Consider the following 57,671-nt stretch of genomic DNA (forward strand, 5'->3'; position numbering starts at 1 on the left):
ATCAGGTGCAAGCGCGCCAATAAATGCCAACCATTTTTAAGCACACCTTCATGCTGCGCCGCCATCATCATTTGAATGTAAACACGAGCGCCCCAACTCCAACTGGTTTGATTTTGCGCAGCCATGTATGCGTTTGGATCCGCTTGAGTTCGGCTAGCTTGCAATAATTCAAACTGGCCTTTGAAATCCAAGCTTTGGCAAGTTGAAACTTTTCCCGTATTCTGGAAGAAACGAGACTTACTGTAATACGAGTAGTAATTGGTCGTTGAATGCCCTTCCCAGCCTGAAAATCGGAATCGACCTTTTTCTAAACCATGACCAAGCTCATGTAAATCACCGTGACCGAGTGGGCTGAATGACCAGTAAGCATCGTAAGGGTTACCCGAACAACCATAACCACACGTCGCTTGGTCAGCGTTCATGTGCTTCACTATATCAATATTGGCGATTTCCCAACCTTGGTTTTGGGCGTATTGAATAATTTCAGGCACTTCATCTATGCCCGGCCCTTGGAAACCTGCCAGCACATGCGGGTAGTTGTGAACATATTCTTCTGTTGCAAGCGCCATTTCCGAAGGGGTAGACCACATTTCATCGTTGACCGACTCCAACATTTTGTCGCGCTTTGAGTGTACTTCAAACCCAGGAGTGATCAGCTCAGCCCAATCGAATAAATTGGCTTCTAACTGTTGAATAAAAGCGTCGTTGTCCTTCTCACTTCTCCAAACTGGATGCTGTGCCACATGATTAAATTTCAGTTCAACCGGAACATCATTTTTGTCAAAGTGAACCTGTACTGGACCACCATAAGGAGAAGTCAGCGTGATGGTTTCACCCGGCTTCACTTCATAGCCGAATGAAGTCAGCAGTTTTGGTCGCGTGTATCCATCTTTGCTGAACTCATGAGTTGCACCACTTCTTAAAGTGTTGATGACAATCTTAGTCGCCACATCATTGCTGTCATTACGTTTAACCGTAAAGGTTTCCCCAGGAAGTGCATACACACCAGCCGAACGGAAGTTACGCTTTGATTCCATATTAATCGTTGCACTGATTCTCTTTATGTCAGGGCTAAACTCACTACGGCTGAAGTTCCCCATATTTGGTTGTTTTGGGTTTACGCTTCGGCTGTTGTATTGCACGTAATCGGCAAAGTACGACTTTAGGAATTCGGTCATTTGGGTTGATTGTTTGTCCATCGGGAAGACAACCGTTTGACGATAATGATCAGCCAGCAATACCATGAGTTTTTCGTATTGGTAGCCGTTTTGATTAAACAAATCTACTTTTTGTTCATCAAGCTTTTGCAACCAATGGCGAATGCTGTTTGCCCCTGCATAAAATTGACTGTCCATATTCGCAGTGTCAGGGCAGGATTTGTCATCACACTTTGACAAGTCAACGTTGAAATTTTGAGATTCAAAACGAGACAACAACGCTTGTTGTGTAGTAACAGAATCCGGCACAACGTTCATCAACGATGAAGGTTCCCAGTCGACCAAGCCTAACTTACGCCAATAGTTATCTCCCACATAATCAACATGGAATTTTTCCAAAATGTCTTGGCCAAGATCAGTTAGTCCTCCATCCCAATGCAGGTATAGAACAGGAATTTGGGCTTGCTCAGCGTATTCCAAAGCTTCGAGTACTGGTTTGTTGGTATCTCCAGATTGCAGATGCTGTGACAAGATCAATAAGTTTGGAGTATTGGTTTGCAAGCAGCTAAGTAGCTTCGAACCATCGCATAGGTTGGCCTCGTTAAACGCCAGCTCTTGTGAAACATTGTCTTTCAGCCAATTCCGAGTCGCTTGCTCATCCGGAAAGTAATAAGACTGATCCATTTGCGCGATGACGACGTTTGAAGTAACTCCGCCCGACAACCAAGTGACCAGGTTACTTAACCATTGCGTCATCGCCGCGTTGGAAGAGTCGGGAAAACGTTGTGCCGTTCTAAATGGGTTACTACCTAATAGTGCGTAACGTTGACCATTAGACTTTTCCCCGGCAACGCCAATTGACAGCGCTTGATCTTTGTAACCGCTTGCCATGGCCTTATTGGTCATCAAGATGGTGTCGTTGAAGCCATACTGAGGTGCCAAGATCGCGGCATCATGGGTTGGATCCCAATAAAGACCTGAAAGGTTTTTCGCAATTGCAGATTTGATCGTATTCGACTGCATCTTGTGGTCTTCTACAACCTGACGACTTTCTCGAATGAAATCGCTCGGGTCAGAAACGAGCAGTGCATTACCAGTTTCAAGAGCTTGTTGAACTGGAGCTGGCGTTGGTTTTACTTGAGCATTAGGTTGTGATTCTCCCTCTCCCCCACCACATCCTGTGGCTAAGGCGGCAATGCCCAACGATAGAATTGTTTTTTTCATTTTTACTTACTAAACAATGAGTTTATCGAATGTTAATGTAAGTTAATGAATAATAAGAAAGAGTCTTTTACATCGGCTGGAAAAATAGGAATGAAGATAACAAAATTATCAAAAGCAATAGCACCCACTCCGGTGCTATTGCCTCTATTGATAATTAGCTTAAAGGACGTAGATAAGCTAAGAAACGCTTCTCTGCCACTTTGAAACACCACAAAATCATAAACGTCAGTGCCATGTAGAACAGCCCCGCCGTCAGGAAAGACTCAAATGGTGCATAGTAGCGCGAGTTAACTAGACGCGCAGCACCAGTTAAATCCATGATGGTAACGATGCCCGCGACTGCACTTCCGTGCAGCATAAATATGACCTCGTTGGAATAAGCTGGTAATGCTCGACGCAATGCACTCGGCAAGATAATACGTCTGTATGTCATAAACTTACTCATGCCATAGGCTTTCGCAGCTTCCACCTCACCTTTCGGCAAACCATTAATCGCACCACGAATAATTTCTGCGGTGTAAGCCGATGTATTCAGAATAAAAGCGACCAAAGCACAGAACCAAGCGTTCTCCCACAAGGTATCTTTCACAGGGAAAAACTGATCCATGCCGTAGTAAATCAAATACAGCTGAACCAATAGCGGCGTTCCACGGAAAAAGTAAATGAATCCCCAAGAAGGTAAGCTTAGAGCGTAATTGGTACTATTGCGTGCCACGGCTAATGGGATAGAGACACACAAGCCAATAACCAACGCTAATCCCACTAACCAAACTGTTGTCCAAAGTCCCTGAAGATAAGTTGGAAAGCTTTCAATAATCAAAGAAAAGTCCATAACTTACCTCGCATGAATACTGAACTTACGCTCAACAAGCTTGAGTAGCCCGGTCGAAACGCTGGTAAAAAATAGAAAGATGAGCGCGACAGCCATGTAAAAGGTGAACGGCATTTTCGTTGTACCTGCTGCCAATGAGCTCATTCTCACCATGTCATCCAGACCAATAATGGAAACTAACGCTGTGGTCTTAAGTAACACTAACCAGTTATTACCAAATCCAGGTAATGCATGACGAATCATCTGAGGAAGTAAGATTCTTCTAAACGATAAAGCAGAACTCATCCCATAAGCTTTCGCCGCTTCTAATTCACCCTTGTCCACCGCCATGATCGCTCCACGAAAAGTCTCCGCCATGTAGGCGCCAAAGATAAAACCAATCGTGAGTACACCAGCTATAAATGGGCTGACATCAATATAATCAGGTAAGTAAGACGTCCATTCATGGTTTGGATCACTCGAGGCAAACCACTCGTTGAGCGTTTCGTTGATGGAGTAAAGGCTGTTATTTAAAAGTATTTGTCCACCAAAGAAAATTAGCATCATCAGAACCAAATCTGGAATGCCGCGAATAACGGTGGTGTAAAGAGTGGCAATCGCCCTTGCCCATTTGTAAGGTGCTAACTTAGCTAATGCGCCAAGCATGCCTAAGACCATGGCGAGAATGAGTGAAAGCACTGCAACTTCTATTGTTACTAAAGCTCCCTTCAAAATCGAAGCTTCGTATCCTTGTAAATCTAGCATAGGTGAGTTCCTAATCCCTAAACTCAAAAAATCGACCGTTGACTACTTCTAGGAACAAGCCAACGGTCGCTTAATTACGGTTTATTCACCGTACACATCGTAGTTAAAGTATTTACCAGCAATTTCTTGGTAAACACCTTTCTCACGTAGTGAAATAATTGCTGCGTCGAGTTTCTTCGTCAGATCTTTGTCTTGTTTACGAACAGCGATACCCATACCTTCGCCAAACCATTTTGGATCGGTTAACGATGGTCCAACAAACTCATAAGCTTCGCCACCTGCTTTGTTGATCACACCCTCTTCTAGAGCAGACGCATCACCTAAAACGGCAGCAATTCGACCATTTTCTAGATCAAGATACGCTTCATCAAAAGAGCCATAACGCACAATTTCAACATCATCGCCGTAGTTGTCAGTTAAGTACTTGTCATGTGTCGTCGCACGTTGCACGCCAATTTTGACATCTTTAAGATTATCAAAATCTAGACCAGCACCTTTCTTAGCGATAAATTTATTTGGGATTTGTGCGTACTTGCCAGTGAAATCGACTTTTTTCTTGCGCTCTTCAGTGATAGACATTGCTGCGATGATGGCATCGTACTTACGTGCAAGAAGAGAAGGGATAATACCATCCCAATCTTGAGCGACGATTTTGCACTTCACTTGCATCTCTTCACAGAGTGCATTTGCCATATCTACGTCAAAGCCTTTTATTGAGCCATCAGTTTCTGTCCAGCTAAACGGAGGGTAAGCACCTTCGATACCAAAGCGAACTGTTTTCCATTCTTTCGCTTGGGCAACACCTGATACTGCCGTTGCAGCAATCGTTGCTGCTAATAACCACTTTTTCATTTCCATACTCCTGTGATTGCTATTTTATTTCGTTTTGTTTGTTGTGTTGGCTTAGGAGGCAATAGTCTGCCGCCTAACAAATATTAGTAAATGGATGAGATAAACTGCTGTAATCGTTCTGAATCCGGGTTTGTAAATAGCTTAGCTGGATTTCCCTGTTCTTCCACTAAGCCTTGATGTAAAAACATCACATGGTTTGATACGTCACGCGCAAACGCCATTTCGTGCGTGACCACCAGCATAGTTCGCCCTTCATCTGCCAAATCTCTCATTACCCCCAGAACTTCTCCTACAAGTTCTGGGTCAAGCGCAGAAGTTGGCTCGTCAAACAACATCACCTCTGGGTCAACTGCTAGCGCACGGGCAATAGCTGCACGTTGCTGCTGGCCACCAGATAAGTGCCCAGGGTAATAATCTTTACGCTCATACAAGCCTACTTTCTTAAGCAAGACTTCTGCATTTTCAATCGCTTGAGCTTTTGGCACGCCTAAGACATGAACAGGCGCCTCAATCACGTTTTCTAGTACGGTTAGGTGAGACCAGAGGTTGAAACCTTGGAAAACCATTGCCAGGCGTGAACGAATACGTTGGACTTGCTTTTCATTAGCAGGAACAGATTCATCTGCTCTGTTGTTTTTCATTTGGATTAATTCACCATTTACCCAAATTTCGCCCGCGGTAGGCGTTTCTAGCAAGTTGATACATCTGAGAAAGGTACTCTTACCTGAGCCGGAAGAGCCAATGATGGAGATAACATCTCCTTTGTGCGCGGCAAGTGAAATGCCTTTTAAAACTTCATTTTGTCCAAATGTTTTGTGCAGGTCTTTTATATCTAGCGCTGGTACATCATTCATGCGCCCTACTCCCTGTGTTTTTGTCACTGCAATTAAGGGACTCCGCCCTCTCTAATTCGGAACAAATTAGCACCGCCCTTTGAAACTTGCAACAAATTATTAACCTAAATAATTCGAATAGAAAGATACGATAGACAAATTAATATGCAATATATAGCAACATATTCTTCAAAAGTTGAATATTAAATATAAAAAAGCCCCTTTCAAAGGGGCTTAATAAATTTACAAAAGTGTTAATTGAAACCTATTCGAGGTCGCAATGAATTAATTAAAACGACTGACTACCAACGAGTTTGAAGTACGTAATGTCACCTCATTTTCTAAGCCTTCTTTTTCAGAAGTAATGATGCCATCTAGGTCTTCATCTAGTTCAGGCTCTGACGCTTCACCATTGGAGAAGAAGCTCATGAAAACTTTAGAATCAATATTACTATCTTCATTCACTACCAAAGCAGTGCGATTAAAATCGTCCGAAGCTGAAACTTTCAAACCGTTAACGGCCGATGTTGGGAAGTTGTAGTAATGCAATTCTGGAACAACAACAGAATCACTATCACTTGTTGTGAAAATGCGATGTGTGACCCTGTAGTCGCCTGAAGTTGCAAAGTAAGCGACACGAGTAAAGCCTTCAGTAGACGATGTTAAGCCCATGTCCAGATCAATCACGGACTCTGCACTTCCTTGCGTTGATACACTTGGTTTTGTGTTCGGCAGGTTATCAATATTTAAGTAAGCACTCGGATCAACGTCAATATCCCATCCGTCAGAGATCGTTTCGTTAAGTAGAGACTCCCAACCATTAACTTGATTCTCTGAGAACGCCATGTATACCCAAGTTTCTTTATTCGTTGCACTAGGGCGATTATATTCAACGGCCGTTTTATCCAGCTTCAACGCGTCATATGCAAAGCCGTTAGTAACAAAGCCAATGTTGAGCGAGTCGTAAGTATAGTCAGAAGACGAATAAATGTTTGACGTATTATCCGCTCTAACTAAGGCTATCTCACCAGTTCCCCACGAACCAATACCATACTGGTAAAGCGCTTTGTCGCTTGAACCTGATTCATACTGAAACAATGCCGTTGGTTCACCTTTAAGCCCCATCAGTTCATCAGTAGGCAACATATCAGGGTTCGGAGACGTGAAAATATCGGTTTGCGAGACAAAGTTGTAATCTCCGCCACCTGATTCAGCGTTTCGGTAATCTAAGTTAGTAAACTTATTGCTTGCTAAGTTACCGCCAGTAAAGCATTTGTTCAAAGAGTCTCGGTTTAGTGCAAAAGTAGCATTACGTAGTTTCTTATCTTGCAAGAACTCTTTTGAAAACGTGTTTACGCGAGCTTCTTTGCCGTTAAATTCTATTGCTTGAAACGTTACAAAGCCGCCGTCAGGGATATCTTCAAGATAAAACTTAAAGTTATCAGTGGTAGGTTTGATAATGTCTCCGGATCTTTTGCCATCGGCATCAGAGTAGTAACCGATAACATAGTTGGTCACTTGCTCTTTTGACGCTGCACTGTAGGTTAAAACCGTTTTATCGCCGTTCAGCTCAGTTTTGTGGTCATATACAGTACAACCTTTCGTAGTTGCTTCACTTTCAGTCATTGTTGCTGGTATAGCAAAATCAAAAGTAAACGCAGTTTTCGGCGCTGCACCACCGCCACCGCCGCCACCGCCGCCGCAACCGACCATTAACCCTGAGATGATTGCCACTAGTGGCAGTACTTTAAGCTGTTTCATGTCTTTTTCCTAAACTGAGCGGCAATGATTAGCCAAAAAATTGTCTTTGCTCTGTCCAAAGCAAGAATAAAGCCAGCTTTATATAATCACCGTGAATATTGACATTTAATCTGCATCTCGTGAAAAAGGACAAAAAGTTCTAATTTTATGCAACTTGTGTAATGAAATTACACAAGATCTCCGCATCTCATTCGCATGCCAGAAACTTTCTGTAGTTTTATTTCACAACCATTCTTAAAGTGATCTAAATCAATCACCCTAAATGGCTATCTTGCTAGACTCCTGCCAAAAGATGAGGCTTTTTTTGTGCCTCAACACAATAAGTTATTAGCTATGCTTAGGCACAGTGTCGACGTGTAACAAATCTAACAATAGCTAGCATAAGCGTGCCGCAGGATGCGGATTAACACAATTGAATGAAGAATTCATAACTTTTAAATATATGAGGAATCTATGTCAGACGCAGTTAACAAAACGCACTCTGATTCAGATATCGAGACCAAGAGCTACCGTGAGCTTCATCGTCCAGCATCTGAGTTCGCAAGCCGTTCAGACTACCTAGACCACGAACTACAAATTATGAAGCCACGTCGTTTTGGCTTGAACTTGCCAGGTCGTGACTTCCGCTTTGAGCTTGAAGACCTTGTTCCAGCGCTTGCTGGTACTATCGGTATTATCGCAATGTACTCTGCGGTAATGATGTCTTGGGCTGAAGGTCTTACTGCAGCATGGGACCACGTAAACTTAGGCAAGGACTTTGCTATCGAAGTTGCGCGTGTAGAAATGCTCATCCCTGCACTTCTTTTCTGTGTACTTGCCTCTGGTTTTATTAACCCTAAAGCCAACCTAGCAGGCAACCACGGCCCAATGATCCCTCTTATTGGTACCATCGCTCTTGCTGGTGCTCATCCTCTTGCATTAGCAATTCTCATTGGTGTGTTTGGTTTGATTTTGAGCCTCTTAAAAGGTGGGTCAAAACTGGTTAACCTCACCTCTGAAGGTACGGCTGGTGGCCTTCTTATTTTCCTAGGTTTAACCGGAACCATGAGCCAAATTAACTCTATTCAAGCTTGGGCTGTTGGTTTGCAATCCGATACGGTTGCCGCTGGTAGCATGGGTTACATCGGTCTAATTGTTCTTGCGGTTACCATTGGCTTATACGCGTTCCTTGCTAAAGTGAACAAACGCTGGCTAGCGATCCCTGTTTGTGCCTTCACTGGGCTTGCAATCGCACTTGCTCTTGGCGCAGGCTTCGATATTAAATTCGTAACCGAGACAGGCCTTCCAAACCTAAATCCAATCTACTGGTGGGGTTCAACAGAAGAAGGTTGGATGCTTGGTCTTCCTAATATGGAACACTTCATCGCTTCACTACCATTCGCCATTCTTGCGGTAGCAATGTGGTCACCTGACTTCTTGGGTCACCGTATCTTCCAAGAGATGAACTACCCACGTAAGAGTGAGAAAGTGCTGATGGACGTTGATGACACAATGACAATGTGTTCCGTTCGCCAAATGGTCGGTACTGCAGTGGGTGGTGGTAACATCACATCATCTTGGGGGACTTACATGATCCCTGCTGCAATCGCGAAACGCCCTATTCCTGCTGGCGCCATCTTACTAGGCTCTCTATGTATTATTGTTGCAATCCTTGGTTTTCCTATGGACGTTGCAGTATGGCCTCCAGTTATGCGCGTTGCTCTTCTCGTTGGTGTATCTCTACCACTGCTTGAAGCTGGCATGCAGATGGTGAAGGACTCGAAAGACTCACAAGCAGCAGGCATTTGTATCTTTGGTTCTGCCGTTGTTAATCCAGTTCTAGCTTGGGCACTAACTATGCTTTTAGATAACAACGGTTTAATTGGAGATAAAGAGCGCGCGTCTCGCCTATCATTTGTAGACAAGATTGTGATCCCAGTAAGCGTACTTGTTATCTGTTTAGTTGCTATGCTTGCAGTTGGTATGCTTGAAGGCCAGTATGGCATCCAAGCTTGGCTATAAGCTAGCAGTCCAGAAATTTGTGGGTAGCGCTCGTCGCTACCCCATTTTTATCGAGATTTTTGAGGATTTATTGATTTAGTTTAAGGTTTGCAAAAAAATTTTAGTTTAACCTCTAACTGTTGCTTAAAAAGAGAAACGTTAAAACTAGTGACAATATTTATAGTTTTGTAAATCGAATACGTAAATTTAAGACTATAAATATTGTTATTCATAAGAGTGTACTGTTCCCCTCTTTTATCTGGGGATAGCTGGCTCAACGGCGAAGCAGTACGTATTTTTTTCTACTAAAAAGGTAGGTATGTCATGGCAGAGCAATTTGCTAAAGCTTGGGAAGGTTTTGCTGCAGGCGACTGGCAAAACGAAGTAAACGTTCGTGATTTCATTCAGAAGAACTACACTCCGTACGAAGGCGACGAATCTTTCCTAGTTTCTGAAGGTACTGAAGCGACTAACAAGCTTTGGGCTAAGGTAATGGAAGGCATCAAACAAGAGAACGCGACTCACGCTCCTGTTGATTTTGATACTTCAGTTATCTCTACCATCACTGCTCACGATGCAGGCTACATCGAAAAAGACCTAGAAACTATCGTAGGTCTTCAAACTGACGCTCCTCTAAAACGTGCGATCATCCCTAACGGTGGTATCCGCATGGTTGAAGGTTCATGCAAAGCCTACGACCGCGAGCTAGACCCACAAGTTAAAAAAATCTACACAGAATACCGTAAAACTCACAACCAAGGCGTTTTCGATATCTACACTCCTCAAATCATGGCGTGTCGTAAATCTGGCGTACTGACTGGTCTTCCAGATGCATACGGTCGTGGTCGTATCATCGGTGACTACCGTCGTGTTGCTCTATACGGTATTGACTTCCTAATGAAGGATAAATTCGCGCAGTTCTCTTCTCTACAAGAGCGTTTTGAGAACGGCGAAGACCTACAAATGACAATGCAGCTTCGTGAAGAGATCGCAGAGCAACACCGTGCTCTAGGTCAAATCAAAGAAATGGCTGCAAAATACGGTTGTGATATTTCTCGTCCTGCTGAAACTGCGCAAGAAGCTATTCAGTGGACTTACTTCGGTTACCTAGCTGCTGTTAAATCTCAAAACGGTGCGGCTATGTCTCTAGGTCGTACTTCTACGTTCCTAGACATCTTCATCGAACGTGATATCGCGGCTGGTAAGCTAACTGAAGAACAAGCTCAGGAAATGATCGACCACTTCGTAATGAAACTACGTATGGTTCGTTTCCTACGTACTCCTGAGTACGATGATCTATTCTCTGGCGACCCTATCTGGGCAACTGAGTCTATGGGTGGTATGGGTCTTGACGGTCGTACGCTAGTTACTCGTACAAACTTCCGTTTCCTAAACTCACTATACACTATGGGTCCTTCTCCAGAGCCAAACATCACTGTTCTTTGGTCTGAGCAACTACCTGAAGGCTTCAAGAAGTTCTGTGCGAAAGTATCTATCGATACTTCTTCTATTCAGTACGAAAATGACGACCTAATGCGTCCAGACATGAACTCTGACGACTACGCGATCGCATGTTGTGTATCTCCAATGGTTGTTGGTAAGCAAATGCAGTTCTTCGGTGCTCGTGCGAACCTTGCGAAAACAATGCTTTACACCATCAACGGTGGTGTGGATGAGAAGCTAAAAATCCAAGTTGGCCCGCAAATGCCTAAGATCGAAGGCGATGTTCTTAACTACGATGAACTGTGGGAGAAAATGGACCACTTCATGGATTGGCTAGCGAAACAATATGTGACTGCACTAAACGCTATCCACTTCATGCACGATAAGTACAGCTACGAAGCGGCGCTAATGGCTCTACACGACCGTGACGTTAAGCGTACTATGGCTTGTGGTATTGCTGGTCTATCTGTTGCAGCTGACTCACTATCTGCAATTAAATACGCAAAAGTTAAGCCAATTCGTGACGAAGACGGTCTAGCAATCGACTTCGAAATCGAAGGCGATTACCCTAAATTCGGTAACAACGACCCACGCGTTGATGACATTGCATGTGAACTTGTTTCTGTATTTATGGGCAAAATCCGTAAGCTTAAGACTTACCGTGATGCAATCCCTACTCAGTCAATTCTTACTATCACTTCAAACGTGGTTTACGGTAAGAAAACTGGTAACACGCCTGACGGTCGTCGTGCTGGTGCTCCATTTGCTCCAGGTGCAAACCCAATGCACGGTCGTGACGAGAAAGGTGCTGTAGCATCACTAACTTCAGTTGCTAAACTGCCGTTTGCTGACGCACAAGATGGTATCTCTTACACATTCTCTATCGTACCTAACGCACTAGGTAAAGATGAGGGTTCACAACGCGCTAACCTTGCTGGTCTGATGGATGGTTACTTCCACCACGAAGCGGGTATCGAAGGTGGCCAACACCTAAACGTGAACGTTCTTAACCGTGAAACTCTAGAAGACGCAGTTAAGCACCCAGAGAAATACCCTCAGCTAACAATCCGTGTATCTGGTTACGCTGTTCGCTTCAACTCTCTAACTGCAGAGCAACAAGCTGACGTAATCGCACGTACATTCACTGAGTCTCTATAAGACTATAGCGAAATAACGTTCTAGTAATACAACAAAGGCTGATGCTAAGTAGCATCAGCCTTTTTTTATTTCTTGAATGAAAGTTGTGATATCGCGAAAGACTTTTGCCCGCATTCTTACGTATGATGCGAAAAAAGTTAGCAAATAAAGTCTATGAGATTTAGTAAATTAATTATTCTTACCCTTCTTTCTCCAGTTGCAATAGCATCCACTAAGTCTACGGTTTCTTTTACCATCGACAACGATGGTATTTTTGGCGTCGATCAAGACTATACGAATGGTGTATTCCTTTCGTACGCGACAGACCAACTGATACAAGAAAGCCAATGGAAATGGCTGAGTCTAGCTAACTCAGAGCACGCCAATATCGATAAAATAGAGTTGGTTCTTGGCCACAAAATGTGGACTCCAAGCGACATTGAAGCCGATTATCCACTAATCAATGATCGCCCATATGCCGGTTACCTACACACCGAAATCAACTACCTTTCCCTAACGAGTGACAAAGCTGTACGGTACAATTTCACCATAGGAGCTACGGGTGAAAGTTCGCTATCAGAAAAGGCGCAAGAAATCGTTCACGGCATAACAGGATCGACGGACCCTCAAGGTTGGGATTACCAGATTGAAGATAAAGTTGCGTTCAGCCTTGGTTACCGCGTATTTAACAAATTGATGCGCAGCGAAGAACAAAAAACACAATGGGAGATCACCAACATTAACGACATCAATGCGGGTAACTTCCGTAGTGATGTCTCTCAAGGCGTCATGTTTCGTTGGGGTACAAACCTAGCGAATAGCATCGGAGCCGCCAATATCAGTGTCGAAAGCCCTTTTTCAGCAAGTATGATCGCTCAGAATACGTCGAGTTGGTTCTTGTTCACCGGGTTTGAAGGTCGTTACCGCTTTAATGACATGACTATCGAAGGAGATCGTCCTGGCATTCCTGAACCGTCAGCGCCATACGACGTCACACTGCAAAATTGGCAAGCAAGTGCCGTCGCGGGGGTATCTTGGTACAACCAAAATTACGGTGCAAGCATCACCTTTACAATTAAAACACCGGATTATGAAGAAGCCCAAACCGATGTTTATGGGACAGGCTCGTTCTCCGTGTTCGCCTTTTTCTAAAAACTGGATTATCCCAGCATCGAAGTCAATCTAGATACACGGCAAGTTCTCGGGGTAGGTATTAACCACCTCGTGTTCAAGCGTTTATGTAGATTGGCTCCATCTATTTTCTTTCTTCAAATAACCTTGCCTTTAGTACCGACAAAGCTGTTTTAACCCTGCTTTTTGTAATAAAATAACAGCTAGAATTTACTAGTAATGAGAGCAAAAGATGTCAACAGCTGGTCGTATTCACTCATTTGAGTCATGTGGTACCGTAGACGGACCTGGTATTCGATTTATCGTCTTCTTGCAAGGTTGTTTAATGCGCTGTAAGTATTGCCATAACCGCGATACTTGGGACACGCATGATGGCAAAGAAGTCACGGTTGAAGAAATCATTTCCGAAGCGAAAAGTTACCGCCACTTCATGAATGCATCAGGTGGTGGCGTTACTTGTTCTGGCGGCGAAGCGATGCTTCAACCGGAATTCGTACGTGATTTTTTCCGCGCTGCTAAAGCCGAAGGCATTCATACATGTCTAGATACTAACGGTTATGTTCGTAAGCACACTGATGTTATCGATGAAGTACTGGATGCAACAGACTTAGTCATGCTTGACATCAAACACATGAAAGACGAAGTGCACCAAGATCTCATCGGTGTATCCAACCGACGCACATTGGACTTTGCTCGTTACTTACAAAAAATCGGAAAGAAAACATGGATTCGCTATGTCGTCGTGCCTGGTTACACAGATGACCCAGAAGCAGCACACATGCTTGGTGAATTTATTAAAGACATGGATAACATCGAAAAGGTCGAGTTACTTCCTTACCACAAATTAGGGGCTCATAAGTGGGAAGCGTTAGGCTTAGAATACCCACTCGAAGGCGTAAACCCGCCACCGAAAGAAACCATGGATGAAATTCAATCCATTCTTGCTCAATACAACGATAACGTAAAATACTAAGTGAACCGCAAGACTAACCTCTTTAAAATACCAGCTTATTGCTGGTATTTTTTTGATTATATCTAAGCCTTATCAGTGAGTTTCTCTGCGGTCATTTAGGTAGAAAAAGAACGATAGAAATGATTGCGTCATGTTCGCATAGGAAGGAAGTAACATGGATTTGTTTAACTTAGGCTCTCTTGTTGTCTCAATTTGGATAGTAGTAGTCTACTGCCTACCAGATTGGAAAAAAGTCGTTTGGCCCAAACTGGAAAAAGAGAAAGGATTTCAGCACCTCGTTTTTGCAACGCTCTTCTTTTTCAGTATTTTATGGACAGCTCAAGCAGGTGTAAAAGAAGGATTACAGATTCATTTTCTTGCACTAACAACGCTGACGATGATGTATGGTTGGCGTATGGCATTTCTACTCAGTATCCCTGCAATGCTGGTCAACCACCTACTACATGATGTGTCCTTGCTACTCTTACCCACGTCGTTAGTTCTATCTGCCCTAATTCCGATTTTCATTAGTTACTTAGTGTTTCTTCTGAGTTACCACTACTTGCCACGAAACATTTTTGTTTTCATCTTCGTTGCTGGATTTTTCAATGGCGCGATAACAGGAAGTCTGCACCTCATCATTAACTCTTTTTATCACCTATCAGTTGGTCACTACGATTGGGAAACCATTCAACATAACTACTTTGTTTTTGTGCCGTTGCTCGCCTTTCCAGAAGGTCTATTAAATGGTATGGCACTGGCGGTTTTAACCGTATTCAAGCCAGAGTGGCTGAGAGTATTTTCAGACCGAGACTACATATACAATCATTACCATAAATAAGTGTTTTCAAACTGGTCAAAAGTGACAGTTCTTGCCATTTTTTAGTATTAAATATGTGTTGAGATCATGTTTCACTCATGTCTTAAGCGTTAACCTAAGCACATTAAAAATGTATTAGATATCTAGTGAGGTCACCATGGAAATGTCAAACGCTCAACGTTTGATTCTATCAAACCAATACAACCTTATGTCTCAACTTGATCCAAGTAATGCGGCCAAATACAAACGCTTACAAACGATCGTTGAACGTGGTTATGAACTACAAATGCGAGAGTTGAACAAAGATTTCGGCTGCCTCTCAGAAGCAGAATGTCGTGAGATCATCGACGTTATGGAGATGTATCATGCGATGCAAGAATCTTACAACATGCTAGACGATGAAGACCGCAGCAACGTAGATCAGCGCCGCTTGAAGTTCTTGGGATTTGATATCGCTTCAGAAGCGCAACAAGTACATTACGTACGTTTTCTCATCGATTCTGAAGGTTTGTACCCTCAGTTTGACAAGGCAGATCATCACTTTAACAGCCAAATGCCGATGCTAGATAAATACCGCCGTATGCTGCAAACTTGGCGTAACTGCCCTCGTCAGTATCATTTATGTGAAAACGAACTAGCGCAAATCTTCAGCGCATAAAATGGTCGTCTAAGATGAGGAGAGCGCCCGCTCTCCTTGTTATTTACCCTGTCACAAACTTATCTAAGACTTTGCTCTCTTCCTACCTCTTTCACTTACCTTGCTCAATGTAGAACAACGAATCACTGAGACTCTTCTGTCTTTGCCAAATATTTGATTTCTATTGCACCTATTCACGACATAAATTCGTCCTTAATAAAAGAGTGATTCAAATGTCACTTTTACAATAAATTCATAATTGTTAAGCAAAATTGCAAATCCCCGACTAGGCTTAAGTAGAGAAAGGCTGTGATTGAAAAATTCATATCCACCGCTCACCGTTGTAACGAAAAAACCGTCCATAAAGCAAAGTCTTTGGTGTCGCCAATCTTACATTCTGTACGAACCAAATGTGATAACAGGACGTATATTCAAACAACAACGAGCATAACTGTTGGTGGAAAGCCTGAATCAACGTTCGTCGGTAGACTGACTATTAAAGGGGAAAGCGACATGAGTATTTTCGACCACTATCAATCAAGATATGAAGCTGCAAAAGATGAAGAGATGTCGTTACAGGAGTTTTTAGCCCTGTGTAAAGATGACAAAAGCGCTTATGCTAATGCAGCAGAACGCCTACTGATGGCGATTGGTGAACCAGAGATAATCGATACGGCAAAAGATCCGAGACTAAGCCGAATCTTCTCGAATCGTGTTATCTCTCGTTATGAAACCTTTAAAGACTTTTATGGCATGGAAGATGCCATAGAACAAATTGTGTCTTACCTAAAACATGCGGCGCAAGGCCTAGAAGAGCGTAAGCAGATTCTTTACCTACTCGGCCCTGTAGGTGGCGGTAAGTCTTCGCTTGCAGAAAAGCTTAAGGCTCTGATGGAACAGATGCCTATTTATGTTCTTACTGCTAACGGCGAACGCAGCCCAGTGAATGACCATCCATTCTGCCTATTCAAAGCCACAGAAGATGGCGATATTTTGAAAAAAGAGTATGGCATCGAGCACCGTTATCTTCGCTCGATCATGTCTCCTTGGGCCGCTAAACGTCTTCACGAGTTTGGTGGTGATATCACCAAATTTAAAGTAGTGAAAGTACGCCCTTCTATCCTTGACCAAATCGGTATTGCCAAAACTGAACCAGGCGATGAAAACAACCAAGATATCTCATCATTGGTTGGTAAAGTCGATATTCGTAAGCTTGAACACTATTCGCAAGACGATCCAGACGCTTACAGCTACTCCGGTGCGCTGTGTAAAGCAAACCAAGGTTTAATGGAATTCGTTGAGATGTTCAAAGCACCAATCAAAGTGCTTCACCCGCTGTTAACAGCAACGCAAGAAGGCAACTTCAACGGTACAGAAGGCCTTTCTGCGATTCCATTCGACGGTATGATTCTGGCTCACTCAAACGAATCTGAGTGGCAGACCTTCCGTAACAACAAGAACAATGAAGCGTTCTTGGACCGTGTTTATATTGTGAAAGTACCTTACTGTCTACGTGTTTCAGAAGAAGTCAAAATCTACCAAAAACTTCTTGAAAACAGTGAGTTGTCTCAAGCCCCTTGTTCACCAAGCACGCTCGAGACTCTGGCACAATTCAGTATTCTTTCTCGACTTAAAGAGCCTGAAAACTCGTCCATCTTCTCTAAGATGCGCGTATACGACGGTGAAACGCTGAAAGATACGGATCCAAAGGCAAAAAGCTATCAAGAGTATCGTGATTATGCTGGTGTCGATGAAGGCATGAACGGTCTCTCAACACGTTTTGCCTTTAAGATTTTGTCACGCGTATTTAACTTCGACCAAACCGAAGTGGCAGCCAACCCTGTACATCTATTCTATGTGATTGAACAACAGGTTGAGCGCGAACAGTTCCCTGCTGAAACAGCAGAGAAATATCTCGAGTTCTTGAAAGGCTACCTAGTACCTCGATACGTTGAATTTATCGGTAAAGAGATTCAGACCGCTTATCTTGAGTCTTACTCTGAATACGGCCAAAACATCTTCGACCGATATGTCACCTATGCAGACTTCTGGATTCAAGACCAAGAGTACCGAGATCCAGAAACTGGTCAGCTATTTGATCGCTCTTCACTGAATGCTGAGCTAGAGAAGATCGAAAAAACAGCTGGTATTTCTAACCCGAAAGATTTCCGAAACGAAATCGTTAACTTTGTGCTTCGTGCGAAAGCGAATAACAATGGTCAAAACCCGGTTTGGACCAGCTACGAAAAACTGCGCACAGTAATCGAGAAGAAAATGTTCTCCAATACCGAAGAGCTACTTCCGGTTATCTCATTTAATGCGAAAACCTCTTCTGAAGATCAGAAGAAGCACGACGACTTTGTCGCTCGCATGATGGAAAAAGGCTATACCGAGAAACAGGTTCGCCTACTTTCTGAGTGGTACCTACGAGTACGTAAGTCATCCTAACCCAGTATTGAGTTAGGTCGCTTGTGAAACATGAAGAGGGCTATTTCATGGCGCAATTTATAGACCGAAGGCTCAATGGCAAGAACAAGAGCGCTGTTAATCGACAGCGCTTCTTGAAGCGCCACAAAGAGCAAATAAAAGAGTCGGTAGCAGACGCAGTGAATCGACGCTCGATTACGAATACGGAAACGGGCGAAGACGTCTCTATCCCTCACAAAGACATCAATGAGCCTATATTTCATCAAGGCAAAGGTGGTGTTCGCGAACGAGTTCATCCCGGTAACGATCAATTCATTACTGGTGATAAAATTGAGCGTCCCAAAGGTGGCGGTCAAGGTAGCGGCTCTGGAGAAGGAAACGCCAGTCCAGATGGAGAAGGCCAAGACGAATTTGTATTCCAAATATCAAAAGATGAGTACCTCGATATTTTGTTTGAAGATCTCGAGCTGCCTAATCTAGAAAAAAACCAAATTGCCAAAATCACTGAATGGAAAACACACCGTGCAGGCTTTCAAACTGCCGGTATCCCTTCCAATATCGCCGTAGTTCGTTCTCTGCAACAATCTCTTGCGCGCCGTACTGCAATGACTGCTGGTAAGAAACGACTTCTTAAAGAGTTAGAAGACGAACTTGCTCGCATCAAAAATATTGAACCTGCTCAGCAGTTTGAAGAGAACCGCTTGAAGGCTGAAATTGAAGAACTGCGCAAGAAAATCGAAAGCGTGCCGTTCATCGATACCTTCGACTTACGCTTCAAGAACTATGAGAAACGCCCGGTACCATCGAGCCAAGCGGTAATGTTCTGTCTAATGGACGTATCCGGTTCGATGGACCAGGCAACGAAAGACATCGCAAAACGCTTCTATGTTCTTTTGTACTTGTTCTTAACTCGTACCTACGAGAATGTCGAAGTCGTCTTTATCCGCCACCATACCCAAGCGAAGGAAGTGGACGAGCACGAATTTTTCTACTCACAAGAAACCGGGGGTACCATTGTATCTAGCGCGCTCAAGTTAATGGATGAAATAGTAAAAGAGCGATACCCGATTGGTCAGTGGAACATATATGCAGCTCAAGCATCCGACGGTGACAACTGGGCAGATGATTCGCCAAGATGCCGGGATCTGTTAGTGAACAAATTACTTCCAAACTGTCAGTATTACTCTTACATAGAGATCACGCGGCGATCGCACCAAACTCTATGGCATGAGTACGAAAAACTCACTGAAGAGTTTCCTAATTTCGCAATGAAAAACATTCGCTCTGTGGAGGATATTTTCCCAGTCTTTCGTGAACTATTCCAAAAAGAAACGGCGTAAGGAGGCTAGCGATGAATACCGCAACGAGAAACCTCTCAGGAGAGGCGCCTAAGAAGCGTAACAGTAAAGTGTTGCCAGATGGACCAGATTGGACATTTGAGCTGTTAGAGCGATACCACAAAGAAATTAAGCGTGTCGCGGAGCATTATCGCCTAGACACTTACCCTAACCAAATAGAAGTGATTACTTCAGAACAGATGATGGATGCCTACTCAAGTATCGGCATGCCAATCAATTACAACCACTGGTCATTTGGTAAAAAATTCATTCAAACAGAGCAGAACTATAAACATGGTCAAATGGGGTTAGCCTACGAGATTGTGATTAACTCCGACCCTTGTATTGCTTATTTGATGGAAGAAAATACGGTAACAATGCAAGCACTCGTGATAGCGCACGCGTGTTACGGCCATAACTCTTTTTTCAAAGGTAACTACCTATTCCAAACGTGGACTGACGCCAGTTCTATTATCGACTATCTGCTGTTCGCCAAAAAGTACTTAGCCGAATGTGAAGAACGATATGGCGTAAAAGAAGTGGAAAAGCTGCTCGACTCTTGTCACGCGTTAATGAACTTTGGTGTAGACCGCTACAAGCGTCCAGAGAAAATCTCAATTACAGAGGAAAAAGCAAGACAAGAAGAACGCGAAGCATACCTACAATCTCAAGTTAATGAGCTTTGGCGCACCGTACCGACAGCCAAGACGAAAGAGGAAGACATCAAAGAGCGATTCCCAAGCGAGCCTCAGGAAAACTTGCTCTACTTCTTCGAAAAACATGCGCCGTTGCTAGAGCCGTGGCAACGTGAAGTTGTTCGGATCGTCCGTAAGATCAGTCAGTATTTTTATCCGCAAAAACAAACGCAAGTTATGAATGAGGGCTGGGCAACGTTCTGGCACTACACCATACTCAACCATCTTTATGATGAGGGCTTGGTGTCTGAAAAATTCATTCTAGAGTTCTTACATAGCCACACCAGTGTCGTGGCTCAGCCACCTTATAACAGCCCTTACTTTAATGGCATTAACCCCTACGCGTTAGGCTTTGCCATGTTCCGAGATATTAAGCGTATCTGTGAAGAACCAACTGATGAGGACAAAGAGTGGTTTCCAGACCTAGCAGGAACCGACTGGTTAGATGCAGTGCATTTCGCGATGCATAATTTCAAAGATGAAAGCTTTATTAGCCAATACCTTTCTCCGAAATTAATGCGTGATTTCAAGTTGTTTGCGATCAACGATGATGATCATAAGAACTTTATTGAAGTCGCTGCGATACACGATGAGATGGGTTATAAACGCATTAGAGAAACCCTAGCCGCTCAGTATAACTTATCTAATCTTGAGCCAAACATTCAGGTGTTTAATGTCGATGTCCGTGGTGATCGCTCGCTTACGTTGCAGTACGTTCCTCACAACCGCATCCCACTTGATGATAGTTACGAAGAAGTTCTAAAGCACGTGTATCGATTATGGGGCTTTGATGTCATTCTCCAAGAAGTGAAAGACACCGGTCACCGAGAAGTCTTAGCGACCTGCCCTAAACGGAACCAATACGACACTAACATTTAACTAATACCTCGATACAAGTAAAACAAAAAGGCTCCTAATTCAGGAGCCTTGTTTATTCTTAAATCTATCTGAGCATTTGTTACGCTTGCTTTGCAACAATCGCGCGCACGGCTTCTAGATCTTCGGGCGTATCAACGCCTGCTGCTGGTGCTTCTTTCGCTACCGCCACATGAATTTTTTCACCGTACCAAAGCACTCGCAGTTGCTCAAGACACTCAATCTGCTCTAATGCACTTGGTGCCCAGTTGACATACGTATTAATGAAACCAGCTCGATAAGCATAAATACCAATATGACGCATTAATGGGTTGGCAATGGTTTTGTCTTGTTTAGCAAAGTTATCGCGATCCCAAGGGATGGTTGCTCGACTAAAGTACATCGCATAACCTTGCTCATCTGCGACAACTTTAACAGCGTTCGGGTTGAACACTTCCTCTTCCGAGTCTATTTCTACAGCTAACGTCGCCATCGGGGCTTCACACCCTGATAAGTTATCAGCAACCTGACGAATGATGGACGGCGGAATCAAAGGCTCATCCCCTTGCACATTAACAATAATGTGGTCTGACGGAATAGCCATTTTTTCAACAACTTCGGCAAGACGCTCCGTACCTGATTCGTGGTGGGGAGAGGTCATACAAACTTTACCACCAAATGACGAAACCGCTTTCGCAACACGCTCGTCATCAGTTGCAACGATGACATCTTCCGCACCCGCTTGTAGCGCTTGTTCATAAACCCACTGAACCATAGGCTTACCACCAATATCCGCTAGCGGTTTACCAGGCAAACGGCTCGATGCGTAGCGCGAAGGGATGACAACCGTAAAAGACATTAGCGTCCCTCATCCATGCTCATAGTGCGAGCTTCAGGCTCTAGCAGAACTGGAATACCCTCTTTGATCGGGTAAGCAAGGCGATCCAATTTGCAGATCAACTCTTGATTATCTTTATCGTACGTCAGCTTACCTTTGCAAACAGGGCAAGCTACAATCTCAAGTAGACGGTGATCCATAAGCCGCTTTAACCTCTTTTATTCTATTTAAAATTTGCTCTGCATCGTTTGACTCAAACTGGGCAGATACAGGCAGATACCACCAATTATCTTGCGCATAATGGCTGCACTTGACGGCATCTTTCTCGGTCATAATCACATTGGTCCCTTGTTGAGCCAATGCTTCTAATTCTTGTTGATCAAAGTCTTGATGGTCAGCAAAACCTTTTGTGACTTTAACATCTGCGTTCATCGAGTTTAGTGTATGAAAAAAACGCGGAGGATGCCCAATGCCCGCAAATGCGACGAGATCTTTCAACTCCGAGACATCCACATGTTGCTTAGTCTTAAGATTAATAGCTTTAGAGGGTGCTAAAGCCATTGCGATTTCGCCCGTATGCGCTTGACCGCCATTGGTGATGATAAAGTCGACTTCTTTAAGTCGCTCAATACCTTCACGTAAAGGACCTAATGGAATCAGGCTTTCATTCCCAAACCGGCGATTCCCATCCACAATCACTAACTCAATATCACGGCCTAACGCATAATGTTGTAATCCATCATCCGTAATTATGATATCCACATCCAAATCTAGCAGTGCTTTCACTGCATTTGAACGCACAGGATCTACCGCAACAGGTGCTCCTGTACGGCGATGAATCAACTTAGGTTCATCGCCACAATGCTTCGCTGGAGTATCTTCTTGTAGCACTAACGGATAGGCAGGAGCCTTTGCCCCATAACCACGAGAAACAACCCCCGGCTTAAAGCCCATTTGCTGTAGTTGCTCAACAAGCCACACAACAACTGGTGTTTTACCATTGCCACCAGCAGTGATATTGCCAACCACAACAACAGGTATAGGCGCATTATAAGCTTGCTTGCGGCCAGTTTGGTATTGCTTTCGCTTTGACTTGCTTATCGCTCCAAATAATAAACTCAGTGGCCACAAAAGCGGCCACAAGAGATATTTTATTGGATGGCTTTCAAACCAGATTTTTTCAATCACCGCGCTTATTCACCAAACTGAATACGGTGCAATTGTGCATACGCACCATTTTTCTCAATAAGCTCAGCGTGGTTGCCACGTTCAATGATGGCACCATCATCAACCACAAGAATTTCATCGGCTTTCTCGATTGTGGATAAGCGGTGCGCTATTACAAGTACCGTTTTGTCTTTTTGCAGCTCATCAAGTGCAGCTTGAATAGCTCGCTCGGATTCGGTATCCAAAGCCGAAGTTGCCTCATCAAGAATCAGCACTGGAGCATCACGCAATAGAGCTCGCGCAATCGCAACACGTTGGCGTTGACCACCAGACAAGCTAGCACCATTTTCACCAATCATGGTATCAAGTCCATCATCCATTTTGCCGATGAACTCCATCGCATGCGCGAGTGTTGCCGCTTTCTCGATATCACTACGCTCGTATTGGCCATCCGTTGCGTACGCAATATTGTTTGCTATCGTGTCATTAAACAAATGAACATTTTGCGATACTAGTGCAAATTGCTGGCGTAAATTCTTTAGCTCGTAATCACGAATATCATGCCCATCTAATGTGATAGATCCACTGTCAACATCATAGAAGCGGTTGAACAAGTTCGCGATGGTACTTTTACCTGAGCCAGAACGGCCAACTAGCGCCACCGTTTTTCCTCTTGGAATATCGAAGCTGACATTTTCCAATGCTGGTTTTTCTGCACCAGTGTAAGTAAAGCTTACGTTTTTAACTGAAACATCGCCATTTGCGCGTTCAACTGTCAACTTACCTTCGTTTTTCTCAGGCTCGAGGTCAATTAACGCGAAGAGCGTTTGGCTCGCGGCCATACCACGTTGGAACTGAGAAGTAACGTTAGTCAGCGCTTTAAGTGGGCGCATCAGCCCAAACATTGCAGAGAAGACAACAGTAAATGTACCAGGAGTCAGTTGCTCTTTAATCGAATCAATACTTGCCAAATAAAGAACGGCAACAATTGCAAGTGATGCAATCATTTGTATGATAGGGTTAGCCGCCGCTTGAGCCGTCACCAACTTCATGCTTTGTTGACGCATTTGGTTGCTGACTTTTTCAAATCGTTTACGTTCGATGTCTTGGCCGCCATAGCTCAACACAACTTTATGGCCTTTCAGCATCTGCTCTGCTGATGCAGTTACGTTACCCATCATGGTCTGCATATTTTTGGATATTTTTCTAAAACGTTTAGAAACAACACCAATACCCCATGCCACAACAGGAGCAACAGCAAACAGCACTAGCGACAATTGCCAGCTGTTGTAAAACATCAAGACTAACAGACCAATGATACTTGCGCCTTCACGCACAATGCTCACCAACGCTTGGCTAGTTGCCGCTGATACTTGCTCTGAGTCGTAGGTTATACGCGACAATAAGTTGCCCGTCTTTTCCTTATCAAAGTATGACACTGGCATATGCATAAAGTGATTGAACACCATGCGACGGACTTGCATAACTACGTTGCCAGATACCCAGCTCAAACAGTAGGTGGAGACAAATCCACTTATGCCACGGATGAACATCATGGCAAAAATAATCAATGGAAGCGTGCGTAAAAAATCAGATTCAGCGTTCCCAAAACCTTCATCGAGTAGTGGTTTTAGCAGGGAAATCATATAGGTATCTGATATGGCATTAATAACTAATGCAATGACTGCAACGACAAGACCTGACTTATAAAGGCGAATAAATTGCCATAGACGCTTAAACGTCTGCCAAGTCGTTTCATCAGTATTTATCGACATAGAAGTGCTTTATTTTCTTACATTAAGACTCTCATTCTACTCCCTTACGCAGCATCTGCCTATACCAAGGCTCAAATGTATCGCTACGTTTGGTTTCTGAGTGCCAATTATCACGGTGAATAAAGAAGCTTACCTGACCACCCTCACCAGTATCAAGCCAAGTAATGCCAAGCTTTCGGTATGAAGCAACGACATTTTCCGCTGGCATTCCCCATCGATTGTTTTTTGCTAAAGAAGCAACCGCCACACTCGGGCTCACCGACTCGATAAATCGAGGATTCGATGAACTTTTACTCCCGTGGTGAGGGACTAGCATCACATCGCTTTGTAACTTTCCGGGTTCTCTAAGCAAAATCCACTCGCTAATGGCCTCAATATCACCAGTAAAAAGCATACTAAAGTTAGAAATAGGGTCAGTAAGTCGTAATACACAGGAGTGCGGATTATACGCACGTTGAACAAGTGCAGGAGGCCAGAGCACTTCCATGTTTAATCCTTGCCATTTCCATTGGTCGCCTCTAGTGCAAGGCTCATATTCGATAAAGAATTGACTACTAAGTTTACGTTGTGGAGAAAAAGCATCTTCAATGAAAAAGCGGCCGCCTGCGTGATCATTATCGGAATGGCTTAGAATCAGTGTATCTATGCTTTCATAACCTCGTTGATGCAAAACCGGAGTGACGACCTGCTCTGCGATACTGCCGCTTTGCCATGCTTTACCAGTGTCATACAGCAACACCTTGTCGTCTTTTTCTACAACCACTGCAAGGCCATGACCTACATCTAATACATCGATACGCCAATGCGGTTCATACTCCGATGCAAGCTTGATACTAATAACGATGCCGAGTAACAAATACCACGCGTACTGAGACATGAACCGTTGAAATATTAAGCAAACCACTATCGCCATAACCAGCATTGTCATTTCCATGCTAATAGGTTGCCAAGAACCTATTGCGTACTGTATTGACGTGCTCAATGGCTGTAATGACCAGTCCACCAAATGCCACAGAGGCTTCGCTATCATTTCAAGAAACAAAGATGAGAACAGGGCTAGAAACATCAAAGGTACAACGATAAATCCGAACCAAGGAATAAATACCAAGTTGTAGGCTATTGAGGACAAACTAAAACCGGAAAAGAAATGGCCACTAACAGGTACGATTAAAGCGCCCAACATCAATTGAGTAAGCAATACCGCTTTTAATTTCGTTTTCCAATCTCCCCTTTGATGTTGAATCAAATTAATTGCGAACAATACCGCACAAACGGAGAGGTATGATAACCAAAAGCTCATACTGTAGGATGCAAAAGGTTGGACAAGCAGTTGTAGAGATACTGCAAGCAAAAGAACTCGCCAAGAAGTCCAGTGCACCAGAGTATACTTCAGGAGAACGTAAACAACGCATACCGACACTGCTCGCGTAGTAGGTAGAGAGAAATCCGCTAACCAAGCGTAGGCAACAGCGAAAATCAGCCCATATAAGCTAGGCAACAACTGGTATTGGGGTAATAGATAACGAACGGTACCGCCCACGACTAGCCCAAAAGTAAACGCCATACCAATATGTAAACCAGAAATGGAGACCAAATGCAGTAAACCACTGTCCCTGAGCGCTTGCCAATCTTCCTTAGACAACCAAGAACGGTCAGCAAAAACTAACGCACTTATTAACGAGAAATGATGAAGGGAAGACACATCATCAGCGACATCGGCAATAATGGATTGACGCAGAGGTACATTAGAACGAACAATCCACTTAGCGTCTTTGTTAACAACCGCTCGGGCGATAATATTTTTACCCATCGCGTGCTTTTCAGCATCAAAGCCAGCTTCGTTGCGTAGACCTGTAATCGGCTTTAACGAGATGGATGTCGTAAACTCACTGTTAACATCGAGTGGAAAAGGCGTAATAAGACGGATTTTAGGTTTAAGAAAAGGTAACAGAGTTTGAGAATTTACCGCTTCTATAGCGACAATACCTTCATAACCGTGACTTATTTGCGTAAAAGGGCTGTCAACTTTACCAATTATGGTAATATTCTCCCCTGCTTGAAAAAGGGCTTGTCTCTGAGACTCCAATACATTGCCGTGGACGATGACAACCATAAAGCCCGCAATTGCGCCTATGCTAATTAAGCCACGACGTAATTTGATTATTGAGCCAGTGGTTATTATTCCCAGCAGCAACCAACGCCAATCTGGTATTGTCGGCCACCAAGCCGACGAGATTACGCTCGCTACAAATAACGCCAAGGTCCAACTTTTTTCTGAGAGAGTCATGCTGTCCTATGCCTAGAAAGCTGATAAAACGCTTCATGCCAGATCATGAATTGATCAAACGCCAAAAAGCATTGAAGGTCTTCGGCAATGTGTTGTACAACCCAAACTTGTGGTGCTTAAACCGCCGCTCGGCATCAGGGGCTTTTGCTGTCGGGTTATTTATGGCTTTTGTTCCGCTGCCGAGCCAAATGATCATGGCCGCTGGTTTGGCCATTATGTTGGGTGTCAATCTGCCCCTCTCCGTCGCTTTGGTATGGATCAGCAATCCTATCACTATGCCTGTGCTATTTTACTTTGCGTACAAGCTAGGTGCTCTAGTGATGCGTCTTCCCCCGCAACCTTTTCACTTTGAACTATCGTGGGAATTCATCATGCAGCAAATGAGCACCATTGGACCTCCATTTCTATTGGGCTGCGCAATTTGTGGGGTTGTATCCGCGATTATTGGCTACTTCGGAATTCGAGGGCTTTGGCGCTACTCCGTGGTACGGAGCTGGCAAAAACGCAAAATAAGATAAGACCTTACTGCGTAAAAATCAGCATTTGAGCTATCAGTTGAGGGGCATCTAACAGTTAGAATGAAACGCGATGTTACTCAAGTCGGATAAATACAAAAAAAGGACCGAATTCGGTCCTTTTTGTTTTTCGCATATTGTAAAACAATCAGCTATTTAGAACTCAGTACAGCCGCCGGATTCAACCTTGCGGCACGAGAAGCGGGATACCACGTCGCAAGTAAACTAAGCACTATCGCCGTCACTGACACCAATGCCACATCTGGCCAGTGTAGTTGTGATGGTAAGAAGTCGACGAAGTAAATATCGCCCGATAAAAACTGATGACCAATTAAGCTCTCTAACCCTTTAATTAACGGGGTCAGATTTAACGCCACTAAGACACCGATAACACTGCCGACGAGACTGCCAAATACACCAGAGAATACACCTTGCCAAACAAAGATCCGTTTGATTAGGCTATCTTTTGCTCCCATTGTTCGCAAAATTGCAATTTCCGCCGCTCGGTCTTTCACTGCCATCATCAACGTAGACACAATATTAAAACATGCCACGCCAATCACCAGTACCATCACCAAGTACATAATGGTGCGCACGAGCTGAATATCGCGATACAAAAAACCAAACTTTTGCTGCCAGCTTTTCAAATACACATAAACATCAACCATGCTACCAACCTCGCGAACAATAGAAGGCGCATTGAGAACATCGTCCGTTTTTAGTGAAATGCCAGTGACCCCTTCCCCTAATCTCGCATATTGCTGAGCATCCGCTAATGGTACTAACGCTAGAGAGTGGTCTATTTGGCCATTCAACGTTAAGAACCCTGACACCTTCACGCGCACACGCTTAGGAGCCTGCACTTTATTTGCGCCGCCTGTTTGCGGAATCATCAACGTAACGTAATCCCCCACGGCGACATTTAGCTCGTTTGCTACACCTCGGCCTAAGATCACTTGCTGCTGACCGGCATAAAAGTTTTGCCAAGCTGCTTGGTCAATAAAATTCGATAAGCTCGACACCGCTTGCTCGAAAGTAGGCTCTACGCCACGAACTTCTATCGCTTTTAGCTTACTGCCTTTTTCTGCCAAGCCCGTAAAACGAACATACGGTGCTGCCGCAACAACATGTTCATGTTTTAGAGCTTGATTCATCGTTTTGGTGTAGTCATGAAGTGGTCCATTAACACCTTCTAACTCGCCGTGTGGGATCACAGACAACACACGCGATTGCAGCTCGCGCTCAAAGCCATTCATTGCAGACAAACCGATAATGATCACAGCAACGCCAACCGCAATACCAATGGTTGAAGAAAGCGATATGAAAGACACCATCTTGTTGCGCTTTTTCGCTCGACTGAAGCGACCACCAATCATCAAAGCTAAAGAGGTAAACAAAACTAGCCCTCCGCAGATGCTGTATCAGTCACAAAACGATCTACGAGCAAACCATCTTGCATGTGCATTTGACGATCCATTTTTGCTGCCAGCTCTTTGTCATGCGTGACAACCAAAAATGCAATGTTTGACTCTTTATTGAGCTCGCGCATCAAATCATAGATAGACAGTGCCGTATTGTGATCTAAGTTCCCCGTAGGTTCATCAGCCAAGACCAGATCAGGTTTATTCACCAATGCACGCGCAATCGCAACACGCTGACGCTCACCGCCCGATAACTCGGAGGGTCTATGTTGCATCCGATGACTCAAACCAACTTTATCTAACAGCGCTTTAGCCGCCTGTTTTGCATCCGCTACTTTAGCACCGCCAATCATCAGTGGCATCGCCACATTTTCAAGCGCAGTAAAGTCAGCCAACAAGTGATGAAACTGGTATACAAAACCAAGGTGCTTGTTGCGTAATGCAGCCTGTTTGTTCGAGCTCAAAGCTGATAGGTTTTGCCCTAGAAAATCAACTTCACCATGAGTTGCGTCATCTAACGCACCTAAAATATGCAATAAGGTACTTTTTCCCGAACCAGAAGAGCCAACAATAGAAACCAACTCCCCTTTGTCGATATCGAAACTTACGCCTTTCAACACTTCCGTATCTAACGAACCCTCTCGGTAGACTTTACGAATATCACGACATTCTAATAGCTTATTCATAGCGAAGTGCCTCAGCAGGTTTAACAGAAGATGCTCGATAAGAAGGATAAAGCGTAGCAGCAAGGCTAAGAGCAATCGCCAATACCACCACTAAAAGAATTTGCAGTGAATCAATCAAGATGGGTAGATGACCACCAAAGCTGAATAGCGCCACACCAGCAGATTCAAGAATCGCATTTAGATTAAGTGACAAGATCACGCCCGCAGCGCCACCAACAATCGCGCCAATTACACCACTGCTTGCACCTTGCACCATGAAAATGGTCATCACTTGAGATTGAGTCATGCCTTGAGTTTTCAATATTGCGACTTCTGATTGCTTCTCCATTACCACCATGATTAAAGCGGAGATAATATTGAATGCAGCGACACCCACAATTAGACCTAGCATAAGTCCCATCATGTTCTTTTCCATTTTCACCGCTTGGAAAAGCTCACCACGCTGTTCGCGCCAATCACTCCATTCCCATCCATCAGGCATGGGTTGGTCAGCAAAATCCGTCACCATAAATGGGTCAGAGAAAAAGACACGCCAACCAGAAACCGTGTCTTTAGGGAAACGCATCAGCTTAGATGCATCCGTCATGTTCACAATCATTAATTGACCATCAACGTCCGATCCCGTATTGAAAATGCCTGAGACAGTAAAGTTTCGCTGGCTAGGAATACGGCCAAGTGGGGTAAACTGCGTTGCGTTGGTCACCATCAAGCGCACTTTATCCCCGATTGAGACCTTTAGTGAACGCGCCAAACTGTGACCCAAAAATACATTGTAGTCACCTGCTTGAAGTGACGATAATCGTCCGGCAATCAAATGGTTGCTAATCGGATCGCCTTTCTTAGGTTCAATACCGATGAGGTAACCAGCCGTCAGCTGTGCAGAACTCTGAATAACAGCCTCTCCTCTAACGATAGGCTCCGGCTGAGATTCACTCGACATCGCTTGAACAAATGGAGGGGCAGACTCGGTCATAGGCGTTTTTCCATCGTGTTGCGAAACAACGGCATGAGGTAGCACACCTAAAATGCGTTCTTTTAACTGCGATTCAAACCCGTTCATCACAGAAAGAACCGTCACCAACGCCATTACACCGATCGTAATACCCGCCGTCGACATATAAGAAACAAATCGGCTGAACCTATCTCCAGAGCGTCCCCGAAGATACCTTAAGCCAATAAACAATGAGATAGGATGATACATATAAGACAAACCAACTGGTTGTTTTGATATAAAGCTTTAGCGGATTATCTTACCTTACTCTTCTCATTAAGAAGACAAGAGAATCGCTAAATTTGTCAACGACATGCAATAAGTCTGTATTTAGGGCAAAAAGTTCAAGGACAAATCAGCTAAACTTGATAACTTCATTCAGTTAGCGATAATCAGTGCCCTATTTCTCTTTGTTTGTTGAGTGAACAGAGAGCGCTCACTGGCAAAAGGATCGACTATATGACAGAGCAAGAATACTTTACCGTCCATCATAACCTCACCATCAACGTCGAAACGTTGAGTGCGGACTTTGCTTTGCCAGATGAAGAAACATTTGCCTCCGAAATTCCAGCACCATTTATTGTCGCCAGTGAATTTAGTCACTTAGATATGTTGGCAGACAACGCGCGTCTAGAGCTGAAAAACAAAGAGTTAAAGCATGTGATCAACTTGCTTGATACGCAAAACGCGAAACTTAACCTCTTGTTGAGCTTTATGCTTTCACAACAAGATGACGCCTCCATTCGATATCAAACGACGCAGTTTGGTGCTAGTCAACTCAGTTTCCGCTCAGATACAGCGTTAACTACTCAACAACTCGTTCGTGTTAAACTGTTCCTCGATCACCCTGCTGCGGCGATTTACTGTTACGCTCAAGTAGAAGAATGTGATGCTTCAGAGCAAGATTTCATTATCACGCTTAGATACAAGATGCTCCGAGAATCTGATCAAGATTTACTGATAAAGGCGGCACTGTATCAACAACAAAAACTTTTACGTCAGCGCTCGATGGAGCGAGATAAAAAATAATTCCTATGACAAAAGCAACGATTCTTTCCGTCACCAACCCTTCAGAGCGTGGCGACAAAAAACAGCTAGGTAATTTGCCGGGCGCAGCTCTACCTCTAGCCATTGCAGAGCTGGCCAAGCAGCATTCGAGTCACTCGCTACTCGTTGTGCCTGACCCGCAAATCGCTTTAAAGCTTCAGGCAGAGATTGAGCAATTCACCGACCAAACGGTAAGCCTGTTCCCCGACTGGGAAACGCTGCCTTACGATAACTTTTCTCCGCATCAAGAAATCATCTCTGAACGTATCGCACGCCTATACCAACTGCCAAGTCAACGTGATGGCATAACCATCGTCCCGGTCAGTACAGTATTGCAACGCCAATCGCCACGTGATTTTCTGTTGCAACACACTTTAATGGTGAAAACTGGTGATCGGCTCTCGCTAGAGAAGTTACGTGTACAACTTGAAAATTCAGGCTACCGCCATGTAGATCAAGTATTTGGGCCAGGTGAATATGCAAGTCGTGGGTCTATTCTGGATCTCTTTCCTATGGGCAGCAATGACCCGTACCGCATCGACTTCTTTGATGATGAAATAGATACCATTCGCACGTTTGATCCAGAGAACCAACGCTCTATCGACGATATTCAGCAAATCCAATTGCTGCCTGCACATGAGTTCCCAACCACTAAAGAAGCGATTGAAGATTTCCGTACACGTTGGCGCACCCAGTTCGACGCACGCCGCGAGCCTGAATCAATCTACATGCAAGTGACCAAAGGCACGTGGCCCGCTGGTATTGAGTATTGGCAGCCGCTGTTTTTTGACCATACCGAGACTTTATTTGAATATTTGCCAGAAGACTCTCAAGTCATCACATATGGTGATATCGAATCTGCGGTCGATACTTTCTTAACCGATGTCGAATATCGATACGACCAGAAAAAAGTTGATCCGCTGCGTCCTCTTTTGACTCCTGAACAGCTTTGGTTGAAAAAAGACGAACTTTTCAGTCAACTAAAACAGCTCCCTATCGCTCAATTGAGCCTAGATAAAGTGGTTAAGCGTGCCGGTCGGCAAAACCTACCAGTACAATCGTTAGCCGAGCTTGGCGTTCAACAACAAAATAAAGAGCCGCTCTCGCGCCTTCGTCAGTTTAGTGAGCAATTCAGCGGCAAAATCGTTTTCTCGGTAGAGTCAGAAGGTCGTCGTGAAGCACTAACGGAGCTGTTGCAAGGCATCAAAGTTCGGCCAGTCGTACATGGCTCACTTTACCAAGCTCTAGACTCGGGTGATCGATTCAGCTTGATCTTAGGCGCAGCAGAGCATGGTTTCATTCACGAAGAGCTGAACTTCGCTCTGATCTGTGAAAGTGATCTACTCGGTGACCGTGTTATCCAGCGACGCCGCAAAGATAAAAAAGCCGTCAACAGTGACACCGTTATTCGCCATCTTGCGGAACTAAAACCCGGTCAACCTGTGGTTCATATTGATCACGGTATTGGCCGCTACATCGGTTTACAAACACTTGAAGCTGGTGGCATGAAAACGGAATACGTCACCCTTGAGTATCAAAACGATGCCAAGCTCTACGTGCCAGTTTCATCACTGAATCTTATCAGCCGTTATTCTGGCGGCGCTGAAGAGAGTGCGCCACTGCATAAATTAGGTGGTGAAGCGTGGGCAAAAGCACGTCGTAAAGCGGCAGAAAAAGTGCGTGATGTCGCGGCAGAATTGCTGGATGTGTATGCTAAACGAGAATTAAAACCTGGCTTCAAATTTGAGCTAGATCGTGGGCAATACGCAACATTTAAAGCAACATTCCCGTTTGAAGAAACAGATGACCAAGCGATGGCCATCAATGCCGTATTGTCAGACATGTGCCAGGCAAAAGCGATGGATCGCTTAGTGTGTGGTGACGTGGGCTTTGGTAAAACGGAAGTCGCTATGCGCGCAGCATTTATCGCAACGGATAACAGTAAACAGGTCGCTGTACTCGTACCAACAACCTTGCTTGCTCAGCAGCATTTCGAAAACTTCCGTGACCGTTTTGCCAACTTACCAATCCGAGTTGAAGTACTGTCTCGTTTTAAATCTGCCAAAGAACAAAAAGTCATTTTGCAAGACGTTGCCGATGGTAAAGTCGATATTGTCGTTGGTACGCATAAGCTGCTTTCGAGCGACATTAAATTCAAAGATTTAGGTTTGTTGATCGTTGATGAGGAACACCGCTTTGGGGTTCGTCAAAAAGAAAAAGTCAAAGCAATGCGTGCGGATGTGGACATTCTTACCCTCACCGCAACACCAATTCCACGCACACTGAATATGGCAATGAGTGGCATGCGAGACCTGTCGATCATCGCGACACCTCCTGCACGCCGTTTAGCCATTAAAACCTTTGTTCGACAAAAAGAAGAGCCAGTGGTCCGTGAAGCGGTACTGCGTGAAATTATGCGTGGTGGTCAGGTTTACTTCCTGCACAATCAGGTTGAAACCATTGAAAAAACGGCAGAAGACTTACAGAAGCTCATCCCAGAGGCACGCATTACCGTGGCTCATGGTCAAATGCGCGAGCGCGAACTTGAGCGAATCATGAATGACTTCTACCATCAGCGCTTTAATGTGTTGGTGTGTACAACCATCATCGAAACCGGTATCGACGTACCAACGGCAAATACCATAATCATGGATCGTGCGGACAATCTTGGCTTGGCGCAGTTGCATCAATTACGTGGTCGTGTTGGACGTTCGCACCATCAGGCCTATGCTTACTTATTAACGCCACATCCAAAAGCCATGACCAAAGATGCCATCAAGCGTCTTGATGCGATTGCTTCACTGGAAGACTTAGGTGCTGGCTTTACGTTAGCAACCCACGATTTAGAAATCCGTGGTGCTGGTGAGCTGCTTGGTGATGAGCAAAGTGGGCAAATTCAATCCGTTGGTTTTACACTTTATATGGAAATGCTGGAACAAGCAGTGCAAGCATTAAAAGAAGGCAAGGAGCCATCTTTGGATGAGCTGCTTCGTGAGCAAACTGAAGTGGAAATGCGAATCCCAGCGCTCTTACCAGATGATTACATTCCAGATGTAAACACACGACTGTCGATGTACAAACGCATTGCGAGTGTCACAAGCAGTGATGAACTATCAGAGCTAAAAGTGGAACTGATTGATCGCTTTGGTCTGCTTCCAGACGCAACAAAGAACTTACTTGCCGTCTCAGAATTGAAAATTTCGGCTGGTAGTTTAAAAGCGAAAAAGATAGAAGCCCATGATAAAGGTGGATTTATCGAGTTTTACCCTGATGCTGACATAAATCCAGCGTATTTAGTTAAACTGCTGCAATCACAGCCGCAAAAATTTGCAATGGAAGGTCCAACTAAGTTCAAGTTTAGCGTACCATTGGTGGACCGACGTAAACGCATTCAGTTTGTTCAAGACTTACTGAATGATTTTAAACAGAATTTATTACCAACGAGCTAATAGTCGAATGAGAATACTGATCCCGTTATTGCTTCTATGTGTCTCAATGCCCTCTTGGGCACAGCGCCAATTTGATATTGAAGTGATCATTTTCAAGCGAGCAGTCGACGCTGAAAGCACAACAGAATCTTGGCCGAATCAACTGCCAAAAATCGATATGGAAAATGTCGGTAGCCTAGAGAGTGAATCCTACCGCCGCTCTAAAGGCGTGACACTTTTGCCAAGTTCTTCTTTCCGTCTCAACGCGCAAGAAGCGGCACTAAATAATCATGCCGGCTTTAAAGTGCTTAAACACGTAGCCTGGCGTCAAGGTGACCGAGGTAAATCTAGCGCCCCAATTTTCCGCATCGTTGGCGGGCGAGATTTCTCTGATTCTTATCAAGCAGATGGCCGCCCAATCAATGGCAATCAAACATTTTCCAGCGACGGTTACAGTGAAGAGACGGTCAATGGTCCTTTATATGAACTAGATGGTCGATTCCAAATATACGTACAGCATTACCTCTTCGCCGAAACAACACTAGATCTGCGCGAACCAAGTGTTAGAGAGGTGCGTTTTGAACCAACCTCAACTGAGCAATTGGCGGATGACTTAGGTGAAGTCGATGGTAACGTCCAAGTCGGTAACTTGGCAGAAATATCGCCGACAGTAACCGAAGAGAAATTCCTGAAGAGTTATCGAATGGATCAAAAACGTCGTATGCGTAGCAGCGAGACTCATTACCTAGATAACCCGTTGATGGGTATGATCATTCAAGTTCGTCGGGTTCGATAAGCACGAGCAGTTCGACAAAGCGCAGCAAAGCTGCGCTTTGTTTTTATCTGCTATACCTCAGTTATTCCTAACCAACGCAGAGCAAGGAAAATAGCTGCGTTCAAGTATAAATAGACAGCTTTCAATTTACTTACACTCAACATGGAAGTCGTATTAGTTCATGAGTCCAGACTTTGAAATCATTGCGCCCCGCTTAGCGCTCAAGCTCATCCCTGCTGAAGAAGCACATTCACTACAACGATTACTTGCAGAATCCCCTTCGCTGCACCAATGGCTTGACTGGTGTGATAAAAACGTCACATTGAAAACCGCGCAGGACTTTCTGTTGGCAACCCGTCTTAACTGGGTCAAAACTGAGGCTTTTGGTTTCGGTATCTATGAGCGGCAAAGTAACACTTTGGTTGGAATGGCAGCGGTTAATGAGTTATATCATACGTTTAATATGGCGAGTATTGGTTACTGGGTTGCCGACCGCTATCAACGGCAAGGCTATGCCCAAGAAGCCGTTAAAGCCTTAGCAGAATTCTGCTTCGCAAAGCTAAGTTTAACTCGACTAGAGATTGTTTGTGACCCCGACAACGAAGCTAGCCAAGCCTTAATTGAGTCCGTCGGTGCACAAAAAGAAGCCATCGCCAGAAACCGGTTTATTTTTCAGGGTAAGCCTAAAGATGGCGTTGTGTTCTCACTTTTACCGACAGATCTAACATAAAAAAAAGCCACCGACTTGCGGTGGCTTCTGCATTTTTTAAGATACAACACATCCACACAGAGTGGATTTAAAACCTTAGTGCAGCTTAAGGTTTGGACGCAGCACGCGATTAATGCGGCCGACGAGCATCATCAGACCGGTTTTGAATACACCGTGCAACGCCATTAGGTGCATGCGATACAATGAGATGTAAACGACACGAGCAATACGGCCTTCTACCATCATCGACCCTTTAGTTAGGTTCCCCATCAGACTACCAACGGTTGAGAAGCGACTTAGAGACACTAATGAACCGTGATCTTTATATACATAGTCTTTCAACTCGCGCCCGTTGATCTTCGCGACGATGTTACTAAATGCCTGGCTTGCCATTTGGTGTGCAGCTTGAGCGCGTGGCGGCACGAACGAACCGTCAGACTGGGTGCATTGTGCTAAGTCACCAATAACAAAGATGTCATCATCTCGTGTTGTCTGTAGTGTGTTTTTCACTACAAGCTGATTGATACGGTTCGTTTCTAAGCCAGCGATATCTTTAATAAAGTCTGGAGCTTTGATACCCGCAGCCCAAACCATGATTTGAGCTGGGATCTTCTCACCATCTTTTGTAGTAAGGCCATCTTTTTCAGCTTTAGTCACCATAGTGGCGGTGCGCACGTTTACGCCCAACTTCACCAACTCTTGATGAGCAGCAGAAGAAATACGTGGAGGTAACGCTGGTAAAATACGCTCACCTGCTTCAATCAGATTGACGTTCAACTTGCTAGAATCAAGATCACCGAAGCCATAAGTGCGCAGCTCTTTAACAGCATTATGTAACTCAGCTGATAGTTCAACGCCAGTTGCACCAGCACCAACAATCGCAATATCGACCGTACCGTTACCGTTTTTCGCGTGCAGCTTTAGGAACTCGTTGTTCATTTCTGTACGGAAACGGTGTGCTTGCTCAGGGCTGTCTAGGAAAATACAGTTTTCACGAACGCCAGGCGTGTTGAAGTCGTTTGATGTCGAGCCAATCGCCATCACTAGAATGTCGTATTCTAGCTCACGGCTTGGCATAAGAAGCTCACCGTGTTCGTCTTTAAGCTCACTTAAGATGATCACTTTACGTTCACGGTCGATGTCTTGAAGACTACCCATTTGGAAGTCGAAGCTGTGGTTTTTTGCATGAGCTCGATAGCTCAGTGCATCTACTCCTTCGTCCAAAGAACCTGTAGCAACCTCATGCAATAATGGCTTCCACAAGTGGCTCGCTTTTCGATCGACTAGCGTAATTTGCGCACGGTTTTTGCGACCTAGAGTTCGACCAAGCTTAGTTGCCAACTCAAGACCACCTGCACCGCCGCCTACAACGATAATGCGTGTCACAATGATTTTCCTCTACAAAAATGAATATATGGGGTTCAGCTCGATGCATGACTCACAAACATTTGTGGCATCCATCCAACCGATGAATTCTTGGTTCTTAGAGGTGTCTCAATTACTTGGATTAAAAAACTGCCACTCACCTTGATTCTTTATCTATCAATGACTTGTCAGGGTTTGGCATGTTTATCTGGTACGCATACGACGCCAGAATTTTTTGGGCAAGTTTATTACTCGCTCTCAATTTTTTTTGATATTTATCAAATTATTTTAGTCCGGTTCATTATATAGAGACCAACTTTGAAGGCAACCAAAATCCGTGTAACGAGTACGGATTGACTACTTTTCGACTACTCTACAACAAGGTGTTCGTGCTACATAGGAGGGAAGTAAGAAAACGGTAAGGAGAACACAATATTCAAAGCGTTAAACCAAGAAAATGTGCCTTTCAAAGAGACAGTGGCTCGGCATACTCAAGAGAAGGAATCGCAGCAAAGCAGCCAATAAAAACGCCGCTTTACTGTCTACACTCAACATTAGTAAGTATTTTTAAATGCCTTTATCGCTTGTAAATGATGAGAGATTTTTTTGAACTTATGAGACTGAGTTTCATCCCAAATGATTTGATAGTGTTTTTCTAACTCAGCTGCCGTTTTCGAATTGTCATGCACTTCATCATCTTTTGAGAGAATCACTAAGCAGTGCGCTTGATTTTTCTCTCGGAACTGATCAACACATTTTGTTGCGATATCTTCGTACTCTTCTGGGCGATCGATTCGACCAGCCATCGTTTTTTCTGGGTGCAAGTTCGGGTTGAACATCACTTGCTTGATACCGCATAGAAAACCAATTCGCTCAGACCAGTAACCACCTAAACCTACCCCACAGATTAACGGGTTTGGGTCATCAGATTGTTCGATAACTTTAGACACTTCTTTTAACAAGTGTTGCATGTCGTGCTTTGGGTGAAGGGTGCTGTAATTGATAAAACGAACGTCGTCGTCGATAAATTGCAGTTGAAGAACTTTTTCGTGGTTACCCGGGCTTGTACTGTCAAAGCCGTGTAAGTAAATAATCATGTGTACCTCTCCCTGTGTGTATCTGGTACTTTTATTAAAACTACCACTATTTCCTTACTGTTAAAGGGGAAAATATCACGAGTTCTCAAAACAGTGATCTTCCATACACAATGAGCCTTTCAACTCATACGCACTGTTTAAGTATTGTTCATCTCCCCACAATTTATAGGCAAGTAGATACCAGAGCATCGCCATCACCAAGGTTCTTGGTTGCCAAGCGTGTACACCTCTCAGCCAAAGAGACACATCTTCGATACCTCGAATTTGGCAATACTGCTTTACCGCTTCTTCCACAGGCGCATTCGCGACCTGAATAGTTAAGGTCAAATCAAGCCTAGGGTCAGCAATCCCGGCATACTCCCAATCAATGACTTTCACCCCACTCTCCCCTCGCACTAGGTTGTAACACCCCAGATCGAAGTGACATAGGGCAAGCGGAACAGGTGCAACGTTCGGTTCCGTACGCCACTTCATGTACAAAGCCTCAAACTCCGTACCCACATACTGACCATCAAGCTCAAGCCAATAATGATCGATGCGAGAAATATATGAAAATGGAACCAAAGGAATTGCGCTTATCGGATATTGATGAATCTTCGCCGCAATGGATAATAAATCGCTTAGTGCTAAGCCTGACTCCGTCAGTGCCTCTCCTCCTATCCATTCCACCAGCAACCCTTGCTCATGAATAAAAACTGGCTTGGGGCCAATTTCCAATGAAGAGACTGCATTCAGCACTTGATATTCACTGTGACGAGAAATTGAAAAAGCCTTGCAGACATGACTGGTCGGTCGCCAGATGTATGCAAGGCCTTGAGAAGATTCCAACCGCCAACAGCGGTTGGTTAGCCCCCCGGTAACAGTTTGTACTTTTACCGGAGGCTCCGTAAAGAAGCCATCGAGAGCGTTAAGACTCGGATCTAACTGTTTTGCTTGTTGCCAAGAAAACCATGCCATTGATGACTTCTCCACCCTGTTCGATTAAAGACCGAATAGGCTCTTAGATTGCGCTTTACGAATTTCAGTTTCATCCGCCCACTCAATCAAACCTGTTTCTAGGTCCATTAGGCGCATGGTCATCTTGTAGTATACATCTTTATCGCTACCTGCATTTTTCACAATGCTAGATAGGTTGCCGTAAAGCATGTATTGAGCACCAACCATTTTACCAAATTGGATCGCTGTGCTTTGGTTAACAAGCTCATCCGTATTTTGGAAGTTAAGTTGTTCACGCACAGACTCAACACGATCCATATCAACAAAACGGAACTTACCTGAGTTCAACATCTTAGTAGAGATCGTGTCAGTAATGGATTCAGTGTCAATATGTTCACTGGTTTTGTTCTTAATTCGCTCAACAAAAACGATAGGACGTTGGTCACGAGTAATTGCTGCTACAGAGCCCGACATCATCATGCTATCCACCATTTCAGCCGCGATTTTTTGTAAATCTGTTGAGCCAAAATCGATAGTCGTGGTTTCTGTTGCTTGCGCATCGCCGTAAGAGACTTTGTTAGAACAGCCACCTAAAATGACGGCAAGACCTAAAAGAGCAATAATACTTTTTTTCATGAGAGTTCCTTAGTTTTTCAATACCAGCGCATCGTTAGCGCGGCAGCTTCGGCAGAGCCGTTAAGATTAATCGTCTTGTGCTTCTCTAATTTGCACACGGAATTTTGTGCCATTTGGATTCACAGTAACTTCAGATAACGTGACTTGCTCAAATCCTCGCACAATCATTTTTCGCCACGGACCAGGTTTGGTATTCACTTCTAAACCATTGTTGTCATACCAATAAAATCGGTAAAGAATGTGCTGATCACCTTTGTAATTGCTACTCAGCTGCACGACTCCTCGTGGGCGATCATCAACGTAAGTGGTGGTGATGTTGTCAACTAATAAGCGACTACCTAAAACGTTATCATTAAAAAATACTTTTTGCGTTTGGCCATCAATTCGAATACCAGCCGTGTTTTCGGCGCATCCAACTAAACCAATAGCCATTGCTAAACAAACAAGCCATGCTTTCATTACAGTCTCCCTAGCTGTTTATGCCACACGGTTGAGTGTGCTCCCTGACGAGATACCCATACCAATGTAGTCTGCTGTGCAGGCACTTCAAACTGATAGGTTTGATCACCCAAGTTTAAACTTTGTGTTCCCGGTTTCACGATTTTTGAAGCCGTTTTCACTTGCGCTGGCAATGTTTGCCAACTTCTCGTATCTGGCTGTTCGGTCAATGTGTTCCATACATTGAAAAGTATGTTGCCCACATCATCGCCTTTTTTCGCCGCCTCTTTTCGGATTCGATCTTTTGCCCAAACACGAAGAGCTTGACGGATCACTATTGTAGTAAGACGTTCATTAAGATCGTTTTGCGCCATCGCATTAACATCAGTCAGCGTACTGGAAGGCAATACCTGACCATTTAAAACAACATCGCTAAAACGTTGAGCACCTCGGTTCTGATAATAAGGAAGCGCCAACGAATAAATCGCGCCATTATCGCGACTGTCGTAAATTGGTAAATCAATACGCCACCCTTTCATCGCCTCAACAACACCCTGCTCATCAATAACGATGACTCGCCCTTGTGACTGAGTTAATCCAGAAGGTGCTTTACCATACCGCTTCTCTAGCATGCGCAAGTCTTCACGCATGCCCAGCTTCTTAGCAGCGTATAAGGTGCTTTCCACAACTTGCTTGTTGTCTGGCATTACAGCGAGTGCTCGTCGGTAATCAACATAAGCACTGTTTAAGTCTCGCGACGCTTCATATAACAAGCCAGAAAGATAGAACAGATAACCATTTTGTACCGCGCTTAGTTTTTTACCAGCATCAGGGTAGTTCGCTAACACACTGCCTAAATTGGCAGACATGCCTTGCTTGTTAAGGTCTTTCTCTGCTGCTTTTAGCTCTTTTTCACGCGCCTTTCTTGCTGCTTCCTGAACTTGATTAGCTCGACGCACTTCAACTAGTGCCCCTTCTAAATCGTTTTTCTGTAAGTAATTTAGTCCTAGATACAGGTGCAAAAAGCCAAGTTCGTAATCGGCGGGATGATAGTCTTGGAGATTGTCGTTCACTGCGAGAGAGCCGACGCTCGTTGCCGTGTCTGACACAGATATCGTCGCACGATCTTGTTGAACACGTACAGCACGATCGCTGCTTTCTAGCGCATTTAAACTTGTTGGGTAATCTTCAGCAAGAAAAGAGATACGACCTTTTTCAAAATTGCCAAGTATCTCGCCACCCACTTCACTTGATTGAAGTTGTTTTGCTTTGGCATATTCCCCTGCAACAACGGCTTGATAAACTTCTTGATTCTGGTTGCTGTAATGGCTAAACAGATTGCCCGCAGATAAATTCGCGCAGCCAGAGGCCATTAAAGCCCAGCTCATCAGCCCTAACAGCTTTACACCTAGTTTCACATTTATCTCCACAAATGTGTCATTCGACAGGAAAAAGAAGTGGGTGAATCGCCACCCACTTTTAAAAGCTTAGCTCAATACCATTGGACCTAGAGGGCGGCCGCCTAGTAGGTGCATGTGAATATGGTAAACCTCTTGGCCACCATGTGGATTACAATTAACGATTAGGCGATAGCCGTCTTCAGCAATACCTTCTTCTTTCGCTAACTTTCTAGCAACAGTGAACAAACGCCCCATCATTGCTTCATCTTCAGCTTCTACATCATTCGTTGTTGGGATCAGTTTATTCGGAATAATGAGAATATGGCTTGGTGTGCGAGGGTTAATGTCGCGAAACGCAGTCACCAAATCATCTTGATAAAGGATATCGGCAGGGATTTCCTTGCGAATAATTTTACTAAAGATCGTTTCTTCCGCCATGAGGACTCCATTTTATAAACGTAATTAGACCCCAATTAGTATGCGCCAACCAAAAGCGGAGCTCAATAAAAACAGTGTTCACTTAACATTATTAATCAAATGCTAATTAACGAAGCTTTTTTTGTCGTGTGCGTCATAAAATGCGCGTCACAAACTGAATACAATCCAATGAATTTTGTTACTTTTTTAAGACAATTATTATTTTTATACCCAAGTAAACTCAAAATGCTTGGGTAGCTTGTCTATTTTTGGGAGAGGAAGCTCACTTATGCGAGGTTCAGTTATTAAAAGGATGTATGCCGGCTTTGCACTGATCATCATCCTATTTGCCGTCACAATTGCCATTATGATGGGAGGAATGAGTGATATTCACGGAAAATTTGGCACGGTTTCTAAATCATCCCTACCGTTGGTATCGTTATCTAATCAAACCAGTGTTGAGCTGCTTTCTGCCGACAAATCATTTAAAGACTTCCTGACGACAGAGAATAAACAACGCATGGATGAAATGCGTCAGGAATTTGCTAGATCTCAACAGCGCTTCGAATCCACATTGGCTCAACTGAAAACCGCAAGCCAAACCTACCCTTCTCTTGCCGAACCGTTTTCACAGTTAAAAACGTTAGAGCAGAGCTATTTTACAGAAGCTCTAGAGGCCATGGACAACTACGAAGCAATGTTCGCGGCTCAAGAAGAAGTGCAAAAATCCTCACGCCGCTTCCAAAAACTGAATACCGAACTGTCGGTTGGTCTTAAAGAATATGTGGCAGATCAAACCAGCATTTCTGTCAAAGTCATGGCAAAGAGCTACTTTATCAAGTTAAAAGATGCCGAAGTAATTACCTCTGATGCCCTCGCCAGTTCCAACCCTGAGTTTGTTACGCAAGCCGTAGCTAAAAACCGCAAAGCAGTAACGCACTTGAATTACGCATTCCGCGGGTTGGTGACTCAACTTCCTGAGCTAGAAAAAGCATTTGGCGAATCTGTAGAGCAATTTACTCGCGACGTTGGTATGCGTGGCGGTGTGTTAGACCAACATAATAATTACCTCAATGCTCGCGCCGCTTTGTATAACAATATCGCCAACCTAGCAAATAAAGTGGATTCAACCATGGCGATTCTTGAGCAATTCACGACAACCGCAACAGATAAGCTCAATGAATCATTGGCAGATGCAGGTGACATATATTCGGCGGGTGTAACGAAAGCCATCATCATTGGCGTTATTGTCGTTTTACTCGCGACAGCGATTGGCTACCACATCGCACAAAGCGTTCGCGAACCGTTGACTCGTATTCTAAAAGTGTTAGAAGGCCTGACTGAAGGTGATATGACACAGCGTATCGATATTCGCTATAACAACGAATTCAGCCGTGTGAGTGGACACATTAACTCACTCGCCGACAACCTTCACGAGATCTTGGTGAAACTCAACGAAGCGTCAGAAAACCTATCGTCAACCGCGACAGCCAACGAACGCACCTCTTCGCAAGCACAAATTAAATTGAGCTCTCAACGCGAACAAACGGCAAACGTCGCTACCGCGATGACAGAAATGTCTCATTCAGTGCAGGAAGTCGCGCAAAGTGCGCAAGGCTCGCTAGAAATGGTGCAACGCGTCGAATCTGCCTCTGAAGAAGGCAGAAATGTTATGAGCAGTAACATCTCAACCATTAATCAACTAGAAACACGTTTGAACGAATCGGTCTCCGCAGTTTCTGAGCTACAAAAGATGAGTGGTCAAATTGGATCTATCCTTGATGTGATCCGCAACATTGCGGAGCAAACCAACCTACTGGCATTGAACGCGGCAATTGAAGCGGCTCGCGCTGGTGAACAAGGTCGCGGCTTCGCGGTAGTGGCAGATGAAGTACGAGTACTCGCATCAAGAACGACTCAATCAACCACTGAAATTGAATCTATGATCAGTAATCTGCAATCCAGCTCACAATCGGCAAACCAAGTCATACAAAGCTGTATGAGCGATATGGAGATGTCGGTTGAGCAAGCGTCAAAAGCGAACAGCTCAATGGAAGAGATCCAGGCGCTAATCATTGAGATCAGCCAAATGAGTACGCACATTTCACAAGCAGCAGCAGAGCAAAGTGAAACATCAACAGACATTGCTCGCAGCATTGAAGATATTAACAGCATCGCCGATGAAAGTTTCCAAGCCATGTCGAGTATCGCACAAACCAGTGAATCACTGACCCACTTGGCTCATCAGCAAAATGAATTGGTCCACCGCTTTAAGTTATAAATACTTTATAATTAAGAGCATTAATTAGTGCAATCAACTGTATAAGGGCGACTTTTTGTTAAGTCGCCCTTGTTTTTTGTCGGCCATGTCTACATATGATTAATAAGGCCAGCTCATCCCCTTGCACAACTCTTTTCGAGCGGCCTCATAAAAAGGAAAATCTATGGCTGTTCATGTTGGTATTATCGACCAAGACCCAGTGAGATTGGTCACTCCTCTATTAGATAATCGTACGCTAAGCACACATATCGTCTTCATCGGAGACAAGAGCCAGTTAGATATATTTGACCGACTGAGTGCCGTTTTAGATCAACGAGAAATTACTTCTGAATTTTTTGAAATTCCATCCGCTGTTAATACATCTCTGATCAAACAAGCAATTCAAAAACTGGCAAAAGACCTCCATGAACGCGGCGAAGATGTAAAATTGAACGCGAGCTGTGGTCTTCGTCATCGCTTGTTGTCGGTGTACGAAGTTTTCCGTACCTATCGCTGGCCAATTTTTGTGGTTGAGCCTAGTAGCGATAAGCTTTGTTGGTTATACCCTGATGGCAAAGAAGATACCCAAGTCGAAGATCACATTACGATTGCAGATTACCTCACTATCTTTGGTGCACGCGGCGAGTTTCACCACGTTGATTTACCACCTCTTCTTGATAAAAAATTGTATGAACTTGGTGAACGATGGGCCTCAAATGCGCTTGAACTTGGGCCAGGTCTAGCAACACTTAATTACCTTGCAACCACATGCCGCAAAGAACAAAAGCTTGATGTCGAGCTCTCCGAAAAACAGCAGGGCTACCGTGAGCTCAACATGTTGCTTTCAGATTTAGTAGAAGCAGAAATCGCCACCTATGAGAATGGCGTTTTAACGTTTGCAGATGAAGATGCTCGACGCTTTTCAAACGGTGAGTGGTTAGAAACTTTGGTTCACAGCACCGTGAAGCAAATCCAAGACACCATGCCGACGATTCAAGATCGATCGTTAAATGTTCAGGTTTATCGCAAACTTGGTGAAAGTGAAGTACGCAATGAGTTAGATGTCGCAACAGTTGTAAACAACAAGCTGCACATCATCGAGTGCAAAACCAAAGGCATGAGAGATGACGGCGACGATACTTTATATAAGTTAGAATCGCTTCGCGATCTATTAGGTGGCTTACAAGCGCGCGCAATGTTGGTGAGCTTCCGTCCTCTTCGTCACAATGACATTACTCGTGCTGAAGACTTAGGGCTAGCCCTGATTGGCCCCGATGAGCTTAAAGATTTAAGAACGCACTTAACGGCTTGGTTTAAAGACGCGGGCGGTTCAGACGAGATCTAGTGCCATTAAGAAAAGCTAAAATTCACAACGATAAAAAGCAGCATTAATGCTGCTTTTTTTATACCTAAATTTTAGCTGTACGCCTTTCTATAAGTAGAAAAAAACCAGAGGTTAGCCTCTGGTTTTTTCTGTTTGTTTAAATGCCAACTATAGCGGCTTAAAGCATTTTACGCGCTGCTTCTACAACCACTTTAATTGAACGCGCTTCCGTTTCTTTCAGAGTTGAATGATCTGGAATCTCTTTTTGTGTACGGTTGATGATAACACCAGCCACACAACCCGCTTTTAAACCAGAGCTCGCACACATTGTTAGCAGTGTTGCAGACTCCATCTCGAAGTTAAGTACGCCCATGTCTTGCCATTCTTGCATAGAGCCTTGGAAACGCTTAACAACACGACCAGAGAACGTATCGTAACGTTCTTGACCAGGGTAGAACGTGTCGCTTGATGCAGTCACACCCATGTGAACTGTAGCGCCAGACTCTTCTACCGCTGCTTTCATTGCGGTTGCTACTTCAAAGTCAGCAACTGCTGGGAATTCCATAGGAGCAAAGTGTAGGCTCGCACCGTCAAGACGAACTGACCCCGTCGTTACGATCATGTCACCCACGTTTACATGCGGTTGAATTGCACCCGTTGTACCAACACGTAGGAAAGTGCGAACACCAAGCTGTGCCAATTCCTCAACTGCGATAGAGGTAGAAGGACCACCAATACCTGTAGAACAAACCACAACAGGTTTACCGTCTAGCTCTGCACGGTATAGCGTGTATTCACGATGGCTTGCTAGAAATACTGGATTTTCCATTTGTTCTGCGATTTTTTGAACACGCGCTGGGTCACCAGGAATGATCGCTAGAGTCGCACCATTAAGATCAGCTTCAGTAACACCTAAATGGAATACAGCTTGAGACATAAGTCGCTCCTTATTGTGGCTTATTTTATGAACAATAAGCTCATTAATCAGTTATTGGGTACAGATGCACTGTAGCGAACCTTTCACCAACATAGAGTGATCACAATCACAATGACAAAATGTAATGAAAATGAAATTTCAAACAAAACTGGTATTGATCACACTTTAAGGGGCGTTAAATCATTTTGTTGCATAGCAATGCGTGATTTCAAGGACGAGAAAAACGTCTGATCGCATCAGGTGAATACGGTTAAAAAAAGCCCGATACACGAATGCCTCGGGCTATTAATGAGTGGGATCATTGGTTAGGTCAGTTATTTGATCTGTTTGGACTCAAAACGAAGTAATCTCAACGCATTCAATGTCACCAGTGCTGTTGCACCACTGTCAGCTAATACTGCAACCCACAACCCAGTAACCCCAAGTAAACTTGTCACTAAGAATACACCTTTCAAACCTAGCGCTAACGCGACATTCTGACGAATGTTACTTAGCGTCGCACGCGACAGTTCTATCATGGCAGGTAGCTCAATCAACCGGTTGTGTGTTAACGCCGCATCAGCAGTCTCGAGCGCAACATCCGTACCGCCTCCCATCGCAATACCAATGCTCGAAGCTTTCATGGCTGGAGCATCATTGATACCGTCTCCCACCATCGCAACGGTATGTTGTTGTGATAGTTTCTCGACGTAATGCACCTTGTCTGCAGGTAACAAACTCGCTTTATAATCCAAGCCTATTCTATTTGCCATTGCTTCTGCACTTCTCGGGTTGTCACCCGTTAGCATCACCGACGTGACCCCAAGTTCCTTCAACATTGCGATGGCTTGCTGGGCATCTGAGCGCAATGTATCTTGCCATGCGATCACGCCAATGACCTCGTCATCGTAACGAACAATGACAACCGTTTTACCTTGTTGTTCCAACGTAACCACTTGCTCTTTGGCTTCTTGAGAAAGTGGAAAGTCTGCCTTTGAAGGCGTGACCACTTGGACCATTTTTCCATCGACGTAACCAGTGACACCAGAGCCTACTTGCGCGGTTTTATCCAACGCTTCAGGAATAGTAAGCCCCTGCTCTTGCACTTTGGTAACTAAAGAAACCGCTAGAGGATGACTTGAACCAACCTCGATTGACGCAGTTAGGCTAAGTAACTTGTCTTCATCCATATCAAAAGCAAAGACGTCGGTCACTTCTGGTTTACCTTGCGTCAGTGTCCCAGTTTTATCAAATGCGACAGACTCAACCTTGCCAAGCAACTCAAGCGCCGCTCCACCTTTGATCAATGCGCCCCGCTTAGCCGCTGCCGCCAAGCCAGAAGTGATCGCCGCAGGCGTTGAAATGACTAATGCACATGGACAAGCAATCAACAGCAGGGCGAGTCCTCGATAGATCCACGTTTCCCACGGTTGGGCAAATAGTAATGGCGGCGTAACGATAACCATCAGAGACACCAACATCATTAGTGGCGTATACCAACGGCTAAATTTATCAAGAAAGCGTTCTAATGGTGCCTTACGGGATTCTGCTTCTTCAATCAAATGAAGAATTCGATCTATCGCATTCTCGCCCTGACGGGAAGTCACCTGTAAACGAACCACTTTATCGACAACCACAGCCCCGGCCATCACTTTGCCACCGGTTTGATGTTCAACGGGAACAGATTCTCCCGTTAACGCACTTTCGTCAAAACTCGCAAGCGCATCTTGCAAAACACCGTCGGCAGGCAAACGACCTCCGGGTGCGACTTCTATGATATCCCCTGGTTTAAGCTGCGCAGCTGGTACTTCTTTGCGTTCACCATCAATAATTAAAATTGAATTTTCTGGGACTAAGTCCATTAACGCCTGGACACCGCTTCGCGCGCGAGATGATGCATATGCTTCTAACTTTTCACCAATAAGGAAAAGCAATAACACCATTGCGGCTTCGGCGGTTTCACCTAAATATAAAGCGCCGAGCGCCGCTACACTCATTAACGTTTCAATCGCAAAAGGCGTACCGCTACGCGCCAACTTAAATGCTTTGAGCGCGATTGGGTATAAACCAAGTAAACACGTCAAAGTGAATAACCAAGCGCTTATTTGAGGGTCGATCTTAGAAATTACTGCCGCAGTAGCCATTGCACCAGCAATCGAGAGAATTTGGATGTTGTCTCTTATGACGCCAAGCCAGCCTTTCTTTGTAGTGCTTGGTTTTGGAGCATCAAGTGAAGAGAGCGGGAAACCCGTTTTTTGGGCTGTCTGCTCTATCGTAGCTATCAGCTCTAGACCATCAAAATCGACGACCAGTTTTTCTGTTGCAAACAAAACCTTGGCTTGGCTGACGCCTTGTAAAGACGTAATGGCTTTCTCAAGCTTTTGCGCACAAGATGGGCAATCCATACCTGACACAAGCCAAGCGTTCCGAACGGAGGAATTACTCTCCCTTGTGGGATCGTCTTCCTCGCCTGTGTCAACGCTGCAGCCTCCTCCACTACAGCAAGAGCTTTCAGAAACATCAACACTGGCCTGAGAGATATTGAGCGAAGATTTTACTGGCGCACAGCATGACTCGCTTGCACCAAGCGGCACCGCAGTTTTGATTTTGCTAGATTGGCAACCTTGATGTTTTGTACACATAATTTTTTCCTTATTGGTATCGGTGATTTACCTATTGCTAAGGATAAACCTTAGAGTAAGCTCCAAGGTCAAGATAAATTTGTACAGTTCGGCGATAGAAAATAAAAAAGACGCCGAAGCGTCTTTCCAAACCAGTTTAAAAGCAATATTCCGTAAAGTTTAAACAGAGAGGTTAAACGGGATGCTTAAAACACTCATTTAATGTCATTCCTATGGCACGCAGCACGTCTCTTCTTGTGATAACACCAACCAACTTACCTTTGCCATCCACCACTGGATACATTTTCGGCTTTCCAACTTTCATCATGTCAGCCAGTTCAATTACTGACATTTCTGGAGAAACAGATAAGACATCATCATGCATACACTCTTGTACCGTATGTGTATCTTGGCAGTGATAACTTGCTTTCACCAACTTATCTAATAAGTCTTGCTCCGATAAAAACCCAACCACTTTTTCATTTTCATCAATGACAGGGCCACCTAGTGTGACACTTTGCATTACTTTGTTTAAAGCTGCCGAAAGTGACATATCTTTCGTGAAAGTCACCGCTTGCAACGTCATGTAATCTTTTACTTTTAATGAATGCATTCTTATCTCCTTAAGGGCATTTTATTGCGGCCTTTAGATAAGTGTCGCCTAATTTCCTGATTTTACTAAATGGAAAGGAGTAATTTTATTTATAGGCACAGCCTATTGAACTAAAACAAAATTAACTCACCGAACAACATTCACTGTATTTCGTTAAACGCAAGATTCAGCCAGGCTGATTTTTCTAGGCAAAATACAACAAAGCCAGTCAAATAGACTGGCTTTGTTATTAAGTAATTGTTGCATTAGCTATGTTGGCGGCGCATGTTGTCTAAAATAATGCCAGTCGCCATCGCGACATTCAGTGATTCGGCACCGCCAAACGCCGGAATCGTGATCTTATCTGTCACGAATTTTGCTGCGGCTTCGCGCACACCATGAGATTCGCTGCCCATCAACAAAATACCTTCAGCAGCGAAATCCGTTTTATGAACGCTCTCTCCTTCCAAAAACGCGCCATATACTGGCAATTTGGCGTGTTCCAAGTAACTTGGCAAATCCACCAAACTCACTTGTACGCGGCCAAAGCTGCCCATGGTCGCACTGATCGTTTTAGGATTATAAGGATCAGCACAATCTGTACTCGCAATAATGTGCTTGATGCCATACCAGTCTGCAACACGAATAATCGTACCTAGATTACCAGGGTCGGATACACCATCTAGCGCAATCATCAAGCCTTTCGCTTGAGGCTCTTTTACACTCGGAATTTCAACCACAGCAATGGCCGCATTATTGCTCACAAGCGTGCTCGCTTTGGTCAATTCATCAAGCGATGCTTCAACACAATCAAAACGATTTAGCGTACCAGCATTTTGTTCGAGAAATGCCGCTGTTGCAAAAACCTGCTTCACCTTCAATGAACTACTTGCTAGCTCTAGTACGTTCTTTTCACCCTGAACTAGGAATAAGCCATGCGCTTTACGCTGTTTCTTTTGACCTAAAGCACGAAGCAGTTTTAATTGGTTTTTTGAAATCATTAAAGTATCCCAGGTGAAAATGGTTATTCGGCGAGTGTACCCTAAACAATCTTCACGAAAGTTCGGTATCGAGCGGATGAGATTATAAATTATACCTAAATAACCTCAAGAAGCTTGATCATCAGAAGACGTTGAACACCAAGCGTAGCCAAAATAAAAGAAGGCTCAAAAACGAAAAAAGCCCTGCGATAACGCAGGGCTTTCAAAGGGTGGGACCCCAGCCACATCCCGGCACACAAGTCACACGCTGCGGCTGCTTCCTTCCGGACCTGACCGAGTTCACGAGCTATTGTTGCGAGAGGACCAGAGCCCCATAATTCTTTTCGAGAGGTCTTGCCTCAATCGATGGGGCGATTATTCAGTATCAGCTCTCATAATGCAAGAGCAAAAACCTTGAATTTCATCATTTCATTACCGTTTGAACAAAACTCGATCAATTCATTCCTTTATGATGAAACCGTGCAGTCACGATAAGAGGAGTCGTGCCGTGAGGACTGCTTACTCATGTACATGTCTTCATCAGCCAAATGCATCGCTTGCTCTAAGCTCATGTGCCGTTCCCTTTTTGCAGAGAAACCAATAGAGATACTTATAGACTCCAAATCACTACATAATTTGCCTTTCACGTCGATTCTACTGAGCTCTCTCATTGCTCTAGTTAACTCGGCTTGCGTTGGATAACCCAGCAATATGAACTCATCCCCTCCAATTCGATAACATCTTCCCGACCAGACATAATGAATTTTTAGTGCCAGTAGTTGTAAAACTTCGTCCCCAGCGCGATGCCCATAAGTGTCATTGATTCGTTTGAAATGATTAATGTCTAAGTAAAGTATGGATAGATCTTTGTTTACTCCTTTTCGATACTTTACTTGCAACGCACGACGATTCCTTAACCCTGTTAAGTTGTCAGTGTTCGATTGACGGTAAAGATAAAGCGAAACACAAATAGCAAACAATAATACAAAGATAAACACAGCTTGTGTTTGCGTCGCTAATCGAATCTCATATTCAAGTGCGGTACGCCAATCTGGGCGTACATCGTACTGAGCAATGATCTTATCAACTTCTAACATCGCTATCGCTCGACTGAAGAAAGGCGCAAGCATGGCTCCTTTTTCATTCGCGACCAATCCAACAGAGAGTTGAGACTCATAAAACTCGCCAATAGCGGTATCCTGCTCTATCGGAACCAGTTCACTGAGACGTAAAAAATGATTGAGCATCGCCGTATCCATCGGAATGTAATCGACTTCTTCATTTAATAGCCCCTGAATGAGTTCTTGTTGGGTACGATAACGTTTGAGTTCTTTTAGCGGTAACAGTTGCGTCATCATTTGATCGAAAAAGTCATCCTTAACTACGCCAATCCGCTCAGATATCAACTGTGAAACATGAGAGTATGTGCTCGGTTTGTAACCTAAACGCTTGACCATCACCGATGCTGGCGCGTAATGGGACTTTGGAAAGTAGCTAAATGCGCGCCGCTCACGGCTGACCGTTAACGGCGCCAAAATTTCGAAATTACCTTGGATAAACTCATGGTACATAGAACCCCAGCTTTCACCAGGCTCACTAATGATCAAGCAGTTTAAAGCCAAGATCTCACAACTTCTCAGGACTACATCAGCCGTCATCCCTTCGACACTACCATCTGCGTTGTATACAACATATGGAAAGATAGATTCGAGCTTAATCCGTATTGGTTCATTAAAATCAAGGGGTAATAAACGAATAGAATCACGCAACGCTGCTCGCCTTAATTCAAATTGATACTGGGAAATTTCTTCGCGAAGCTGCTTTTGCACCGCTTCCCCGTGAATAAACGTAGCGAACGTGTCCAACTCCTCAAGATGATGATCTTTTTTACTGATGATGGATACGGGCTTTATCGAAATCTGATCATTGAGCATCTTGGCGTCAAACCCCTCCATCAGCATCGGCTTGAGCTGGTTAATGGCATCGACAACGCCGTCCACAGCACCTGAACGTAGCAGTGTTACTGCTTGTTCATGACCTTGATAAGAGATCTGTTCTAGCTCAGGGTAGTGTTGTTTAAGTAATTGGGCATAAACTGTATCTTTGGGGATGCCAACACGCGAAATGTCACTCAACGTCGAATCTTTTAAACCAAAGAGGTAGGTATATTCGATATTTGTTGGGCGGGAATAACTAAAACGTTGAGCACGTTCTTGTGTGTAAGTGATATTCGCAGCAAAGTCCGCTTCCCCATTCGCTACTGAATTTAGAATGGCATCAAAGCTGGAGTAGTTCACGTATTGAACGGTAAAGCCAAACTCCTTTGAAGCAGCATTGAAAAGAACACGAGTGACGACATCATCCGCTTCAGTCGCGACTTTATAATGAGCAATTAAAGGGGCTTCGGCTTTTACATTCAAACTCAAGAGGCAACATGCAAAAAGCAACAGTGTTCGAGCAAAAGTTGTCATGACAAACTTATCTTAAATCAACCACTTATATTGTGGTTATTATTATTGGAAGTGTAGTAAATATGAAATGAAGAACATATACTAATCTCCATTTTGTTCCACAACCAATTCGATACTCTGCCGCACATGTCACTTTTTACCTGACTAAAAATTCATAATTCAGCCTGTTCATCGCTACTACGTAAAATATAGTCAGTCATCCAAGCCGTCCCTAACAAACAGATCCAAACCACGAAAACAGGGTTTGGCACATCCGTGGTCGGGCTGACGACTAAAGCGGCAAAACCCACAGTCGGCAATGTCCAACATAATAATTTGCTCCAACGAATGGTATGTTGAAGCTTCGCAAGTGCTTCCATTGACGCTAACATTCCCGTCAAACTTAACGCCATAAGAACGGCGTACGGTAGGCCTGCAATCCACAATGGGAGCAACAAAAACAACGGCCACCAGCTGTGTTTATTGGATGGCGTCCAATGCGCAGCCGACCACCACATCGCCATAACCGCAATGGTTTGAACCACTGTAACCCAAGCAAAACCATCCAGCTTACCGCCTTGCTGTGTGACCATAAGACCAACTTGCAGTGTAAGTACAATAAGACCAGCGGTGAGCAACACACCTAAAGAGCTTCTACGAGAAAATACCACCATTAAAAGTGGGAAAAGGATCAAAACACCAACCGACAAAGCAATTGGCTGCATTGAGAGTGTCGCACCAAAAGCCATCATCGCGCCCAGTAATACTAGGCCAGCGAACCCACCTTGTGGCAGAACCCACAGCGCGGGGATCATAAGTGCAAGAACGGGAATGTCACCCTCGCTCAAACTCATCGCCCGAACGCAGACAACAGCGAGTAAGGTCGTAACGAAAAATTGAAGTGTCGATAAAATCATAGCGCCTCCTGGCTTCCCCACCTACTTGGTAACTCAACGGCAAAAACTGGGATTGAAAGTCGTTGAGAGGGTCTAGATTCAAGCTTAGCTTGCGTTTGCTTCATGCTGTTTAAGGCTCATCAACCAACGACACTAAAGAACAGAAAATGTAATTCTTCAAAGTGAGTCGCTGACAACACAAGGGTTAAGAACCGTTAGCAATATACAAGTCCAATGGTTTACCATTCCTTAGTAATCCAAAATAGACACTTTTGAGTATGGACCAATTTTTAGCGCAAATCTTTGCTGTAATTCACCAAATTCCAAAAGGAAAAGTCTCCACCTATGGGGAAATTGCAAAAATGGCCGGTTATCCGGGCTATGCGAGACATGTTGGTAAAGCACTGGGTAACCTACCAGAAGGCAGCAAACTCCCCTGGTTTAGAGTGGTAAATAGCCAAGGAAAAATATCTTTAAAAGGCAGAGACTTAGAGCGACAAAAAAAGAAATTAGAAGCAGAAGGGATTGAAGTATCGGAAGTTGGCAAAACTTCACTTAAAAAATACAAATGGCAGCCTTAAGCTGCCATTTTTTGTTCTCAGTACGTCGTATTAACGTGTTCCAACTAGACGAATATCTAATTGGTGAGTTTGTGCTTCATCTGTAATAACACCGTTATGTGTGTCGCTGATAAAACGCAGCTTTCCATCTACCTCAATGCGAGCACGAACGCTGTAACGATGGTTTGGTTTGATTTCATTGCTGTCGTAACTCAACTCAAAAGAAAGAGGAACTTGCTTACCTTCTGTTTCGAATGTCTGTTTCGCCAACACTTTTGCTGGCGCATCCGCCAAGGACACATCTTCTAACGCAATAGTAACCACTGCGTTTGGTGGCAAGGCAATCCGCTCGCGATAAGCCACTGTACCTGTAATCGTCTTCATTGACGCTTCTGTAGATTCCATTTCTGTATTTTGAGAAGTTTGGCAACCCACTAACGCAGCCCCAAAGAGTAGAGAAGTAACAAGTAGTAGTGTTTTTTTCATATATTCCTCGAAAAGAGCATTAAACCGAGGCAATTATAGGTGTGGAATATAAAACTGTCTGCTTCCTGTCAGTTTATTTGACAATAGTTTGACTGAGTTAGAATTTATCAAACAATTGATTTTGTTTCATAATTGGAACAATACTATTTCTAAGTTACTCAATAGTTCTTAACTATGCCACTTCACAAGAGTGAGGCTGTTGAGGTAACTTGGAATGAAAGACAACGGTGAGGAGACACAATGAGTAAACCACTACGAGAATTGCTCAGCCTACTACAACTCGAAAAATTAGAAGAAGGCTTGTTTCGTGGCCAAAGTGAAAACCTAGGTTTGCCTCAAGTTTATGGCGGTCAAGTAATTGGGCAAGCGCTTTCTGCTGCGCGCTACACCGTTGAAGAAACACGCACGGTACACTCCTTCCATAGCTATTTTTTGTACCCTGGCGATCCAGAAAAACCTATTATTTATGATGTAGAAAATCTGAGAGATGGCCGTAGCTTTAGCACTAGACGCGTAAAAGCAATTCAAAATGGACGCCCTATTTTTTACCTAACCGCATCCTACCATGGCGATCAACCTGGGTTTGATCATCAAAAAGAAATGCCAGATATCCCTGGTCCAGAAAACTTTGCCTCAGAGAGTGAGCTCGCAAGCCATATTGCAGAATTTCTACCCAAACGCTTACGCAAAACATTTTGCGGGGAAAAGCCAATCGAAACTCGCCCCGTTACGGTTATCAACCCTTTGAAGCCCAAAAAAGCAGAACCCAAACAGTACCTTTGGATTCGTGCTAATGGTGAAATGCCAGAGAATCAGCTAATTCACCAGTACCTTCTGGCCTACGCATCCGATTGGGGATTCCTTGTGACAGCAATGCATCCACATGAAGTCTCATTAATGACGCCTAACTTTCAAGTGGCCACCATTGACCACTCTATCTGGTTCCATCGTCCGTTTAAGATGGATGAATGGCTTCTATATGCGATAGAGAGCCCAACGGCGAGCAATACTCGTGGGTTGGTCCGAGGCGAAATATACAACCAGCAAGGTCACTTAGTGGCGACCGCCGTGCAAGAAGGGGTGATGCGCTACACGAAATAGCTCGTGTTCGTTACACGAAAAAAGGAGTGCTGTTCCGCACTCCTTTTTTAATGGGTATCAAACGATGATTAATTTGGTTGATACTTCATGTTAACAACCGACCATTCGTAAAGTGATTTCGGGTAACCATATTCGCCTTTCCCGTAAATGACATTTGGGTCGGCATAGAATCCACCTTTATTCGTTGCTAAAAATTCACGAACCCCACGACGGTAAGTAATCACAGGTGCTACTAACTCATACTCTACCTTTTCCATCTTCGAGTCATCAATTACTAAGAACCGAGTCATACGAATCGTGCTGCCGTTGGTGCAGTACCCTGGGTCATCATAGTCAATTGCTTCAAAAGGCTTGAGATCATCTTCGAACAGCTCTGATGTACATCCATCAAATCGAGCTAAGTGTACCCACGCTCCTTTTATTAGAGTTTGGTCATCGTTACCCACCGGCTTGAATGCAAGTAGTGCAATCTTACCTTTGCCGTATAGTTTCAATTCTTCGTCCGTTGGCTCACGCACTGAACGAACGTTCATCAAACCAAACTCACTTTCTTCTAAGTTAGAAAACTCACGTGCATTTAGCGTGCTAAACAATACTGTTTGTTCAGTTTCAAGCAATGTATATTGATCCGCAACACCTTCATCTGCAAAGCTTAGATACAGCTGGACTTTCTTACTTTCCAACGCTTTGTAATCTCGAGATTCTCCTTCAGAAACGTCGAGAGAAATCCAACGTCTTTT

47 protein-coding genes and 1 other RNA gene (2 of these 48 running past the window's edge) are annotated in these 57,671 nt (G+C 44.1%); 18 read left to right on the forward strand and 30 right to left on the reverse strand.

Features of this window, described 5'->3' with window-relative positions; all coding sequences use genetic code 11:
- The 6 genes from R8269_RS08570 to R8269_RS08595 all read right to left on the reverse strand — a co-directional run.
- On the reverse strand, positions 1–2,381 hold the 5' portion of the coding sequence (locus R8269_RS08570) for an ImpA family metalloprotease (RefSeq protein ID WP_318222508.1). It extends 343 nt beyond the left edge of the window; only the first 2,381 of its 2,724 coding nucleotides appear in the window; the start codon lies at positions 2,379–2,381; the stop codon falls past the left edge of the window.
- A 154-nt stretch (positions 2,382–2,535) separates the two neighbouring features.
- Positions 2,536–3,213, reverse strand: a complete 678-nt coding sequence (locus tag R8269_RS08575; protein ID WP_005378435.1) for an ABC transporter permease — start codon at positions 3,211–3,213, stop codon at positions 2,536–2,538.
- 3 nt (positions 3,214–3,216) lie between these two features.
- Complete coding sequence (locus R8269_RS08580) at positions 3,217–3,957, reverse strand: ABC transporter permease (RefSeq protein ID WP_005378436.1); 741 nt, start codon at positions 3,955–3,957, stop codon at positions 3,217–3,219.
- 81 nt (positions 3,958–4,038) lie between these two features.
- Positions 4,039–4,809: an ABC transporter substrate-binding protein gene (locus R8269_RS08585; RefSeq protein WP_005378437.1), complete on the reverse strand. Its 771-nt coding sequence runs from the start codon at positions 4,807–4,809 to the stop codon at positions 4,039–4,041.
- Between the two features lie 83 nt (positions 4,810–4,892).
- Positions 4,893–5,663, reverse strand: a complete 771-nt coding sequence (locus R8269_RS08590) for an ABC transporter ATP-binding protein (RefSeq protein ID WP_203345775.1) — start codon at positions 5,661–5,663, stop codon at positions 4,893–4,895.
- A gap of 264 nt (positions 5,664–5,927) precedes the next feature.
- The gene (locus tag R8269_RS08595) at positions 5,928–7,403 is read right to left on the reverse strand and encodes a hypothetical protein (protein ID WP_017820023.1); all 1,476 of its coding nucleotides are present in this window, start codon (positions 7,401–7,403) and stop codon (positions 5,928–5,930) included.
- A gap of 453 nt (positions 7,404–7,856) precedes the next feature.
- Between R8269_RS08595 and R8269_RS08600 the strand changes: the two genes are divergently transcribed.
- From R8269_RS08600 to R8269_RS08640, 9 genes are all read left to right on the forward strand, one after another.
- Positions 7,857–9,404 carry a DUF3360 family protein gene (locus R8269_RS08600; protein WP_005378441.1) on the forward strand — a complete coding sequence of 516 codons (1,548 nt, stop codon included), beginning with the start codon at positions 7,857–7,859 and terminating at the stop codon, positions 9,402–9,404.
- Positions 9,405–9,707: 303 nt separating this feature from the next.
- A complete protein-coding gene (pflB, locus tag R8269_RS08605; protein ID WP_005378442.1) occupies positions 9,708–11,984 on the forward strand; it encodes a formate C-acetyltransferase in 2,277 nt (758 codons plus the stop codon).
- Between the two features lie 153 nt (positions 11,985–12,137).
- The gene (locus R8269_RS08610; protein WP_053303245.1) at positions 12,138–13,115 is read left to right on the forward strand and encodes a lipid A deacylase LpxR family protein; all 978 of its coding nucleotides are present in this window, start codon (positions 12,138–12,140) and stop codon (positions 13,113–13,115) included.
- Positions 13,116–13,326: 211 nt separating this feature from the next.
- On the forward strand, positions 13,327–14,067 hold the full coding sequence (gene pflA / locus R8269_RS08615; protein WP_005378444.1) for a pyruvate formate lyase 1-activating protein: 741 nt from the start codon (positions 13,327–13,329) through the stop codon (positions 14,065–14,067).
- A gap of 154 nt (positions 14,068–14,221) precedes the next feature.
- Positions 14,222–14,887 (forward strand): energy-coupling factor ABC transporter permease, encoded by a 666-nt coding sequence (locus R8269_RS08620; RefSeq protein ID WP_005378445.1) that lies wholly within the window; start codon positions 14,222–14,224, stop codon positions 14,885–14,887.
- Between the two features lie 136 nt (positions 14,888–15,023).
- A complete protein-coding gene (locus R8269_RS08625; RefSeq protein WP_005378446.1) occupies positions 15,024–15,524 on the forward strand; it encodes a YfbU family protein in 501 nt (166 codons plus the stop codon).
- A gap of 492 nt (positions 15,525–16,016) precedes the next feature.
- Positions 16,017–17,951, forward strand: coding sequence for a PrkA family serine protein kinase (locus R8269_RS08630; RefSeq protein WP_005378447.1), 1,935 nt, complete (start codon positions 16,017–16,019; stop codon positions 17,949–17,951).
- A 47-nt stretch (positions 17,952–17,998) separates the two neighbouring features.
- Complete coding sequence (locus R8269_RS08635; protein ID WP_005378448.1) at positions 17,999–19,270, forward strand: YeaH/YhbH family protein; 1,272 nt, start codon at positions 17,999–18,001, stop codon at positions 19,268–19,270.
- An 11-nt stretch (positions 19,271–19,281) separates the two neighbouring features.
- Positions 19,282–20,841 carry a SpoVR family protein gene (locus R8269_RS08640; RefSeq protein WP_005378449.1) on the forward strand — a complete coding sequence of 520 codons (1,560 nt, stop codon included), beginning with the start codon at positions 19,282–19,284 and terminating at the stop codon, positions 20,839–20,841.
- Positions 20,842–20,920: 79 nt separating this feature from the next.
- Here the strand turns inward: R8269_RS08640 and kdsB are convergent, their stop codons facing one another.
- From kdsB to R8269_RS08665, 5 genes are read right to left on the reverse strand one after another with little or no spacing between them, the layout of a single operon-like run.
- Positions 20,921–21,676, reverse strand: a complete 756-nt coding sequence (gene kdsB / locus R8269_RS08645) for a 3-deoxy-manno-octulosonate cytidylyltransferase (protein ID WP_053349434.1) — start codon at positions 21,674–21,676, stop codon at positions 20,921–20,923.
- Positions 21,676–21,855: a Trm112 family protein gene (locus R8269_RS08650; protein ID WP_005378451.1), complete on the reverse strand. Its 180-nt coding sequence runs from the start codon at positions 21,853–21,855 to the stop codon at positions 21,676–21,678. Before R8269_RS08650 ends, kdsB begins: the two co-directional genes overlap by 1 nt.
- On the reverse strand, positions 21,836–22,843 hold the full coding sequence (gene lpxK, locus R8269_RS08655) for a tetraacyldisaccharide 4'-kinase (RefSeq protein WP_258470216.1): 1,008 nt from the start codon (positions 22,841–22,843) through the stop codon (positions 21,836–21,838). The genes R8269_RS08650 and lpxK overlap by 20 nt, the downstream gene beginning before the upstream one ends.
- Before the next feature lie 5 nt (positions 22,844–22,848).
- Positions 22,849–24,597 carry a lipid A ABC transporter ATP-binding protein/permease MsbA gene (msbA, locus tag R8269_RS08660; protein ID WP_042522131.1) on the reverse strand — a complete coding sequence of 583 codons (1,749 nt, stop codon included), beginning with the start codon at positions 24,595–24,597 and terminating at the stop codon, positions 22,849–22,851.
- A gap of 31 nt (positions 24,598–24,628) precedes the next feature.
- Complete coding sequence (locus R8269_RS08665; protein WP_258470214.1) at positions 24,629–26,884, reverse strand: DNA internalization-related competence protein ComEC/Rec2; 2,256 nt, start codon at positions 26,882–26,884, stop codon at positions 24,629–24,631.
- A gap of 8 nt (positions 26,885–26,892) precedes the next feature.
- On the opposite strand from R8269_RS08665, the gene R8269_RS08670 reads away from it, so the two are divergent.
- Positions 26,893–27,402 carry a DUF2062 domain-containing protein gene (locus tag R8269_RS08670; protein WP_005387834.1) on the forward strand — a complete coding sequence of 170 codons (510 nt, stop codon included), beginning with the start codon at positions 26,893–26,895 and terminating at the stop codon, positions 27,400–27,402.
- Between the two features lie 149 nt (positions 27,403–27,551).
- On the opposite strand, the gene lolE is transcribed toward R8269_RS08670, so the two are convergent.
- The 3 genes from lolE to lolC are packed head-to-tail and all read right to left on the reverse strand — an operon-like array spanning position 27,552 to position 30,707.
- Entirely contained in the window at positions 27,552–28,796 is a 1,245-nt protein-coding gene (gene lolE, locus R8269_RS08675; protein WP_064376276.1) for a lipoprotein-releasing ABC transporter permease subunit LolE, read from the reverse strand.
- 2 nt (positions 28,797–28,798) lie between these two features.
- A complete protein-coding gene (lolD, locus tag R8269_RS08680; protein ID WP_005378457.1) occupies positions 28,799–29,506 on the reverse strand; it encodes a lipoprotein-releasing ABC transporter ATP-binding protein LolD in 708 nt (235 codons plus the stop codon).
- A complete protein-coding gene (lolC, locus tag R8269_RS08685; RefSeq protein WP_031778997.1) occupies positions 29,499–30,707 on the reverse strand; it encodes a lipoprotein-releasing ABC transporter permease subunit LolC in 1,209 nt (402 codons plus the stop codon). Before lolC ends, lolD begins: the two co-directional genes overlap by 8 nt.
- Before the next feature lie 249 nt (positions 30,708–30,956).
- Between lolC and R8269_RS08690 the strand changes: the two genes are divergently transcribed.
- From R8269_RS08690 to R8269_RS08705, 4 genes are all read left to right on the forward strand, one after another.
- The gene (locus R8269_RS08690) at positions 30,957–31,526 is read left to right on the forward strand and encodes a hypothetical protein (protein ID WP_017634743.1); all 570 of its coding nucleotides are present in this window, start codon (positions 30,957–30,959) and stop codon (positions 31,524–31,526) included.
- A gap of 5 nt (positions 31,527–31,531) precedes the next feature.
- Positions 31,532–34,993, forward strand: coding sequence for a transcription-repair coupling factor (mfd, locus tag R8269_RS08695; RefSeq protein WP_258470213.1), 3,462 nt, complete (start codon positions 31,532–31,534; stop codon positions 34,991–34,993).
- A 7-nt stretch (positions 34,994–35,000) separates the two neighbouring features.
- Positions 35,001–35,768 (forward strand): peptidoglycan binding protein CsiV, encoded by a 768-nt coding sequence (locus tag R8269_RS08700; RefSeq protein ID WP_021707672.1) that lies wholly within the window; start codon positions 35,001–35,003, stop codon positions 35,766–35,768.
- 160 nt (positions 35,769–35,928) lie between these two features.
- Entirely contained in the window at positions 35,929–36,477 is a 549-nt protein-coding gene (locus R8269_RS08705; protein WP_005387823.1) for a GNAT family N-acetyltransferase, read from the forward strand.
- Positions 36,478–36,552: 75 nt separating this feature from the next.
- Here the strand turns inward: R8269_RS08705 and R8269_RS08710 are convergent, their stop codons facing one another.
- The 7 genes from R8269_RS08710 to hinT form a co-directional block, all read right to left on the reverse strand.
- Positions 36,553–37,842 carry an NAD(P)/FAD-dependent oxidoreductase gene (locus tag R8269_RS08710; protein ID WP_005378463.1) on the reverse strand — a complete coding sequence of 430 codons (1,290 nt, stop codon included), beginning with the start codon at positions 37,840–37,842 and terminating at the stop codon, positions 36,553–36,555.
- Positions 37,843–38,375: 533 nt separating this feature from the next.
- The gene (gene ycfP, locus R8269_RS08715) at positions 38,376–38,918 is read right to left on the reverse strand and encodes an alpha/beta hydrolase YcfP (RefSeq protein ID WP_258453809.1); all 543 of its coding nucleotides are present in this window, start codon (positions 38,916–38,918) and stop codon (positions 38,376–38,378) included.
- 75 nt (positions 38,919–38,993) lie between these two features.
- Entirely contained in the window at positions 38,994–39,875 is an 882-nt protein-coding gene (thiK, locus tag R8269_RS08720) for a thiamine kinase (protein WP_318222509.1), read from the reverse strand.
- A 24-nt stretch (positions 39,876–39,899) separates the two neighbouring features.
- Positions 39,900–40,490, reverse strand: coding sequence for a penicillin-binding protein activator LpoB (gene lpoB / locus R8269_RS08725; protein WP_005378467.1), 591 nt, complete (start codon positions 40,488–40,490; stop codon positions 39,900–39,902).
- Between the two features lie 66 nt (positions 40,491–40,556).
- Positions 40,557–40,949 carry a YcfL family protein gene (locus tag R8269_RS08730; protein ID WP_005378469.1) on the reverse strand — a complete coding sequence of 131 codons (393 nt, stop codon included), beginning with the start codon at positions 40,947–40,949 and terminating at the stop codon, positions 40,557–40,559.
- On the reverse strand, positions 40,949–42,346 hold the full coding sequence (locus R8269_RS08735) for a COG3014 family protein (RefSeq protein WP_025766940.1): 1,398 nt from the start codon (positions 42,344–42,346) through the stop codon (positions 40,949–40,951). Before R8269_RS08735 ends, R8269_RS08730 begins: the two co-directional genes overlap by 1 nt.
- A gap of 69 nt (positions 42,347–42,415) precedes the next feature.
- Positions 42,416–42,766 (reverse strand): purine nucleoside phosphoramidase, encoded by a 351-nt coding sequence (gene hinT, locus R8269_RS08740; protein ID WP_005378473.1) that lies wholly within the window; start codon positions 42,764–42,766, stop codon positions 42,416–42,418.
- Positions 42,767–43,034: 268 nt separating this feature from the next.
- Here hinT and R8269_RS08745 point away from each other — a divergent pair, with 268 nt between their 5' ends.
- Complete coding sequence (locus R8269_RS08745) at positions 43,035–45,026, forward strand: methyl-accepting chemotaxis protein (protein WP_318222510.1); 1,992 nt, start codon at positions 43,035–43,037, stop codon at positions 45,024–45,026.
- A gap of 163 nt (positions 45,027–45,189) precedes the next feature.
- Positions 45,190–46,350, forward strand: coding sequence for a DUF1887 family protein (locus R8269_RS08750; RefSeq protein ID WP_005378476.1), 1,161 nt, complete (start codon positions 45,190–45,192; stop codon positions 46,348–46,350).
- Between the two features lie 157 nt (positions 46,351–46,507).
- Here R8269_RS08750 and udp read toward each other — a convergent pair whose 3' ends face one another.
- From udp to R8269_RS08785, 7 genes are all read right to left on the reverse strand, one after another.
- Positions 46,508–47,266 (reverse strand): uridine phosphorylase, encoded by a 759-nt coding sequence (gene udp / locus R8269_RS08755; protein ID WP_005378479.1) that lies wholly within the window; start codon positions 47,264–47,266, stop codon positions 46,508–46,510.
- 314 nt (positions 47,267–47,580) lie between these two features.
- On the reverse strand, positions 47,581–49,887 hold the full coding sequence (locus R8269_RS08760) for a zinc/cadmium/mercury/lead-transporting ATPase (RefSeq protein WP_017820006.1): 2,307 nt from the start codon (positions 49,885–49,887) through the stop codon (positions 47,581–47,583).
- A 172-nt stretch (positions 49,888–50,059) separates the two neighbouring features.
- Positions 50,060–50,479: a CBS domain-containing protein gene (locus tag R8269_RS08765; RefSeq protein ID WP_005378483.1), complete on the reverse strand. Its 420-nt coding sequence runs from the start codon at positions 50,477–50,479 to the stop codon at positions 50,060–50,062.
- A 245-nt stretch (positions 50,480–50,724) separates the two neighbouring features.
- On the reverse strand, positions 50,725–51,459 hold the full coding sequence (locus R8269_RS08770; protein WP_005378485.1) for an RNA methyltransferase: 735 nt from the start codon (positions 51,457–51,459) through the stop codon (positions 50,725–50,727).
- A gap of 212 nt (positions 51,460–51,671) precedes the next feature.
- An RNA gene (gene ffs / locus R8269_RS08775) (signal recognition particle sRNA small type) lies at positions 51,672–51,768 on the reverse strand.
- A 137-nt stretch (positions 51,769–51,905) separates the two neighbouring features.
- Positions 51,906–53,909 carry a GGDEF domain-containing protein gene (locus R8269_RS08780; protein WP_017820005.1) on the reverse strand — a complete coding sequence of 668 codons (2,004 nt, stop codon included), beginning with the start codon at positions 53,907–53,909 and terminating at the stop codon, positions 51,906–51,908.
- A 152-nt stretch (positions 53,910–54,061) separates the two neighbouring features.
- Positions 54,062–54,805, reverse strand: coding sequence for a hypothetical protein (locus tag R8269_RS08785; protein ID WP_005378568.1), 744 nt, complete (start codon positions 54,803–54,805; stop codon positions 54,062–54,064).
- A 257-nt stretch (positions 54,806–55,062) separates the two neighbouring features.
- Between R8269_RS08785 and R8269_RS08790 the strand changes: the two genes are divergently transcribed.
- Entirely contained in the window at positions 55,063–55,365 is a 303-nt protein-coding gene (locus R8269_RS08790) for a DNA base-flipping protein (protein ID WP_005378570.1), read from the forward strand.
- Positions 55,366–55,395: 30 nt separating this feature from the next.
- On the opposite strand, the gene R8269_RS08795 is transcribed toward R8269_RS08790, so the two are convergent.
- Complete coding sequence (locus R8269_RS08795; RefSeq protein WP_005378572.1) at positions 55,396–55,830, reverse strand: YbaY family lipoprotein; 435 nt, start codon at positions 55,828–55,830, stop codon at positions 55,396–55,398.
- Positions 55,831–56,070: 240 nt separating this feature from the next.
- Here R8269_RS08795 and tesB point away from each other — a divergent pair, with 240 nt between their 5' ends.
- On the forward strand, positions 56,071–56,931 hold the full coding sequence (tesB, locus tag R8269_RS08800; RefSeq protein WP_005378575.1) for an acyl-CoA thioesterase II: 861 nt from the start codon (positions 56,071–56,073) through the stop codon (positions 56,929–56,931).
- A gap of 68 nt (positions 56,932–56,999) precedes the next feature.
- On the opposite strand, the gene R8269_RS08805 is transcribed toward tesB, so the two are convergent.
- Positions 57,000–57,671, reverse strand: partial view of a cadherin repeat domain-containing protein gene (locus tag R8269_RS08805; RefSeq protein WP_171345286.1) — the 3' end only. Its footprint extends 2,370 nt past the window's final position; 672 of the gene's 3,042 nt are visible here — the last part of the coding sequence; the start codon falls outside the window, past its right edge — the gene reads right to left on this strand; the stop codon is at positions 57,000–57,002.

This window comes from Vibrio sp. Vb0667 (assembly GCF_033391095.1).

Coding starts and splice junctions, on each gene's coding strand:
- R8269_RS08640 (WP_005378449.1), top strand. CDS start 19,282: ATGAATACCGCAACGAGAAACCTCTCAGGAGAGGCGCCTAAGAAGCGT.
- R8269_RS08625 (WP_005378446.1), top strand. CDS start 15,024: ATGGAAATGTCAAACGCTCAACGTTTGATTCTATCAAACCAATACAAC.
- R8269_RS08620 (WP_005378445.1), top strand. CDS start 14,222: ATGGATTTGTTTAACTTAGGCTCTCTTGTTGTCTCAATTTGGATAGTA.
- R8269_RS08750 (WP_005378476.1), top strand. CDS start 45,190: ATGGCTGTTCATGTTGGTATTATCGACCAAGACCCAGTGAGATTGGTC.
- R8269_RS08670 (WP_005387834.1), top strand. CDS start 26,893: ATGCCTAGAAAGCTGATAAAACGCTTCATGCCAGATCATGAATTGATC.
- kdsB (WP_053349434.1), bottom strand. CDS start 21,676: ATGTCTTTTACGGTTGTCATCCCTTCGCGCTACGCATCGAGCCGTTTG.
- ycfP (WP_258453809.1), bottom strand. CDS start 38,918: ATGATTATTTACTTACACGGCTTTGACAGTACAAGCCCGGGTAACCAC.
- lolC (WP_031778997.1), bottom strand. CDS start 30,707: ATGTATCATCCTATCTCATTGTTTATTGGCTTAAGGTATCTTCGGGGA.
- R8269_RS08575 (WP_005378435.1), bottom strand. CDS start 3,213: ATGGACTTTTCTTTGATTATTGAAAGCTTTCCAACTTATCTTCAGGGA.
- tesB (WP_005378575.1), top strand. CDS start 56,071: ATGAGTAAACCACTACGAGAATTGCTCAGCCTACTACAACTCGAAAAA.
- R8269_RS08770 (WP_005378485.1), bottom strand. CDS start 51,459: ATGATTTCAAAAAACCAATTAAAACTGCTTCGTGCTTTAGGTCAAAAG.
- R8269_RS08600 (WP_005378441.1), top strand. CDS start 7,857: ATGTCAGACGCAGTTAACAAAACGCACTCTGATTCAGATATCGAGACC.
- pflB (WP_005378442.1), top strand. CDS start 9,708: ATGGCAGAGCAATTTGCTAAAGCTTGGGAAGGTTTTGCTGCAGGCGAC.
- R8269_RS08795 (WP_005378572.1), bottom strand. CDS start 55,830: ATGAAAAAAACACTACTACTTGTTACTTCTCTACTCTTTGGGGCTGCG.
- msbA (WP_042522131.1), bottom strand. CDS start 24,597: ATGTCGATAAATACTGATGAAACGACTTGGCAGACGTTTAAGCGTCTA.
- R8269_RS08610 (WP_053303245.1), top strand. CDS start 12,138: ATGAGATTTAGTAAATTAATTATTCTTACCCTTCTTTCTCCAGTTGCA.
- R8269_RS08730 (WP_005378469.1), bottom strand. CDS start 40,949: ATGAAAGCATGGCTTGTTTGTTTAGCAATGGCTATTGGTTTAGTTGGA.
- thiK (WP_318222509.1), bottom strand. CDS start 39,875: ATGGCATGGTTTTCTTGGCAACAAGCAAAACAGTTAGATCCGAGTCTT.
- R8269_RS08690 (WP_017634743.1), top strand. CDS start 30,957: ATGACAGAGCAAGAATACTTTACCGTCCATCATAACCTCACCATCAAC.
- R8269_RS08790 (WP_005378570.1), top strand. CDS start 55,063: ATGGACCAATTTTTAGCGCAAATCTTTGCTGTAATTCACCAAATTCCA.
- mfd (WP_258470213.1), top strand. CDS start 31,532: ATGACAAAAGCAACGATTCTTTCCGTCACCAACCCTTCAGAGCGTGGC.
- R8269_RS08700 (WP_021707672.1), top strand. CDS start 35,001: ATGAGAATACTGATCCCGTTATTGCTTCTATGTGTCTCAATGCCCTCT.
- R8269_RS08665 (WP_258470214.1), bottom strand. CDS start 26,884: ATGACTCTCTCAGAAAAAAGTTGGACCTTGGCGTTATTTGTAGCGAGC.
- R8269_RS08630 (WP_005378447.1), top strand. CDS start 16,017: ATGAGTATTTTCGACCACTATCAATCAAGATATGAAGCTGCAAAAGAT.
- R8269_RS08635 (WP_005378448.1), top strand. CDS start 17,999: ATGGCGCAATTTATAGACCGAAGGCTCAATGGCAAGAACAAGAGCGCT.
- R8269_RS08760 (WP_017820006.1), bottom strand. CDS start 49,887: ATGTGTACAAAACATCAAGGTTGCCAATCTAGCAAAATCAAAACTGCG.
- udp (WP_005378479.1), bottom strand. CDS start 47,266: ATGTCTCAAGCTGTATTCCATTTAGGTGTTACTGAAGCTGATCTTAAT.
- R8269_RS08765 (WP_005378483.1), bottom strand. CDS start 50,479: ATGCATTCATTAAAAGTAAAAGATTACATGACGTTGCAAGCGGTGACT.
- R8269_RS08650 (WP_005378451.1), bottom strand. CDS start 21,855: ATGGATCACCGTCTACTTGAGATTGTAGCTTGCCCTGTTTGCAAAGGT.
- R8269_RS08745 (WP_318222510.1), top strand. CDS start 43,035: ATGCGAGGTTCAGTTATTAAAAGGATGTATGCCGGCTTTGCACTGATC.
- hinT (WP_005378473.1), bottom strand. CDS start 42,766: ATGGCGGAAGAAACGATCTTTAGTAAAATTATTCGCAAGGAAATCCCT.
- R8269_RS08785 (WP_005378568.1), bottom strand. CDS start 54,805: ATGATTTTATCGACACTTCAATTTTTCGTTACGACCTTACTCGCTGTT.
- R8269_RS08580 (WP_005378436.1), bottom strand. CDS start 3,957: ATGCTAGATTTACAAGGATACGAAGCTTCGATTTTGAAGGGAGCTTTA.
- R8269_RS08590 (WP_203345775.1), bottom strand. CDS start 5,663: ATGAATGATGTACCAGCGCTAGATATAAAAGACCTGCACAAAACATTT.
- R8269_RS08585 (WP_005378437.1), bottom strand. CDS start 4,809: ATGAAAAAGTGGTTATTAGCAGCAACGATTGCTGCAACGGCAGTATCA.
- lolD (WP_005378457.1), bottom strand. CDS start 29,506: ATGAATAAGCTATTAGAATGTCGTGATATTCGTAAAGTCTACCGAGAG.
- R8269_RS08595 (WP_017820023.1), bottom strand. CDS start 7,403: ATGAAACAGCTTAAAGTACTGCCACTAGTGGCAATCATCTCAGGGTTA.
- pflA (WP_005378444.1), top strand. CDS start 13,327: ATGTCAACAGCTGGTCGTATTCACTCATTTGAGTCATGTGGTACCGTA.
- lpoB (WP_005378467.1), bottom strand. CDS start 40,490: ATGAAAAAAAGTATTATTGCTCTTTTAGGTCTTGCCGTCATTTTAGGT.
- R8269_RS08780 (WP_017820005.1), bottom strand. CDS start 53,909: ATGACAACTTTTGCTCGAACACTGTTGCTTTTTGCATGTTGCCTCTTG.
- R8269_RS08705 (WP_005387823.1), top strand. CDS start 35,929: ATGAGTCCAGACTTTGAAATCATTGCGCCCCGCTTAGCGCTCAAGCTC.